The 54964-nt window shown below is 69.2% G+C and carries 56 protein-coding genes and 2 pseudogenes (1 of these 58 cut by a window edge); 26 read left to right on the top strand and 32 right to left on the bottom strand.

Annotated features, from left to right (window positions below; all coding sequences use genetic code 11):
- The 3 genes from ACZ5DS_RS13290 to ACZ5DS_RS13280 form a co-directional block, all read right to left on the bottom strand.
- A protein-coding gene (locus ACZ5DS_RS13290) for a VMAP-C domain-containing protein (protein WP_468237077.1) crosses the window boundary here: on the bottom strand, positions 1–716 show its beginning. It extends 1444 nt beyond the left edge of the window; the window shows 716 of its 2160 coding nt (coding positions 1–716); the start codon lies at positions 714–716; its stop codon lies off the left edge, out of view.
- A complete protein-coding gene (locus ACZ5DS_RS13285) occupies positions 713–1123 on the bottom strand; it encodes a CU044_2847 family protein (protein ID WP_468237074.1) in 411 nt (136 codons plus the stop codon). Before ACZ5DS_RS13285 ends, ACZ5DS_RS13290 begins: the two co-directional genes overlap by 4 nt.
- Before the next feature lie 153 nt (positions 1124–1276).
- On the bottom strand, positions 1277–1456 hold the full coding sequence (locus ACZ5DS_RS13280) for a DUF6104 family protein (RefSeq protein ID WP_003992906.1): 180 nt from the start codon (positions 1454–1456) through the stop codon (positions 1277–1279).
- A 160-nt stretch (positions 1457–1616) separates the two neighbouring features.
- Here ACZ5DS_RS13280 and ACZ5DS_RS13275 point away from each other — a divergent pair, with 160 nt between their 5' ends.
- Both ACZ5DS_RS13275 and ACZ5DS_RS13270 read left to right on the top strand, forming a co-directional pair.
- The gene (locus ACZ5DS_RS13275; protein WP_468237072.1) at positions 1617–2555 is read left to right on the top strand and encodes a DUF4097 family beta strand repeat-containing protein; all 939 of its coding nucleotides are present in this window, start codon (positions 1617–1619) and stop codon (positions 2553–2555) included.
- 1 nt (position 2556) lies between these two features.
- Positions 2557–3624 carry a PadR family transcriptional regulator gene (locus ACZ5DS_RS13270; protein ID WP_468237070.1) on the top strand — a complete coding sequence of 356 codons (1068 nt, stop codon included), beginning with the start codon at positions 2557–2559 and terminating at the stop codon, positions 3622–3624.
- 705 nt (positions 3625–4329) lie between these two features.
- Here the strand turns inward: ACZ5DS_RS13270 and ACZ5DS_RS13265 are convergent.
- The 4 genes from ACZ5DS_RS13265 to ACZ5DS_RS13250 form a co-directional block, all read right to left on the bottom strand.
- Positions 4330–4893: a Clp protease N-terminal domain-containing protein gene (locus ACZ5DS_RS13265; protein ID WP_468238207.1), complete on the bottom strand. Its 564-nt coding sequence runs from the start codon at positions 4891–4893 to the stop codon at positions 4330–4332.
- Positions 4893–5102: a helix-turn-helix domain-containing protein gene (locus ACZ5DS_RS13260; RefSeq protein WP_359065973.1), complete on the bottom strand. Its 210-nt coding sequence runs from the start codon at positions 5100–5102 to the stop codon at positions 4893–4895. Before ACZ5DS_RS13260 ends, ACZ5DS_RS13265 begins: the two co-directional genes overlap by 1 nt.
- Positions 5103–5223: 121 nt before the next feature.
- Entirely contained in the window at positions 5224–6189 is a 966-nt protein-coding gene (locus tag ACZ5DS_RS13255; protein ID WP_468237067.1) for a zinc-binding dehydrogenase, read from the bottom strand.
- Positions 6190–6384: 195 nt separating this feature from the next.
- Positions 6385–7605 carry an NAD(P)-dependent malic enzyme gene (locus ACZ5DS_RS13250; RefSeq protein ID WP_468237065.1) on the bottom strand — a complete coding sequence of 407 codons (1221 nt, stop codon included), beginning with the start codon at positions 7603–7605 and terminating at the stop codon, positions 6385–6387.
- Positions 7606–8180: 575 nt separating this feature from the next.
- Here ACZ5DS_RS13250 and ACZ5DS_RS13245 point away from each other — a divergent pair.
- From ACZ5DS_RS13245 to ACZ5DS_RS13235, 3 genes are read left to right on the top strand one after another with little or no spacing between them, the layout of a single operon-like run.
- A complete protein-coding gene (locus tag ACZ5DS_RS13245) occupies positions 8181–9134 on the top strand; it encodes an ABC transporter substrate-binding protein (protein ID WP_468237063.1) in 954 nt (317 codons plus the stop codon).
- 36 nt (positions 9135–9170) lie between these two features.
- Positions 9171–10103 carry an amino acid ABC transporter permease gene (locus tag ACZ5DS_RS13240; protein WP_468237061.1) on the top strand — a complete coding sequence of 311 codons (933 nt, stop codon included), beginning with the start codon at positions 9171–9173 and terminating at the stop codon, positions 10101–10103.
- A 50-nt stretch (positions 10104–10153) separates the two neighbouring features.
- Complete coding sequence (locus ACZ5DS_RS13235) at positions 10154–10906, top strand: amino acid ABC transporter ATP-binding protein (RefSeq protein WP_468238205.1); 753 nt, start codon at positions 10154–10156, stop codon at positions 10904–10906.
- An 88-nt stretch (positions 10907–10994) separates the two neighbouring features.
- On the opposite strand, the gene ACZ5DS_RS13230 is transcribed toward ACZ5DS_RS13235, so the two are convergent.
- A complete protein-coding gene (locus tag ACZ5DS_RS13230; RefSeq protein ID WP_468237059.1) occupies positions 10995–11279 on the bottom strand; it encodes a hypothetical protein in 285 nt (94 codons plus the stop codon).
- A 293-nt stretch (positions 11280–11572) separates the two neighbouring features.
- On the opposite strand from ACZ5DS_RS13230, the gene ACZ5DS_RS13225 reads away from it, so the two are divergent.
- Complete coding sequence (locus ACZ5DS_RS13225) at positions 11573–12202, top strand: CGNR zinc finger domain-containing protein (protein ID WP_468237056.1); 630 nt, start codon at positions 11573–11575, stop codon at positions 12200–12202.
- Here the strand turns inward: ACZ5DS_RS13225 and sodX are convergent.
- On the bottom strand, positions 12106–12540 hold the full coding sequence (gene sodX / locus ACZ5DS_RS13220) for a nickel-type superoxide dismutase maturation protease (protein ID WP_468238202.1): 435 nt from the start codon (positions 12538–12540) through the stop codon (positions 12106–12108). The genes ACZ5DS_RS13225 and sodX overlap by 97 nt on opposite strands.
- Before the next feature lie 145 nt (positions 12541–12685).
- On the opposite strand from sodX, the gene sodN reads away from it, so the two are divergent.
- Positions 12686–13081: a superoxide dismutase, Ni gene (gene sodN / locus ACZ5DS_RS13215; protein WP_020136639.1), complete on the top strand. Its 396-nt coding sequence runs from the start codon at positions 12686–12688 to the stop codon at positions 13079–13081.
- A 7-nt stretch (positions 13082–13088) separates the two neighbouring features.
- Here sodN and ACZ5DS_RS13210 read toward each other — a convergent pair.
- Positions 13089–13553 (bottom strand): annotated as a pseudogene (locus tag ACZ5DS_RS13210) (tyrosine-type recombinase/integrase); the annotation flags it as partial.
- On the opposite strand from ACZ5DS_RS13210, the pseudogene ACZ5DS_RS13205 reads away from it, so the two are divergent.
- Positions 13543–14361: pseudogene (locus tag ACZ5DS_RS13205) on the top strand (relaxase/mobilization nuclease domain-containing protein); the annotation flags it as partial. The pseudogenes ACZ5DS_RS13210 and ACZ5DS_RS13205 sit on opposite strands and share 11 nt — an antisense overlap.
- Positions 14362–14411: 50 nt before the next feature.
- On the opposite strand, the gene ACZ5DS_RS13200 reads toward ACZ5DS_RS13205, so the two are convergent.
- The 4 genes from ACZ5DS_RS13200 to ACZ5DS_RS13185 all read right to left on the bottom strand — a co-directional run bounded on the left by ACZ5DS_RS13200 (position 14412) and on the right by ACZ5DS_RS13185 (position 17462).
- Positions 14412–14990, bottom strand: a complete 579-nt coding sequence (locus tag ACZ5DS_RS13200; RefSeq protein ID WP_468237054.1) for an HAD domain-containing protein — start codon at positions 14988–14990, stop codon at positions 14412–14414.
- Positions 14991–15021: 31 nt separating this feature from the next.
- Complete coding sequence (locus ACZ5DS_RS13195; RefSeq protein WP_468237051.1) at positions 15022–15714, bottom strand: class I SAM-dependent methyltransferase; 693 nt, start codon at positions 15712–15714, stop codon at positions 15022–15024.
- 1 nt (position 15715) lies between these two features.
- Positions 15716–16627, bottom strand: a complete 912-nt coding sequence (locus ACZ5DS_RS13190) for a phosphotransferase family protein (protein WP_468237048.1) — start codon at positions 16625–16627, stop codon at positions 15716–15718.
- 82 nt (positions 16628–16709) lie between these two features.
- The gene (locus ACZ5DS_RS13185; RefSeq protein ID WP_468237046.1) at positions 16710–17462 is read right to left on the bottom strand and encodes a hypothetical protein; all 753 of its coding nucleotides are present in this window, start codon (positions 17460–17462) and stop codon (positions 16710–16712) included.
- A 225-nt stretch (positions 17463–17687) separates the two neighbouring features.
- On the opposite strand from ACZ5DS_RS13185, the gene ACZ5DS_RS13180 reads away from it, so the two are divergent.
- Together ACZ5DS_RS13180 and ACZ5DS_RS13175 are read left to right on the top strand one after the other, a co-directional pair.
- The gene (locus ACZ5DS_RS13180; RefSeq protein WP_468237044.1) at positions 17688–19046 is read left to right on the top strand and encodes a tetratricopeptide repeat protein; all 1359 of its coding nucleotides are present in this window, start codon (positions 17688–17690) and stop codon (positions 19044–19046) included.
- A gap of 35 nt (positions 19047–19081) precedes the next feature.
- Positions 19082–19582: an NUDIX domain-containing protein gene (locus tag ACZ5DS_RS13175; RefSeq protein WP_361528331.1), complete on the top strand. Its 501-nt coding sequence runs from the start codon at positions 19082–19084 to the stop codon at positions 19580–19582.
- Positions 19583–19693: 111 nt separating this feature from the next.
- Here the strand turns inward: ACZ5DS_RS13175 and ACZ5DS_RS13170 are convergent, their stop codons facing one another.
- Complete coding sequence (locus tag ACZ5DS_RS13170) at positions 19694–20590, bottom strand: aminoglycoside phosphotransferase family protein (RefSeq protein WP_468237042.1); 897 nt, start codon at positions 20588–20590, stop codon at positions 19694–19696.
- 656 nt (positions 20591–21246) lie between these two features.
- Here ACZ5DS_RS13170 and ACZ5DS_RS13165 point away from each other — a divergent pair.
- The 3 genes from ACZ5DS_RS13165 to ACZ5DS_RS13155 are packed head-to-tail and all read left to right on the top strand — an operon-like array spanning position 21247 to position 24874.
- A complete protein-coding gene (locus ACZ5DS_RS13165; protein WP_457728501.1) occupies positions 21247–22452 on the top strand; it encodes a dsDNA nuclease domain-containing protein in 1206 nt (401 codons plus the stop codon).
- Entirely contained in the window at positions 22452–22973 is a 522-nt protein-coding gene (locus ACZ5DS_RS13160) for a hypothetical protein (protein ID WP_468238200.1), read from the top strand. The genes ACZ5DS_RS13165 and ACZ5DS_RS13160 overlap by 1 nt, the downstream gene beginning before the upstream one ends.
- Positions 22974–23005: 32 nt before the next feature.
- The gene (locus tag ACZ5DS_RS13155; RefSeq protein WP_468237039.1) at positions 23006–24874 is read left to right on the top strand and encodes a hypothetical protein; all 1869 of its coding nucleotides are present in this window, start codon (positions 23006–23008) and stop codon (positions 24872–24874) included.
- A 685-nt stretch (positions 24875–25559) separates the two neighbouring features.
- On the opposite strand, the gene ACZ5DS_RS13150 is transcribed toward ACZ5DS_RS13155, so the two are convergent.
- From ACZ5DS_RS13150 to ACZ5DS_RS13140, 3 genes are all read right to left on the bottom strand, one after another.
- Positions 25560–26288 (bottom strand): SDR family oxidoreductase, encoded by a 729-nt coding sequence (locus ACZ5DS_RS13150; protein ID WP_468237036.1) that lies wholly within the window; start codon positions 26286–26288, stop codon positions 25560–25562.
- A gap of 99 nt (positions 26289–26387) precedes the next feature.
- Positions 26388–27056, bottom strand: a complete 669-nt coding sequence (locus ACZ5DS_RS13145) for a nitroreductase (RefSeq protein ID WP_468237034.1) — start codon at positions 27054–27056, stop codon at positions 26388–26390.
- Between the two features lie 192 nt (positions 27057–27248).
- The gene (locus tag ACZ5DS_RS13140) at positions 27249–27746 is read right to left on the bottom strand and encodes a MarR family winged helix-turn-helix transcriptional regulator (protein WP_468237031.1); all 498 of its coding nucleotides are present in this window, start codon (positions 27744–27746) and stop codon (positions 27249–27251) included.
- Positions 27747–27930: 184 nt separating this feature from the next.
- On the opposite strand from ACZ5DS_RS13140, the gene ACZ5DS_RS13135 reads away from it, so the two are divergent.
- Positions 27931–32424 (top strand): caspase, EACC1-associated type, encoded by a 4494-nt coding sequence (locus tag ACZ5DS_RS13135; protein WP_468237028.1) that lies wholly within the window; start codon positions 27931–27933, stop codon positions 32422–32424.
- A 12-nt stretch (positions 32425–32436) separates the two neighbouring features.
- On the opposite strand, the gene ppk2 is transcribed toward ACZ5DS_RS13135, so the two are convergent.
- The 3 genes from ppk2 to ACZ5DS_RS13120 are packed head-to-tail and all read right to left on the bottom strand — an operon-like array spanning position 32437 to position 34752.
- A complete protein-coding gene (gene ppk2, locus ACZ5DS_RS13130; protein WP_468237026.1) occupies positions 32437–33327 on the bottom strand; it encodes a polyphosphate kinase 2 in 891 nt (296 codons plus the stop codon).
- Positions 33328–33347: 20 nt separating this feature from the next.
- On the bottom strand, positions 33348–33581 hold the full coding sequence (locus ACZ5DS_RS13125) for a hypothetical protein (protein WP_468237023.1): 234 nt from the start codon (positions 33579–33581) through the stop codon (positions 33348–33350).
- A 16-nt stretch (positions 33582–33597) separates the two neighbouring features.
- Positions 33598–34752 carry an inorganic phosphate transporter gene (locus ACZ5DS_RS13120; protein ID WP_468237021.1) on the bottom strand — a complete coding sequence of 385 codons (1155 nt, stop codon included), beginning with the start codon at positions 34750–34752 and terminating at the stop codon, positions 33598–33600.
- A 149-nt stretch (positions 34753–34901) separates the two neighbouring features.
- On the opposite strand from ACZ5DS_RS13120, the gene ACZ5DS_RS13115 reads away from it, so the two are divergent.
- The 3 genes from ACZ5DS_RS13115 to ACZ5DS_RS13105 are packed head-to-tail and all read left to right on the top strand — an operon-like array spanning position 34902 to position 36541.
- Positions 34902–35300 carry a helix-turn-helix transcriptional regulator gene (locus ACZ5DS_RS13115; protein ID WP_468237019.1) on the top strand — a complete coding sequence of 133 codons (399 nt, stop codon included), beginning with the start codon at positions 34902–34904 and terminating at the stop codon, positions 35298–35300.
- A 31-nt stretch (positions 35301–35331) separates the two neighbouring features.
- The gene (locus ACZ5DS_RS13110; protein WP_468237016.1) at positions 35332–35748 is read left to right on the top strand and encodes a VOC family protein; all 417 of its coding nucleotides are present in this window, start codon (positions 35332–35334) and stop codon (positions 35746–35748) included.
- Positions 35749–35791: 43 nt separating this feature from the next.
- Positions 35792–36541, top strand: coding sequence for a VOC family protein (locus ACZ5DS_RS13105; RefSeq protein ID WP_468237014.1), 750 nt, complete (start codon positions 35792–35794; stop codon positions 36539–36541).
- Positions 36542–36723: 182 nt separating this feature from the next.
- On the opposite strand, the gene ACZ5DS_RS13100 is transcribed toward ACZ5DS_RS13105, so the two are convergent.
- The 7 genes from ACZ5DS_RS13100 to ACZ5DS_RS13070 form a co-directional block, all read right to left on the bottom strand.
- The gene (locus ACZ5DS_RS13100; RefSeq protein ID WP_468237012.1) at positions 36724–37056 is read right to left on the bottom strand and encodes a DUF952 domain-containing protein; all 333 of its coding nucleotides are present in this window, start codon (positions 37054–37056) and stop codon (positions 36724–36726) included.
- 9 nt (positions 37057–37065) lie between these two features.
- Complete coding sequence (locus ACZ5DS_RS13095; RefSeq protein WP_468237009.1) at positions 37066–38274, bottom strand: RNA polymerase sigma factor; 1209 nt, start codon at positions 38272–38274, stop codon at positions 37066–37068.
- Positions 38275–38372: 98 nt separating this feature from the next.
- Positions 38373–38795 carry a YciI family protein gene (locus ACZ5DS_RS13090; RefSeq protein WP_468237007.1) on the bottom strand — a complete coding sequence of 141 codons (423 nt, stop codon included), beginning with the start codon at positions 38793–38795 and terminating at the stop codon, positions 38373–38375.
- Between the two features lie 83 nt (positions 38796–38878).
- Positions 38879–39097: a hypothetical protein gene (locus ACZ5DS_RS13085; protein ID WP_468237004.1), complete on the bottom strand. Its 219-nt coding sequence runs from the start codon at positions 39095–39097 to the stop codon at positions 38879–38881.
- Between the two features lie 26 nt (positions 39098–39123).
- The gene (locus tag ACZ5DS_RS13080) at positions 39124–39714 is read right to left on the bottom strand and encodes a dihydrofolate reductase family protein (RefSeq protein ID WP_468237002.1); all 591 of its coding nucleotides are present in this window, start codon (positions 39712–39714) and stop codon (positions 39124–39126) included.
- Between the two features lie 309 nt (positions 39715–40023).
- Positions 40024–41154, bottom strand: a complete 1131-nt coding sequence (locus ACZ5DS_RS13075) for a family 2 encapsulin nanocompartment cargo protein polyprenyl transferase (RefSeq protein ID WP_468236999.1) — start codon at positions 41152–41154, stop codon at positions 40024–40026.
- A 112-nt stretch (positions 41155–41266) separates the two neighbouring features.
- Positions 41267–42673, bottom strand: coding sequence for a family 2B encapsulin nanocompartment shell protein (locus ACZ5DS_RS13070; protein WP_468236996.1), 1407 nt, complete (start codon positions 42671–42673; stop codon positions 41267–41269).
- Between the two features lie 290 nt (positions 42674–42963).
- Between ACZ5DS_RS13070 and ACZ5DS_RS13065 the strand changes: the two genes are divergently transcribed.
- Together ACZ5DS_RS13065 and ACZ5DS_RS13060 are read left to right on the top strand one after the other, a co-directional pair.
- On the top strand, positions 42964–43557 hold the full coding sequence (locus ACZ5DS_RS13065; protein WP_468236994.1) for an N-acetylmuramoyl-L-alanine amidase: 594 nt from the start codon (positions 42964–42966) through the stop codon (positions 43555–43557).
- 30 nt (positions 43558–43587) lie between these two features.
- Entirely contained in the window at positions 43588–44484 is an 897-nt protein-coding gene (locus ACZ5DS_RS13060) for a 1-aminocyclopropane-1-carboxylate deaminase/D-cysteine desulfhydrase (RefSeq protein WP_468236991.1), read from the top strand.
- 14 nt (positions 44485–44498) lie between these two features.
- On the opposite strand, the gene ACZ5DS_RS13055 is transcribed toward ACZ5DS_RS13060, so the two are convergent.
- On the bottom strand, positions 44499–46091 hold the full coding sequence (locus ACZ5DS_RS13055) for a Na+/H+ antiporter (RefSeq protein WP_468236989.1): 1593 nt from the start codon (positions 46089–46091) through the stop codon (positions 44499–44501).
- A 61-nt stretch (positions 46092–46152) separates the two neighbouring features.
- Between ACZ5DS_RS13055 and ACZ5DS_RS13050 the strand changes: the two genes are divergently transcribed.
- The 3 genes from ACZ5DS_RS13050 to ACZ5DS_RS13040 all read left to right on the top strand — a co-directional run bounded on the left by ACZ5DS_RS13050 (position 46153) and on the right by ACZ5DS_RS13040 (position 48190).
- On the top strand, positions 46153–46413 hold the full coding sequence (locus ACZ5DS_RS13050; RefSeq protein WP_468236986.1) for a UBP-type zinc finger domain-containing protein: 261 nt from the start codon (positions 46153–46155) through the stop codon (positions 46411–46413).
- 272 nt (positions 46414–46685) lie between these two features.
- Positions 46686–47099, top strand: coding sequence for an ATP-binding protein (locus ACZ5DS_RS13045; protein ID WP_004925829.1), 414 nt, complete (start codon positions 46686–46688; stop codon positions 47097–47099).
- A 17-nt stretch (positions 47100–47116) separates the two neighbouring features.
- A complete protein-coding gene (locus ACZ5DS_RS13040; RefSeq protein ID WP_468236984.1) occupies positions 47117–48190 on the top strand; it encodes an RNA polymerase sigma factor SigF in 1074 nt (357 codons plus the stop codon).
- A 13-nt stretch (positions 48191–48203) separates the two neighbouring features.
- On the opposite strand, the gene ACZ5DS_RS13035 is transcribed toward ACZ5DS_RS13040, so the two are convergent.
- Positions 48204–48647 carry a hypothetical protein gene (locus tag ACZ5DS_RS13035; protein WP_468236982.1) on the bottom strand — a complete coding sequence of 148 codons (444 nt, stop codon included), beginning with the start codon at positions 48645–48647 and terminating at the stop codon, positions 48204–48206.
- Between the two features lie 146 nt (positions 48648–48793).
- Between ACZ5DS_RS13035 and ACZ5DS_RS13030 the strand changes: the two genes are divergently transcribed.
- Both ACZ5DS_RS13030 and ACZ5DS_RS13025 read left to right on the top strand, forming a co-directional pair.
- Entirely contained in the window at positions 48794–49762 is a 969-nt protein-coding gene (locus ACZ5DS_RS13030; protein ID WP_468236980.1) for a diacylglycerol/lipid kinase family protein, read from the top strand.
- A 320-nt stretch (positions 49763–50082) separates the two neighbouring features.
- Complete coding sequence (locus ACZ5DS_RS13025; RefSeq protein WP_003992873.1) at positions 50083–50340, top strand: WhiB family transcriptional regulator; 258 nt, start codon at positions 50083–50085, stop codon at positions 50338–50340.
- A 259-nt stretch (positions 50341–50599) separates the two neighbouring features.
- Here the strand turns inward: ACZ5DS_RS13025 and ACZ5DS_RS13020 are convergent, their stop codons facing one another.
- Positions 50600–52066, bottom strand: a complete 1467-nt coding sequence (locus ACZ5DS_RS13020; protein WP_468238198.1) for a sensor histidine kinase — start codon at positions 52064–52066, stop codon at positions 50600–50602.
- Between the two features lie 347 nt (positions 52067–52413).
- Positions 52414–53064 carry a TetR/AcrR family transcriptional regulator gene (locus tag ACZ5DS_RS13015; RefSeq protein ID WP_468236977.1) on the bottom strand — a complete coding sequence of 217 codons (651 nt, stop codon included), beginning with the start codon at positions 53062–53064 and terminating at the stop codon, positions 52414–52416.
- Between the two features lie 96 nt (positions 53065–53160).
- Between ACZ5DS_RS13015 and ACZ5DS_RS13010 the strand changes: the two genes are divergently transcribed.
- Entirely contained in the window at positions 53161–53913 is a 753-nt protein-coding gene (locus ACZ5DS_RS13010) for an SDR family oxidoreductase (protein WP_468236974.1), read from the top strand.
- 145 nt (positions 53914–54058) lie between these two features.
- Positions 54059–54844, top strand: a complete 786-nt coding sequence (nagB, locus tag ACZ5DS_RS13005; RefSeq protein ID WP_468236972.1) for a glucosamine-6-phosphate deaminase — start codon at positions 54059–54061, stop codon at positions 54842–54844.
- Positions 54845–54964 lie beyond the last annotated feature (120 nt).

Here is a 54964-nt window from a genome sequence, read left to right as displayed (position 1 = left end):
GGCGACGGGTCGTCGAGGAGGCGGAGGTGGTGCAGGTCGTGTGCGCGCAGGACCTCGTGCAGCACGCCGGCTCCCTCGCGCAGGTCGAGCAGCTCGTGCAGCGCGGTGACCGGGACGGCGACGCCCTCCTCCCGGCGGCGCCCCTTGATCACACCGATGACGGAGCCGTGCCGCAGGTCGAGGACGGGCCCCCCGGACAGTCCGCCGATCGGCAGGCTGCCGCCCAGCAGCAGGGCCCGCGCGTCGGAGCCCGCGAGTTCGCCGGTGCCGTGCCGGATGCCCAGTTCGCCGGTCTGCACGGACCAGCCGTAGAGCCCGACCGGTGCACGGGCGCCCGGCTCCCGGTCGCTCAGCCACAGACAGCGCACGTCGTCGGCGCCCTCGACCCGGACGAGCGCGAGGTCGGGAAACGGCCACGGATCGCGGAACGACTCCGCCGCCTGGGGCCGTGGCGCGAGGAGTACGGCGGCCCCGGTGCCAGTGCGTTCCTCCCAGGCGTCGGCTGCGGCGCGCTCCTGCCAGGTCACGCGCATGGGGCTCTCGCCTCGGCACACCGCGGCTCCCCCCTTCCCCACGACATGGGCGCAGGTCAACAGCCAGCCCGGGGCTATGAAGAACCCCGACCCCCAGTACGGGTCACGGTCCGTTGCATACCCGTCACCCGGTGCGCCGATGCGTGCGAGGGAGGGGCGCACCATCTCGTCGAAGGCGCTCATGCGGCGCCGGGGGCCGGGGACTGGGGCGGTACGACAGCCCCGCCGGGCGTCGCGGGATCCGCGCCGTCGTCCGTCGTGGCCGGTTCGGTCCAGGTCAGGGACACGGTGAGGGAGGACTTGCCGCCGCCCTCCGCGATGGCGCTCACGATCTTGCCGGACTGCGCCGTCAGTTCGATTCCGAAGCTGACGGAAACCTCCACCGGGGCGGGTGTGTCCAGACCGGCGCGCAGGGAGCGCACGACGCCCCCGACCGTGCCGGCGAGGCCGCCCGCCATGTCGATGACCCGGTCCCCGAGCCCCGTGTCCCAGAACCCGCCCTCGTCCAGCGCCTCCTCGTCGGCCTCGCTGATCCGGGCCCAGACGACGGTTCCGTCGTCGAGCCGTACGCGTTCGACTCCTCCACCCATGACGCCCCCGTTCGCTGAATGGGAGGAGAAGGCTAACTCCGGAGAAAGCGGAGGGGGAGGGTCAACGAACGATACGGCTGATGATCGCCCCTACTGTGACGGGAGTGGCCGCTGCTGCACGTCGTCACTACTCGTCGTCGCTACGCGTCGTCGTTACTCGTCATCCTCGTCATCGAGCCGGGCGAGCCAGGTCGCGAGGCGCTCGACGGGCACCTCGAAGTCCGGATTGAGATCCACGAACGTGCGCAGCTGCTCGGCAAGCCACTCGAACGTGACCTCTTCCTCGCCGCGCCGCTTCTCCAACTCCTCGATCCCGCGGTCGGTGAAGTACATGAACTGCGTCTCCTGCGTCTACGTCCGGGGTGAATGGGTTCAGGGACAGCCTATGCAAAAGGAGTCTTGACTTTCCGTGACCACGATATATCGTGTTTATAGAAGACGCGATATGGCGTGTCGCGAGCGCGACCGCGTCCGCCAGCCGAGGAGGCTTCCCATGTCCGTGTGGTCCGTCGCCGAGCCCCAGAAGCTCACCTTCGACACCCCCGTGAGCGACCTGCACGTACGCATCGTCAACGGAACGGTGAACGTCGTGGGCACGGACGAGGGTTCCGCCCGCCTGGAAGTCTCGGAGATCGAGGGCCCACCCCTGATCGTCACGCAGGAGCACGGCACCCTGACGGTGGCCTACGAGGACCTCCCCTGGAAGGGCTTCCTCAAGTGGCTCGACCGCAAGGGCTGGCGGCGCAGCGCCGTCGTCTCCCTCGCGGTCCCCGCCGACACGCGCGTGGAGGTCGGCGTGGTCAGCGCCGCCGCGGTCGTCTCCGGCATCGACGGCCCCGCGGTGGTCAAGGGCGTCAGCGGCGACACGACCCTCGTGGGCCTCTCCGGCCAGGTCCGCGCCGACACCGTGTCGGGAAACCTGGAGGCTCAGGCCGTCACCGGCGACCTGCGCTTCAACTCGGTCTCGGGCGACCTGACCGTGGTCGACGGCGCGGGCCCCTCCGTCCGCGCCGACTCCGTCAGCGGCTCCATGATCATCGACCTCGACCCGGACGGCCCCACCGACGTCCGGCTGACCAGCGTCTCCGGCGAGATCGCCATCCGCCTGCCGCACCCGGCGGACGCGGAGGTGGAGGCGAACACCGCGAGCGGCACGATCTCCAACGCCTTCGACGGCCTGCGGGTGCACGGCCAGTGGGGCGCCCACAAGATCACCGGCCGCCTCGGCGCGGGCAACGGCAAGCTCAGGGCCACCACGGTCTCCGGCTCGATCGCCCTGCTGCGCCGCCCGCCGGGAGAGGACGAGCAGCACACCGCACCCCACCCGGCGACCGGCACCGACACCGCCTCGGGGGACAATTCCGTCTCCGGTCAGGGTGCGCACGAAACCGACACCCCGGCCGACGGCACGACCGACAAGAAGGTGCTCTGACATGCCCCCCGTCTTCGCCCACGGCCGCCTCCGCCTCTACCTGCTCAAGCTGCTGGACGAGGCCCCGCGCCACGGCTACGAGGTGATCAGGCTCCTCGAAGAGCGCTTCCAGGGCCTGTACGCCCCCTCGGCGGGCACGGTCTACCCCCGGCTGGCCAAGCTGGAGGCCGAGGGTCTGGTCACGCACACCACCGAGGGCGGCCGCAAGGTGTACGCCATCACGGACGCCGGCCGCGCCGAACTGGCCGACCGTAGCGGCGAACTGGCCGACCTGGAGCTGGAGATCCGCGAGTCCGTCGCAGAGCTGGCCGCCGAGATCAGGGCCGACGTGCGCGGCGCGGCCGGCGATCTGCGGCGCGAGATGCGCGCGGCCGCCTCCGAGGCCCGCCGGGGCGCCAAGGCGGGTGGCGGCGAGGCGGGCCCCTTCGCGGAGTACGGCGACCTCACCGACAAGGAGGCCTGGCGGGCCGCCAAGGAGGAGATGCGCCGGGTCAAGCAGGAGTGGAAGGAGCAGGCCCGCCGCGCCAAGGACGAGAGCCGCCGGGCCCGCGAGGAGGCCCAGCGGGCCCGTCACCAGGCCCAGGAGGCCCAGGCACGGGCGCGGGCCCAGGCGCAGGAGGAGATGCAGCGCATCGCCCGCCGGGTCCAGGAGCAGGTGCAGGACCACTTCACCCGCGGCGACTGGCCGACCGGCCTACGGGAAGGCCTGACCGAACTCGCCAAGGAGTTCGGCGAGTTCGGCAAGGACTACGGGAAGGACTGGGGCTTCGGCCGCACCACCGAGGAGCCGGGCAAGGGCGGTCCCCGCAAGTCCGCCCCCACGACGCAGCCGGACTACTCTTCCACCCCGGAGGACTTCCCGGCCGAGTACGAGCCGTCCTGGGCCCACGAGGACACCACCGGCGACCCGGCCCGCAACCTGGACCGCCTCCTCGACCGCTTCCGCGACGACATCCGCGACGCGGCCCGCGACCACGGCGTGACCGACGACCAGCTCCGCGACGCCCGCCGCCACCTGTCGACGGCGGCGGCCCACATCGGAGCGATACTGCGCACCCCCAAGCCCTGATCCCCCCGAACCCGGCGGCGCGCCCCGCCCTTACCGGACGCGCCGCCAACTCCCGCCGGAGCGCCATCCGCTCCCACCGAACACGCTGCCCACTGCCGGCCGACGCCCTGCCCCCGTCCGCCAGACGCCCTGCTCACTCCTACCGAAAGCACCACTCTCACCGGCCGCCCGCGCACTCCCACCGCACGCGCCGGCTACACCCGCCGACGCGCCGCCCGACCGGGCGAGCGCCGTCCGCCAACCTGCACAGGCGCCCTCAGCAGTCCTACACGGGCTGGCGCTGCGGATCTCGCCCGGCCGCCAGAACACGGCCCGGGCGGGCGGCCGGCGGGGCTGCACCGTCCGACGCACCCTCAGCCGACCTGCGCACGGCGCCGCAGCCAACCTGCGCACGGCACCCTCAGCCAGCCTGCGCGCGCGCCGTCAGCCGTCCTGCGCGTGCACCCTCAGCAGTCCTACGCGGGGCGGCGCCTACGGATCTCGCCCCGACCGCCAGGACACGGCCCGGGCGGGCGGCCGGCGGGGCTGCACCGTCCGACGCACCCTCAGCCAACCTGCGCACCAGGCCCTCAACCAACCTGCGCGCGCCGTCAGCCGACCTGCACGGGCACCCTCAGCCAGCCCCAGCGGGCGCCTTCAGCCCACCTGCATCGGCGCCGCCGGCCGACCATCGCGGTCACTGCCGGCCGGCCATCGCGGTCACCGTCACCCGGCCTGTGCCGCCCCCTCCCCGTACAGCACCCGTCGCAGCGACTCGTAGGTCACCTCGTGGTCGGCGAGCGCCTCCGCGGGGACGCCGGGGCGCGCGGTCAGGGCGAGCAGGATGTGCTCGTCGCCGATGTGGCGGTCACGGCGGCCGACGGCGGTGCGCAGGGCTCCCTCCAGGACGTCCTTCGCGTCGCGGCTGAAGGCGCGGCGCCCCGACCACCAGCCCCTGTCCCGGCGGTCCCCGGACATCGCCCCGGCGCCGTGCGCCTCCTCGACCCGGGAGACGATCTCCGTGACGTCGATCCCGAGTCCGGCCAGGGCGTCCACCTCGGCCCGGGACAGGCCGGCCCGCCGCCGTGCCTCGGCCAGCGCCTCCCGTACGGACGCCTTGCGCTCCGCGAGCCCGAGCGCGGTCAGCGCGAAGGAGGCGCGGCTCGCCTCGCGGTCGAGGAGGGCGAGCAGCAGATGCTCGGCACCGATGGACTGCGTCCCCTCGCGCTCCCCGTACTCGACCGCGCTCTGTACGACCTCGCGGGCGTCCTTGGTGAAGCGTTCGAACATCATTGCCTCCCGTACTTCTTGTGCACGGCCTGCCTGCTGACACCCAGCTCCGCGGCGATCTCCTGCCACGACCAGCCTTGATTGCGCGCGCTGCGCACCTGCACCGCCTCCAGCTGCTCCAGCACCCGGCGGAGCGCGGCCACGGCACGCAGCCCCACCCGCGGATCGCGGTCACCGGCCCGCTGGGCGAGATCCGTTGCGTCGGTCATGGTGTCAACCTACGTTGACACCCCTGCCCGCGTCAACCAAAGTTGACAGTGGGGGTGAGAAAAAGGGCGGGCCCGGCACTTCGGACCCGCCCTGCCGTACACCCCGCCCTCCGCGGGGAGTTCAGGCGTTGGTGAGCACGATCTTCCCGAACTGGTCGCCCGATGCCAGCCGTTCGAAGCCTTCGCGGGCCCGGTCCAGGGGCAGCACCTCGTCGATGACGGGCCGTACGCCCGTGGCGGCGCAGAAGGAGAGCAGGTCCTCCAGCTCGTCCTTGGTGCCCATGGTGGAGCCGACGACCTTCAGCTCCAGGAAGAAGATCCGGGTCAGCTCGGCGTGCGAGGGGCGGTCGCCGCTGGTGGCACCGGAGATGACGATCGTGCCGCCGGGCCGCAGGGACTTCACCGAGTGGGACCAGGTGGCCGCGCCCACGGTCTCGATGACGGCGTCCACCCGCTGCGGCAGCCGGGCCCCCGGCTCCACCGCCTCGACGGCCCCCAGCTCCACGGCCCGCTTCCGCTTCGCCTCGTCCCGGCTGGTGGCGAAGACCCGCAGGCCGGCCGCCTTGCCGAGCACGATCGCGGCCGTGGCGACCCCGCCGCCCGCACCCTGCACGAGAACCGAGTCACCGGGCCGTACCCCGGCATTGGTGAACAGCATCCGGTACGCGGTCAGCCAGGCCGTCGGCAGACAGGCGGCCTCGGCGAAGGACAGCTCCTTCGGCTTGGGCAGGACGTTCCAGGTCGGCACGGCGACCTGCTCGGCGAAGGTGCCCTGGTAGCGCTCGGTGAGGATGGAGCGCGGCTCGTCGGGGCCGACGCCGTGACCGCTCTGGCCGATGACGGAGTGCAGGACGACCTCGTTGCCGTCCTCGTCGACCCCGGCGCCGTCGCAGCCGAGGATCATCGGCAGCCGGTCCTCCGGGAGTCCGACGCCCCGCAGGGACCAGAGGTCGTGGTGGTTGAGGGAGGCGGCCCGCACGTGGATCGTGCTCCAGCCGGGGCGGGCCTCGGGGGCCGGACGGTCCCCCAACTCAAGGCCGGAGAGCGGCTGGTCGCGGTCGATTCGGGCGGCGTAGACAGCGAACATGGCCTCGACGATAGGTTCCGGCTGCCGCCGAAGGAACCAGGGGCCTCTGTGACACATGCCCTCTTGCGCAGGGGCACCCATGCGGCGCAGCCGGACACCGACGGGCCCGAACGGCGCCTTCACGACACCCGAACGGGCAGGCGAGTGGGCAAAGAAATGGCCCCGCCCGAACGGACGGGGCCATTCGGCGCAACGTCAGCGACGCGCAACGCCCTCGGCACGAGCAGCAGCGGCAACCGCCGCCGTCACGGCCGGAGCAACCCGCTCGTCGAACGGCGACGGAATCACATAGTCGGCGGCGAGATCGTCACCGACGACCGCGGCCAGAGCCTCAGCCGCGGCGATCTTCATCCCCTCCGTGATCCGCGTGGCCCGCACCTGCAGCGCGCCCGCGAAGATCCCGGGGAAGGCCAGCACGTTGTTGATCTGGTTCGGGAAGTCCGAGCGCCCCGTCGCGACGACCGCCGCGTACTTGTGCGCCACCTCCGGGTGCACCTCCGGGTTCGGGTTGGCCATCGCGAACACGAAGGCACCCTCCGCCATGGAGGCCACGGCCTCCTCCGGGACCGTACCGCCGGAGACGCCGATGAAGACGTCGGCGCCCGCGAGGGCGTTCTCCAGCGTGCCGGTGATGCCCGCCTTGTTGGTGAAACCGGCCAGCTCGCGCTTGACCGGCGTCAGGTCCTCGCGGTCCGCCGACACGACGCCCTTGCGGTCCGCCACGGCCACGTCCCCGATGCCGGCCTCGACCAGCATCTTGGCGATGGCGACACCGGCCGCGCCGGCGCCCGAGATGACGGCCCGCAGCTGCCCGATCTCGCGCCGGCTCAGCCGCGCCGCGTTCCGCAGCGCCGCGAGCGTCACGACGGCCGTACCGTGCTGGTCGTCGTGGAAGACCGGGATGTCGAGGCGCTCCTGGAGCCGGCGCTCGATCTCGAAGCACCGGGGTGCCGAGATGTCCTCGAGGTTCACTCCGCCGAACGAGGGAGCGAGCCGGACCACGGTCTCGACGATGTCGTCGACATCCGTGCAGTCGAGCGCGATCGGCACCGCGTCGACGCCGCCGAACTGCTTGAACAGGATCGCTTTGCCCTCCATCACAGGGAGGGAGGCCTGGGGACCGATGTCCCCGAGTCCGAGCACGGCCGTTCCGTCGGTCACGACGGCGACCACCGAGGACTTCCACGTGTAGTCGTTGACCAGCTCCGGCTGCTCCGCGATCGCGGTGCACACGCGCGCGACGCCGGGCGTGTACGCGAGGGAAAGGTCGTCCTTGTCACGGACCGGCACGGTGGCCTGCACGGCCATCTTGCCGCCGCGGTGCAGCGCGAACACCGGATCGAAGGAATCGAGGGGCTCGGCCCCGTCCTGATCCGTACTGCCGTCGCTGCGAGGATTGACGATCTCCGCTGCCACTTTGTCTTACCCCTTAGGTATGCATGGTTTGAGGGTCGACCACTCCTGGTGAGGGGTGGGCGGGCACCGCGTCAGGCCCGGTTTGACTGATACGTACGGGTCAGACGCGACGGGCGCGCCGCACACGCGCCCTGAGCCCCGGATGAGGGGTGTAAAGAACCTTCTTACCGGACGGACGGCGCTCACGACGAGTCCATTAGGTGCAAGGTCACATCTGTGGACCAGAACGCCACACGTGGATGACCTGAGGCTGACACGAGCACGACACGGATGTGACTCGTCGGTAACTCGCACCTGGACGCGCGGCACGCGCAACAATGGACCACATGGTGAGACGGTCCGAAGATTTTCCGGCCTGAGCGGGGAACGGCCGCAGATCTGCGGCCCCGAAGTCCCGTACTGACGGGACCTGACGCGGCACGGGGGTCGCCCGTTATCCGATTTTGACATAGCGAGTCGCCTGATTGGCGCAGTCCGAATGGCAGGATGCCGTAAACCCACGAGGTCGCGACACCCGATGGCGTGTGTTTCCGTCGACCCATCGGCACCTCTTCCCATCCGCCGGAGGAACCACGATGACCGCAAGCTCCACCCGTCGTACGACCGCCGCGCACTCCCGTCTGGCTGCGGTCGGTGCGATCGCGGTCGCGGGCGCCCTGCTGCTCACCGGCTGCGGTGACCAGACCAAGGACAAGAACAACGGCTCCGGCAGCGTGTCCAACGCCCCGCTGGCCGACAAGCTCCCCCAGAAGATCCGCGACAAGGGCGAGATCAGGGTCGGTTCGGACATCGCTTACGCCCCGGTGGAGTTCAAGGACTCCTCCGGCAACGTCGTCGGCATCGACCCGGACCTCGCGGCGGCCATGGGCAAGCAGCTGGGTGTGAAGCTCACGTTCCAGAACGGCACCTTCGACGCCCTGCTCACCGGTCTGCGCTCCGACCGCTACGACATCGCGATGTCGGCGATGACGGACAACAAGAACCGTCAGGAGGGCATCGACCCCGACACCGGCAAGAAGGTCGGCGAGGGCGTCGACTTCGTCGACTACCTGTCGGCCGGTGTCTCGATCTACACCCGCAAGGGCGACACCAAGGGCATCACGTCCTGGTCGGACCTGTGCGGCAAGAAGCTCGCCGTCGAGCGCGGCACCGTCTCGGAGGACCTGGCCAAGCAGGAGGCCAAGAAGTGCCCGGGCGGCAAGAAGCTCGCCATCGAGGCGTTCGACGACGACCAGCAGTCCCAGACCCGGCTGCGCTCTGGCGGCGTGGACGCGGCCTCCTCCGACTTCCCGGTGGCCGCCTACGCGGTGAAGAACTCCGGCGGCGGCAAGGACTTCGAGCTCGTCGGCCAGCAGGTCGAGGCGGCCCCGTACGGCATCGCCGTCGCCAAGAACGACACCCAGCTGCGGGACGCGCTCCAGGCAGCGATGAACGCGATCATCAAGAGCGGCGATTACCAGAAGATCCTCACGAAGTGGGGCGCCGAGGACGGCGCCGTCAAGGAGTCCGTGATCAACGGCGGCAAGTGACCCGCGGCACCCAGCGGCCACCGAGAGGCAACACCCGTGACTGACATCGAGAAGACGGCCGGGGAGCAGGACACGCCCCCGGCCGGCCCGGAGGCCATCAGGGCCATCCCGGTCCGGCACTACGGACGCTACGTCTCCGCCGTCATCGCGATCGCGATCTTCGTCGCGATCATCTACGCGTTCGGCCAGGGCAGGATCAACTGGAACGCGATCCCGGACTACTTCTTCGACGACCGGATCATGACCGGTGTCGGCAAGACCCTCCTGCTGACGGTCCTGTCGATGGTGATCGGCATCGTCGGCGGCATCGTCCTCGCGGTGATGCGCCTGTCGAAGAACCCCGTGACCTCGTCGATCGCCTGGTTCTACATCTGGTTCTTCCGCGGCACCCCGGTGCTGGTGCAGCTGTTCCTGTGGTTCAACCTGGGTCTGGTCTTCACGTACATCGACCTCGGCCCGATCTACAAGGACTACTGGTCGTCCTTCATGACGCCGCTGCTGACGGCACTGCTCGGCCTCGGCCTGAACGAGGCCGCGTACATGGCCGAGATCTGCCGGGCCGGTCTGCTCGCGGTGGACGAGGGCCAGACCGAGGCGGCCCACGCGCTGGGCATGAGCTACGGCAAGACGCTGCGCCGGATCGTCATCCCGCAGGCGATGCGCGTGATCGTGCCGCCCACGGGCAACGAAGTGATCAACATGCTGAAGACGACCTCGCTCGTGGCGGCCGTCCAGTATCCCGAGCTGTTCCGCTACGCCCAGGACATCGGCCAGAACTCCGGCGCCCCGGTGGAGATGTACTTCCTCGCCGCGGCCTGGTACCTGATCATGACCTCGGTGCTGAGCGTGGGCCAGTACTACATCGAGCGGTACTACGCCCGCGGCTCCAGCCGCAGCCTCCCGCCCACCCCGTGGCAGAAGGTCAGGGCGCACCTGACGACCTTCTCGAGCAGGAAGGTCACGGCATGACCGACAAGCTGAGCAAGACGGACGCCGCGCCGAAGCAGTCCTCCGTCCCGATGGTGAAGGCCGAGGGCGTCCACAAGTCCTTCGGTCCCGTCGAGGTCCTCAAGGGCATCGACCTGGAGGTGAAGCCGGGCGAGGTGTTCTGCCTCATCGGCCCCTCCGGCTCCGGCAAGTCGACCTTCCTGCGGTGCATCAACCACCTCGAGAAGATCAACGCCGGCCGCCTGTACGTCGACGGCGAGCTGGTCGGCTACCGGCAGCACGGCGACAAGCTGTACGAGCTGCGCGACCGCGAGGTAGCGATGAAGCGCCGGGACATCGGCATGGTCTTCCAGCGCTTCAACCTGTTCCCGCACATGACGGCCGTGGAGAACGTCATGGAGGCGCCGGTCCAGGTCAAGGGCACCAGCAAGGCCCAGGCCAGGGAGCGGGCGACGCAGCTCCTGGAGCGGGTGGGCCTCGCGGACAAGGCCGGGAACTACCCCTCGCAGCTCTCCGGCGGCCAGCAGCAGCGTGTGGCGATCGCCCGGGCCCTCGCGATGGACCCGAAGCTGATGCTGTTCGACGAGCCGACGTCGGCCCTCGACCCGGAGTTGGTCGGTGACGTCCTGGACGTCATGCGCGACCTCGCCCAATCGGGCATGACCATGGTCGTCGTCACCCACGAGATGGGCTTCGCCCGCGAGGTGGGCGACAGCCTGGTCTTCATGGACGGCGGTGTGGTGGTCGAATCCGGCCATCCGCGCGATGTGCTGACGAATCCCCAGCACGAACGGACACAGTCGTTCCTGTCCAAGGTGCTCTGAGAACCCACCGACGGCGACGTACATAAGAGGTCCCGGCAAGTATGCAGACTTGCCGGGACCTCTTATGTTCTCAGAACTTTCCGCGTTCTCAGAACTTCCCTGGTGACAAGTCCCCGGTCTTGCCCGTTTTCTCGGGAGAAACGCGACCAAAGTGTTCACTTGAGAAGGTGTCGAGACCTTCGTCCTGGCTCATCTGGTCATCACCGAACTCTTCACTCCCTTGGCCCGTACCGTCAGCGTTGGGCTCAGGCTGGATGGCAGGACCCTCGGGTGTGGGCTTTTGCAGAGGTGCCGCGGATACGCCGGTCATTCCGATCGCGGCGAGTAGGACAGGGGTGGCGATCGCGATGGCCAGGGCTTTACGTGCTCGCATGATTTCCGCCTCATCTAGGACAACACGTCGCCGCCAAGCTACCCGGGCATTCATTCCGAATAACTGCTCACCGAACTAACCACTCGTACGGTCGAGCACACCAGAGCAAGCAATTCGATTGACGACGTACCACTCCTGGCGCCGGCCCCGGCTCTCCTGCCAGCCGCCTGGTCGGTTCCGGCCCTGTTGGTCATGGAATCCCCGCCTCCTCGCGCAGGCGTAATACGCTTGGCACACGACCGCCTGTTACCCGACCGCAGACACGACCATAGAGCGCTCCGTAAGGACTACACGTGGAACTGGCCTATTACTCGGATTACGCCGTACGCCTCGTCAACACCGAGGACCCGGCCCGGGGCAAGGACTCCCTCACCTCGGTCGAGGCCGTCCGCGACCTGTTCGAGGCGAACTCGTCGGCGGCCCGCCGCGCCACCGACGCCGACGTCACGCGCTTCCGCTCGGTACGGGGCCGGCTCCGCTCGGTGTTCGAGGCCGCCGACCAGGGCGACGAGACCCTGGCCGTGGACCTCCTGAACTCACTCCTGCTGGAGTTCCCGGTGAGCCCGCAGATCTCCGGGCACGACGTCCGGGACGACGACGGCCGCCCGCTGTGGCACATGCACCTGGCCGACCACCCGTCCAACGCCACCGCCGGGTACGCGGCGATCGCGGCGATGGGCCTGGCGTTCCACCTGACCGAGCACGGCGTCGACCGCCTCGGCCTGTGCCAGGCGACCCCCTGCCGCAACGCCTACCTCGACACGTCCACGAACCGCTCCCGGCGCTACTGCTCGGACCGCTGCGCGACCCGCGCCAACGTGGCCGCCTACCGGGCCCGCAAACGCCTGGAGGCCGACCTGACGGGCAGCAGCGGCCTGGCGGCGGAGAATGCCCAGCGCGCCAGCGCCAGCGGCGAGCGCTGACCCGCCTTGCGCGGCCGGTACCGCGCCAGCGCCCTGCCGAGGATCAGCTCGTCGGGCACGACCCCGTAGTCGGTACTGTCACCGCCCGCGTACGGATTGTCCCCGAGCACCCACCAGCCGCCCTCGCGCTGCTCCACGGCACGCTTGACGACCAGCAGGTCCTGCTGGAACGGATGACGCAGGACGACGATGTCCCCCGGCCTGATCGCGACCCCGTACTGCAGCAGCAGCCGGTCGCCGTGCTGCAGCGTGGGAACCATGGACGGCCCCGTCACCTCCGCCACCCCGAACGGCGCCCCGGCCCTCCCCCGCTCGGTCCCCTGCGACAGCTCCGGCATCCCCGGCACCTCCCCGGTCCGTTCCTCCACCAGTCTCAGTCTGACCCTGGACTTTTGTCCTAAGCCCTAGGGGGCACTCACGAAATCCCGTCCCTCAGGGAGTAATGTCGCACCTGAGAAGACGATCACGAGGAAGGAATGCTCCATGCTTTCCCGCCTGTTTGCCCCCAAGGTCAAGGTCAGCGCACACTGCGACCTGCCCTGCGGTGTGTACGACCCGGCCCAGGCCCGCATCGAGGCGGAGTCCGTGAAGGCCGTTCAGGAGAAGATGGCCGCCAACGACGACCCGCACTTCCAGGCGCGTGCCACCGTCATCAAGGAGCAGCGCGCGGAGCTGGCCAAGCACCACGTCTCCGTGCTCTGGAGCGACTACTTCAAGCCCCCGCACTTCGAGAAGTACCCCGAGCTGCACCAGCTGGTGAACGACACCCTGAAGGCCCTCTCGGCCGCCAAGGCGTCCACCGACCCGGCCACCGGCCAGAAGGCGCTGGACTACATCGCCCAGATCGACAAGATCTTCTGGGAGACCAAGAAGGCCTGATCTATGGCTAGGCAGCCTGACCTGCGGTTTCGCGGGTCGCATCGCCTACCTGTCCGCACCCGGTCCGCAGGCCGCCGAGCACGGCGTCCATGACGGTCCGGGTGCGGTCTTCTTCGCCCGGCCACAGGTGGGCGTAGATCCGCAGCGTGATGACGGCGGACGCGTGGCCGAGGACGAGCTGAACCTGCTTGACGCTCGCTCCGCCGGCGATGAGGGCGGAGGCGTAGAAGTGCCGCAGGTCGTGGGTCACCATGTGCGGCAGTTCGACGGGCTTGCGGCCCTCGCGCTCGGCCGCCTCGTTCTCCGCCTTCTGCAGCTCCTTACGAGCGCAGTTCCATTCGGTCTTCCAGCGGCGGTAGTTGAGCGGCTCACCCTCCTCCATCGTGAACAGCCACTCCTTGGAGGGGCGTGCGGCGAGGTGCGCGAGCAGCGCGTCGGTGACGACCTCGCCGACCGGGACGGACCCGGCCGAGCCGTGGCACCGCGCCGAAACCGCCATCCGCCACGCGCACGCCGTCCTCGACTCAGGTGACGAGGCCGTGACCCAGGGCCACCTGGATGCCTTCGGCGACACCCTCCACACCCTGGCCCTCGCCAGCCACGGCCCGCACCGGGCCGAACTACAAGCAGCGGCACAGGTGTTCAACCGCGCCCGCCGTTCAGCGATCCGGGCCGACCATCAAGCAGCCACCGCCCTGCGGGAAGCCACCAGGGAACTCGCCTACGCCACACACGATCCGGGCGGACTCGCCATCGCCCTGATCTTCGCTGCGCTCTGCCTGTCGCGGGCAGCTGCCAAGTGGCACGAACAACGCGGCCACGAGCAGCAGGCCGCCGCGGCTGAGCAAGCCTTCCGCCACCTACAGGCCGGTTACCAGGAAGCTGCCGCGCCGGTCCTGGCGGATCTCACCCGACGCGCACCACGCTCCGCCACCATCAGCCGCTTCGAGCAGGATCTGCGCGCAGCCCTCCCGGACCAGGCCGACCGCATCCTCGCCGATCCCGCCTGGCCAACCCTGACCACAACCCTCGCCCGCGCCGAGATCGCCGGCCACAACCCCCGGCGTCTCTTGGCCGAAGTCGCCGCCCTGCGAAAACTCGACACCGCCGAACGCCCCGCCGAGATCCTCAACTGGCGCATCACCGTCCAGCCGAATAGGCGAGCACAGGCAGCACGCAAGCGAAGCAGCACACCGGGAGCGGCCTCTCGGCCCCTGGCCCTCCAGCCCTCGGCCACGACGCCGGCCTCCAGGCCCGAGGAACGTGGACGACATCGATAGATCAAGCAGTTGGCTCTCGGACGGTGTTGACGTCCTGCTCTGTGATCACTTCAGGCTGCTCCGGCTCCAGGAGCAGAAGCGGATTCGCCGGCTGGCACGACGGACAAGCGGCCAACCCATTCCATGACTTCAGCCAGGTGCTCGGCCAACAACCCGATGTGGGGATCAGGCTGGACCAAGAAAGTCGCCATACCCCGCGCCGTGCGCTCTGCTGCCCAGGCATGGTCGAGGGCGGCGAAGTCATCGTCGACCCAAGCAACAGGCATGTCGCCCAGCCAGACATCGACATGGTCTCGTTTCCAGAGATAGCCGTCGGGGTGGCTGGTGGTGATCTGCGGACGCGGGAGGTCGACGTATGGCAGAGACGGGAGGCCGAGGAGCGGCCCAATCAGTGTGGTGGCGTCCTGGCGCCAGCTGGTGCACCAGACCGGGGTGACCAGGCCGGTCCGTATCACGTCCATGAGCAAGGGGCCATGGCTCGGGCTGAGCCAGACGGTGACCGGATCGTCGGCGCTACGGCCGGTGGGAACGACATCGTGGCGGTCGTGGGTGGCCGGACTGGTCCCATCGGCGTCCGGGAAGGGGATGAGGACGCCGTCGACGTCGAGGAGCAGATAGGGCGGGCGCATCAGTTTCTCCCAAGAGACGGCCGAGTGGGGGTCAGAGCTTGCGCGCGGTGATCAGCAACGCGGTGGGCCAGAGGCCGCGGCGGGCGTCGTGGAACTCCTGGGCCGAGGTGAGCCAGAGGCCGGCGCGGTCGAGGTGCTTCTCCCAGCGGTCGGCATCGAAGTCCCAGCGGGCGATGGGCAGTCGGGTGCGGTCAGGGAGGGTGACGTAGTCCCGGCGGGGTCGGTCGTCGGCGGTGGGTCGCAAGCCGCCGCGCTTGGGGTGGGGGACAGAGAAGGCGAGGGTGCGCCCGGGTTTGAGGTGCTGGGCGATGGCCGGGAGCAGAAGCTCGGGGGCTACCAAGCCGATGGCCCCGAAGACGGAGTAGATGGCGTCGAAACGCTCGTCGGAGGCTTGCAGGTAGTGCAGGGCATGGCCGGCGACGAAGGTCAGATTGTTCAGCCGCCCGTAGTGCGACCGGGCCCGGCGGACCTGCAGGCCGACCAGATCGACACCGGTGACCTGGGCGCCGTAGCGGGTGGCGAGGTGGGCGGCGTTGTGACCGGGGCCGCAGCCGAGTTCCAGCAGCCGCTTGCGGCGCAGGTCCGAGCCGAGAATCTCGGCTCCGGGCCCGCTGCCCGGCCGGGTGGTCCATTCCATCCGTGCGGGTACCGACAGCGGCTCGGCGGGGCTGGCCGTGCTGCGCTGGAGGGCGTGGACGTACCAGGGGGATGCCTGGGCGAGCACGTCAGACCTCCAGGAGGTGGAGGACGTCGGTGAGGTGGCGGCGTACCGCCTTGATGTAGCCGGGGTCGGTGGCCGGGTCGTTGATCCAGCGGATGGACTGTTCCATGAACCACTCGACGGCCCACATGCGGTGCCAGCCCAGCGCCCAGTTCTCGGCGGTGAGCCCGCCGCGCCGGGTGAGAGCGTCCGGGGTGCCGCCAGCGGTGACGTACTGCTCCAGGAAGACACGGAGGCGTACAGGGTCGGGGGTGTCGAGGGTGCCGTGCCAGCTGGCGAGGTCGAGCAGGCCGGGGCCGGTGAAGGCGCGGGCGAAGTCCAGCAGCCGCCAGCCTTGTTGGCCAATGTGGAGGCTCGTGGGGTGGAACTCGGAGTGCACCCAGCCGAACGGCGCCACCGTCGTACCGGCCGACCGGGCCTTGGCGGCCTGAGCGATCCGGTCGAGCGCGTCCTCGATGTCGTCCGTGTCTTGCCAGCGCTCGGCCTTGCGGAGCTGGGCGAGATGCTCCAGTGCCCGGTGCGGCAGTGATCGGAGGCGGACCTGGTCGAGGACGGGCAAGGCGGCAGCCGTACGGGTGCCGTACAGGACCACGGCGGCGGCGGTGCCGTCGAGGTCGTCGGCATCGCGGACGGCGGAGCCGAGGTCCTCCATGAGCATGCCGAGCCAGCCGTCCAGGACAGCGGAGGCGTGGACCTGCGGGACAGGGACGCCGAGCGTGTGCGCCAGGCGCAGAGCCTGGTCCTCGCTGTCGAAGGGCCGCTTCGCATACTTGAAGATCGCGGTGCTGGCGTCGGGGAAGGTCAGGCGCTCGACACCGGACATGGACCACACGCGCACCTCCTCGCGCACGGCGGTGGCCCGTCCGGCCATGGTGAGCAGGTTGTCGAGGAGTTCGGCGCTGGGGTTCGCGGTCACGTGAGGGCTCCAGAGAGGTTGAAGGCGTCCGGGGCGGGCGAGAGGTGCCGGCCCGCCCCGGAGCCTGGCGTGCGGTGTGGTGCTACGCGGCAGGGCTCACGCGGTGGGCGTAGACCTGACCGATCCAACTGGACTTGAAGGCCGCGAGGTCGTCGCGGAAGGCGGTCATCGACGCACCGTAGGGCGCGACGACGCCGCCGGACTGGTCCGGCACGGACTGGCAGCCGTGCACGAGTCGGCCCCCGAGGGCCGCGTGGGCCTTGATGGACTCGATACGGCGGTGCTCGTTGAACCAGCCGCCGTGGTAGACCTCGTCGAGCGTTCCACCCATCTCGTCGTCCAGGTCGAAGACGACGGAGGTGGCGGCGGGGAAGAACCAGCACGGGCCGACGTTGGAGATGTGCCCGTCCAGCTCCACCTTGTTGAGCGCCATCAGCGTGGCTGCCTCGCGCAGCATCCGCAGGTGCTCGGCGGTGATCTGCGGCAGGCCGAGGCTGGCGAGATGCTCGTCGCGGAAGAGGTAGGCGTACACCTCGTAGGCGGTGGACAGGACTCGGGCGGCGTCCGAGGTAGAGGCGGCGTGGGCCTTGATGAAGTCCAGCGCGAGCTGCTCGACCGCGCTCTCGGTGGTCTCCTCCACGTCCAGGAGCTGGGACTTGACCAGCTCCCAATCGGCGACGAGCCAGGTGTTGGACTCGAAGCGGAAGAAGTACTCGGCCGGGTCGATGGTGATGCGCCGGCCCTCGACCTGGATGCCGGGCAAACGGCTCCAGCGCTCGTCGAACGCCTCAGGCAGTACGACCGTGATGGCGGCCTTGGTGTCGATGGTGGTCACCGTGTCTCCGTCTCTGATCGGCCGGGCTCGGGCACAGGAATGCCCGAACCCGGTGTAGGCGTACGGAACTTCGGGGGCCGCCCGGCCGAAGGGGGGAGCCTGGTCACGGTGTCGGACCGGGGCCGGGCGGCTGATGTTTAGTGAACCCTCCGTCACGCACAGTGGGTACGGTGAGAGGCAGTTGAAGCGGTATACGCGGTTTACAGCTCCTGAGCGGAGGCGATCGTGGCAGCAGCGCCGAGAGGTCCCAACTCCCGCCTGCGTGACGTCATCGAGGCGATCGGCTGCACCTACGAGGCTCTGGCGAAGGACGTCCGGCGTATCGCAGCCGAGAACGGCGAGATCCTCCAGACCAACAAGTCGGCCGTCTCGCACTGGGTGAACGGCGCACGCCAGCCGACCGGACGGACCGGCCAATACCTCGCTGAGGCGCTGTCCCGCCGAGCAGGCCGACCCATCACTCTGGTCGAGATTGGCCTTCGAGCACCCGAAACTATGGTGGCGCAGGAGCTCGATCCTGTTCTGGCCGCCACCGATCTAGGCCGTGCCGACGTCGAACGCCGCCGCTTCCTTGCCGTGGCTGCCTTCACCACGGCCGGGGTGGCCATGCCGCTCTTCTACGACCACGAGGCCACGGCGCGCATGCTGCGGGCCCGCACCGGCAGCTCCCTGGTCGGGATGGAGGACGTGGACGTCGTTGGGCAGATCACCGCGGCCTTCAGCGCGGCCGATGAACGCCTCGGTGGCGGCCACGGCCTGACCACGGTCACCACCTACCTCGCCGACACTGCCGCTCCCATGCTCCGCGGCCAATTCCCGAACGAAGCGCTACGGCAAGCGGCCTTCGGTGCCGTCGCCGAACTCGCCTACCTCGCTGGCTGGAAGCACCACGACCTCGGCCAAGAAGGCGCCGCCCAGCGCTACTACCAGGTCGGCTACCAACTCGCCTGCGAAGCCGACCCGCGTGGTCACGCCGCCTGGATGATGCGCGCCCTCGCCCACCAGGCGCTGAGCCTCAAGCGGCCCCACCACTGCGTCGACCTCGTGGAAGGAGCCCTCACCCGCGGTCTGGGCCACGTCGACGGCCAGACCGAGGCGCTGCTGCACATCACCCACGCCCGCGCCTACGCCGCGGTAGGCGCGAAGCCCGCAGCGGCCCGCGCCCTGCTCGCCGCCGAAGACGCCCTCCTACGCGAAGACGGCCCGCAGCCCAGCTACTCCCGCGTCAGCGGTCCCGCGGCCGGCACCGTCGCCAGCCACACCGCCCGCACCCTGACCGACCTCGCCGACCACGTCGGCACCGAACAACAACACCGCGATGCCCTGGTGCGTTGGGACCCCGAGAAGTACAAGCGCGTCCACGCCCTCACCTACGCCGACCTCGGTGACAGCCTCGCCGCCCAGGCCCGAGCCGACGAAGCCGTCGCCGCCTGGTCACAGGCCCTGACCCTGATGGAGGGAATGACGTCCGACCGCACCCGCAAAGCGATCACCTCGCTCCGCTCCACCCTCTCCATCTACCAGCGCCGCAAAGTGCCCGGAGCCGCCGAACTCGCCCGCCGCGCACGCGAAGCACTGGCCTAAGCTGCCACCAACCGGCCGACGAAGGGACACCAGCCGTGGCTCAGCGGACCACAGACGACCAGCCCAAAGCCCTGCCGCCCGCCCTCGAATCCATGACCCTGCTGGTCGCCGCCGTCATCGTCCACGACAAGGCCACCAACCGCGTCGTCCTCCTCCAACGCAGCCAGAACGCCAAGTTCGCCCAGGGCATGTGGGACCTCCCCGTCGGCAAGAGCGAACCCGGCGAGCCCATCACCGAGACGGCAGTGCGGGAGTTGTACGAAGAAACCGGTCTGACCGTGAAGCCGGAGTCTCTGAAGGTCGCGCACATCATCCACGGCGCCTGGGGTGTGGAGGCCCCCAACGGCTTCCTCACCGTCGTCTTCACGGCCCACGAATGGACGGGCGAGCCAGAAAACCGCGAGCCGCGCAAGCACGCCCAGGTACGCTGGATCGACGCCACCGCCATCCCCGAGACGTTCGTCGACACCACGGCCAGCGCCCTCCACCGCTACCTCACCGACGGGCCCCAGGTGTCGCTCGACGGCTGGAAGTAGGCGAGGGCCGAGCGGACGCTGTCGTGGCTGACCCCCCTCCGGCGTCTGGTGCGGGACTACCTGTCGGCAAGTGCATGGCCGCCGGGGAGGCCCCGTCGAGCCACGCCGACGTCAAAGGCCCTTCAGGACACGATCAAGTGCGGACCGGCCTGCGGGCCCCCAGTTCGGCTTGCCGCCAGGCAGGCCGCGATCCCCGGCTTGACCCATCGCCATCAGGAACAGGCTCCTCATCGCGGCCAGTCCGCGCGCCCGGCGCACCGCTGCCTCGTCCGCCTGTGCGTAGCTGTTGAAAAACCGTGCGGCGCCGCCCGCGGGGAGGAGCAGCCAGGCGGCCGCGAGGTCCCACGCCGGGTCGCCGGCGACGAGTGCGCCGAAGTCGACGACACCCGCCAATGTCCCGTCCGCGACGACGACGTTCGCGGGATGCAGGTCGCCGTGCACCCACACCGGTGGGCCCTCCCACCCCGGGGCCGCCACCGCTTCACCCCAGACTTCACGGATCTCGTCGGCAAGGTCGGCAGGGGCAACATCCTGGAAGAAGTGCTCGAAGCCGTCCGTGCAGTCCTTGGGGTGAGCGCCGAAGTCCGAAGCGGTCGGTGCGTCGGCGGGCGCCTCCACGTGCAACGCCCTGAGGAAACCCGACAGCGTCTCGGCCGCGTGGTCGCCGCGAGTGATCGAGCCGTGGTCCAGCGGCGTGCCCTCGACCCATGTCATGACGGTCCAGATCTTGGGGAAGCGCTCGGACGGCACACCGTCCCGTAGGGGGACAGGAATCGGCAGCGGCAGGCGCGCGGCCAGAGTCGGCAGCCACCGCCGCTCCTTGAGCTGCAGATCGGGGCTCGTGTCCATCCGCTGCATCCGGACGGCCAACTCGCTACCGAGGCGCCACATCTGGTTGCCCCAGCCGCCCGCCACTTCCCGGATGGGCAACTCGGCCAGGTCCGGATGCTGTTCCCGAAGCAGGTCGCGGACCAGACCCTCGCTAATCTCAATCTCGGATTCGATCATGCCGATTCACCGTACTTGAGGTAGGCGGAGGCCACCTTGCACTTTCGGAGATCCAACTCCCAGGCTGGATCTCCCGAGCCCCCTGAGGAATCCGCAGGCAAGCGCTGCAGGCCGTGCTCGCCCGCCAACTGATGCGCTCGGCTCCACCAACTGTCGGGCTCATCCGACCGCCACCCGCAACCAGCAACTGGCCAACGTCCGCGCCATCTACCCACCCGAGTAAGGATGCCCTCGGCGCCCTCGCCATCGAGATCCATCGCGCTGCTGCATGATTCGACCCGGGAGGAGGACACTCCCATCTCCAGCGTCGGCTGGGCTGCTGGCGGCCTTGCCCGAAGTAGATGCGCCGATCGGAACTCAGAAGACGAGACACGCCCGGTGCGCATCCAAAACGCCTCTGACCTGCGACGATACTTCACTGCGGTTACGGTGACGCAGTCCCAGCTTGCGGATGCTCCGGAGCACCCACCAATGGGTGAGATGCGGCTGGACGGTGCCCCCGTCTGGACCTCACCCCCGCCAGACGCAACCAGTCGCTCGGCCGGCGATCTGCGACACGTCGAACAATGGATCAATCTTGAAGCACCTCTAGCCTCGCTGACCGTAGCCGCGTAACTTCTAGTGGTCACGAGGGATTAGGGGGAGCAGGCTTGGACGTGCCCTGGGAGCTCATGCATGAGCCAGCGGAGGACAGTGGAAGCGACACCGGGGATAGGTATCGGTTTCAGTACCAGGCCATAGCCCGGCATTGTTGCGAGTTCGGATCAAGCGAACTGCTCTGGATTCTCTGCGAGTGGCACACGGACTACATCTTGGCGCTATCGGGCAATAGGTACGTGCTGGTCAGCGTCAAGCACCGCGAGAAGAGCCAAGGCAGCTGGACCATCGCACGTCTGTGCGGCGATGGGGGGCTCGACACACTATGTGCCCGATGGATGGAATGCCGAAAGCCGGATCAGGCACGCCTCGTCACCAATGGGGGTCTCGATCCTACAGCAAAGAAGCTAGCAAAGGCATGCGCCGCTGGCGATACACGCCTCCTCGCGGAATTTTCCGAACAGCTCTACACCAAGCTCGGGTGCACCGACTCGAATGAAGCTCAAGAATTTCTGGCAAGGCTAAGGATCGAGGATGGCATCCCATCGCGGAGACACATAAGGGCGCAAAACATAGAAGAGTACGCGCGCCCCATGTTGAGGCGGATCGGGAAAAGAAACCTTGATGCAGGCCGGGTTTATGACGCCCTCGTCCAGGTCGTGGAGGATGCATCTCGCTCCGTGGCGACCGAGCGGGAAGACGTCACTTGGGCGCTTTCGTGTTTCGACTCACTCGATCATGATGTTCTCCAGCAGGAGGATATGAAGCGAAGGCTCATAACTCCAGACCGTGTCGAAATTTCCATTTCGACCGTGCCCGAGTTCGGAACCCCATTGCTGCAGACTGGGTCCATGCCCGCGGAACAAGCGGAAACAAGATTGTCAAGGAAGCTGCGGCAAGGCGAGATCGGCGAAACGACGATTCAGTCGGCTAGAAGGACCCGAAGTTCTTGGGCAAGATTTTCCGCCCAGTTCAGTTCACCCCTGCCACACCAAGACGACCTAGTGGATGATCTCACTACACGGGTGCTCCATGAAGCCGGCATGGCCGAGATGGAGACCATGCAATCTGATGCCCCCTACGGGCGACAGATGCTCGCGAATCTCAGTGAGAGGCTAGCTCCGGAGCGTATGGGGACACCACCAGAAGTGCCGGTGGATCGACTTCACCTGCTTGGATTGGCCTACCAGCTAACCGATGAATGTAAAGTTTGGTGGTCGCCAAAATTCGACATACCGGATGAGGATGACGGGGAGGTGGCGTGATGCGAGCGGATGAAAGTTATGAGTATCACATGGCTCGCCTGCTTATCCTTCTGCACCATTTCGGTAAGCCGAACTCAAGCGGTCTCGACGGCCTAACCAAGTTGGCCAAGCTTGACTTCCTTCTCAGATACCCATCTTTCACCGATCGCCTGCTTCCCGAGAGGGACGCCAGTTGGCCCCCTGACTGTGAGCCGAATCCTGACGAACGCAATGCAGTAGAAAGTCGAATGATTCGATATAAGTACGGACCCTGGGATAATCGATATTACCCTTTGATTGGCAAATTGGTAGGTTACGGGCTTGCTGAAATCGTTCGCGGGAAAGGGCGGATCTGCATTCGCCTAACGGACACCGGCGATCAGATGGCTGGCGAACTGGGCGCAAGTCCGGAGTGGCGCATTGTTTTCGAGCGCTCCAAAATGCTGCGACGCCGTTTCAATCTTTCGGGAAATCGCCTGAAAGGAATGATTTACGAGTCACTTCCGGACGCGGTGAATCGTCCCCATTGGGAGGAGATCTAGTGGGATCTATCATTCGAATTCGCCAGCTTACCGTGAAGACGAACTCCGAACAGGCCGTTTACCGATTTGAGCATCAGGTCACTATCGTGACCGGCAGCATTGGAGTGGGCAAAAGTAGTCTGCTCGAGCTGATTAAATTCGGCCTCGGGTCGCAAAACGCCAAACTTATGCCAGCAGTCAGGCAGCACGTTGCCTCGATAGAGCTACAGATTATCCTTGGCGAGCGCAGGTACAGACTCATCAGGGAGATGAATCAGAACACCATCGATGTGGTTGATGAGTCCACCGGGGAAATTATCGGCCCGTGGGCCGTGACCAACCGAAAGTATATGCCTAAGGCCAGTCAGCAATTGCTGGCAGCATTGGGGCTTCCTCCTGATCTTCGGATTCCAAGGAAGCGCACGAAACCGACCAGCGAGACCGTCGGATTGAGTTTCTTCGATCTATATCGTTATGTCTATCTCGGGCAAAACGAGATCGACACGCAGGTAGTTGGACATGGAAATACCCACCTCGACCTTAAACGCCGCGCCGTCTTCGAGCTTGTGTACGGACTGAATTCGCCCGAACTGATCGACCTGGCTATCATGAGAGGTAAGTGGGTAGATCGCGCCGCGCAGTTGAAAGTCAGAGCGGAGGCAATTAAGGACTTCCTGGTCCAAGCAGAAGAGCCAGAACCAGAGCGATTGCAGGATCTGGAGGGAGAGGCGAGGCGTGCTCTTGAAGAGGCCACGTCGCTACTTAATGCCGTTCGGACTGAAAGCGGGGCTGCCCTTGAGGCGCAACGCAGTACGCGCGAGCGGGTAAGCCAACTACGGGCTCAGTTGAGCGAGCTAATTGCCGTACGCGACGCCACCGCAGCTGATGTTCTCAAGAGCAGGTCCCTAATGGCGCAACTTCGCCTGGAACAGCAAGCCCTAGAGCGTGCAGAAGTCGCGAATCGGGCTTTGAGTGGGCTCGAATTCACATCATGCCCACGTTGCCTCCAGGACTTGACGGATCGCGAGGTACCGAGCGGGCATTGTCTGCTCTGCACCCAGTCCGAACCAGCAGCCAGCGAGTTTGACAGCGGAGAAATGAAGCGCCTGGCGGCGCAAATTCGTGAGACACAGTCTCTGCTGGACGAAGATGAAGAGGCTTTGGAAGGACAGCGGGAACAGGTTCGTTCCGTAGAGTCAGAACTGGCCGAAGTTAGCATCGAGCTGGAGCGATCTGCCTCGGAGCTGATCAGCCCGCAGCTTGAAGAGGTGCAGACACTGGCTATGGAGATTGCCCGACTTGAAGGCCAATTGGAGCGGCTAGAAGCGTCTGGAGCGCGCTGGAGTAATTACGAATCCACAGTAGAGGCTGCGCAGGACGCCGAAGTAGAAGCTAGCCGAGTATCTGAGCGAGAAAACGCGCTGCAGGACGATCTAGCCCGTAACCAGGAGCGGATCGAAGAGCTATCAGACGTATTTAACGAGATCGTTCGTTCTCTTCAGCTTCCGTGGTACACGAGCGCGAAAATTGACGAGGATACGTACCTCCCTATCGTGAATGGAGAGGCATTCGACCAACTTTCAGTTGGCGGAGCCCGAAAGACGATAGTGAACCTCGCATATCACCTGGCGAACTTGAAATATGGACTCCAGCATGAAGGTATTCCGTACCCTACGCTCTTGATTGTCGACAGTCCACGTAAAAACGTGGGGCAGACGCCTGAAGACTCGGCAGTAGCAGCAAAGGTCTACGAGTACATCATGCAACTGCAGCGAGAATTCAGCGAATCATTCCAAATGATCATTGCGGATAATAGCGTCCCTACTGAGACGCCGAATGAATACGGCGAACTGCACTTCACCTACGACCATCCGTTGGTTCCTGGCGTTCCCCATCCAGGCGAGGGGGTGGAAACGGTCTAGGTACCGACGGCGCATACAGAGTCATCATCTCTACCTATATCCCGAGACTCTGCTCCGAGTGCTACAACGGCTCTCGGCCCGATCCAGCGTCGCAATAGATCGAGTAGAGAGACCTCCGGGCGATAGCTGCCTCCACTCCTGCGTCACGGATCGTGTACCGCAGAGGTGCCGAGCGTTCTGCAGCCACCGAGACGACGCCCCCCTGTACCCGCAGGATGAGAAGTGCCGTCGTCCTTGACTACGAGGCAGCCATGAGTTCCTTCGGCGGCTCCGCCGCAGGAGGAACTCCTTCTACAGCACGAAGGATGAGGCCCTGGATCGGCCGGTGAATGACGGTCACAGGGCCTTGCATCCGTCACCAGGGCGACGTCATGTCCGTAATCACGGATAACGCCGAGCCGCCATCAGTCCGCACACAGTCCGCAAGACACCCGCTCAAGACCATCGCACCCCATCGCCATCAATCACCAAAAGGCCAGGTCAGCGCCCCACAGGAAACATCCCCGCAGGTCACCGACCCGGCCCATTACTAGGAGACCAAGAAGGCCTGAGCCCCACCCCTTCTGACCTGCAACTTCTCTGTTTGCAGCGTCTCTCTGCCCGCACCCGGCCCCCGGCTCGCCGCACACGGCGTCGCTGGGGACCGGGTGCGGTTTCGTTCGCCGTCCGTTGATGGGGGAGCGAGTCAGGAGAGCCAGTCGGTGTAGCGGGTGGCCGCGAGGTGAGCGTCCTTGTCGGTGAGGACGTCGCCCTTCACGACGGCGAACATGCCGGCGGTGGGGTCCGTGACGACGGTGCGGTTGTCACCCTTGTGGGACAGGGTGATCCGGCCCAGCTCGTCCAGGGAGAAGATCTCGGGACCTGCGATGTTGCGAATGCCGTTCAGCGGGGCACCCGCGGCGACCTCCGCCACCGCGGCGGCCACGTCCCTGGAAGCGATCGGCTGGATCGGAGTGGCAGGCAACCGGACGGTGTCGCCGTCGGCGGTCCAGGACAGGACGGCGTCCATGAACTCCATGAACTGCGTCGCCCGGACGATCGAGTAGGGGATCGAACCGGCCGCGAGGATGTTCTCCTGGAGCGCCTTGGCGCGGTAGTAGTCCAGCTCCGGCACCTGGTCGACGCCGACGATCGAGAGGATGACGAAGTGGCCGACGCCGCCCTTGCGGGCCGCGGCCAGAAGGTTGTCCATCGACGTCTGGAAGAAGGCCGGGGAGGCTTCGTCGAAGGTCGGGGAGTTCGTGAGGTTGACGACGACGTCGGCTCCCGCCACCGCCTCGTCCAGTCCCTGGCCGCTGATGACGTCGACGCCGGTGGACTTCGAGTGCGGTACGGCCTCGTGCCCGGCGGCATTCAGATTCTTGACGACCTGCGAACCGATCAGCCCGGTACCGCCGATGACTGCGATCTTCATGGCATGCCTTTCGTCGGAGTTACGTGCGGAATATGGCATATGAACAACTAGGTGGACGGGGCAAGAATCGACGCCTTGATCGGCCGGGAAGGGGCGGCGTCAGAGACCGTCGACGAACGTGACCGTCTCGTCGAGCGGAGCCCGGCCCATACGGGCGTCACCTACGGTGACGTCTTCGAACCCGATCGACATGCCGCAGAAGAGGACGAGCTCCTCCGGGGGTGACAGGACCTGTGCGACGGTCCTGTGGAATTTCGCCCATGCCATCTGCGGGCAACTGTGCAGCCCTTCGGCGCGGAGCAGCAGCATGACGGTCTGCAGATACATGCCGACGTCCGACCACTGAGGCCGGCCCATGTCGCGGTCGATGTAGCAGAACAGGGCGGCGGGCGCGCCGAAACAGTCCCAGTTCGCAGCAGCGGCCCTCTGGCGCGCCTCCAGGTCCTCGCGCGGAATACCGAGTGCGCCGTAGCGCTGCTCCCCGAAGGCGGACCGACGCGCGCGGTACGGGGACTTCAGCGAAGGCGGGTACATCTCGTACTCCGGCTCGTCCCAGGGGTCGCCCGAGGCCAGGCGCTCGCCGGTGCGCTTCTTGAGCTCGGCCAGCGGCGCACCGGTCAGCACGTAGACGTGCCACGGCTGGATGTTCGATCCGGACGGCGCCCAGGCCGCGGCAGACAGCACCCGCTCCAGCGCCTCCCTCGGAACGGGCCGGTCGGTGAACCCGCGCACTGCCCGCCGGCTCGTGACCGCCTCATAGACGTCCATGATCACCCGCCTCCATACGCTCAACGGGTCCGACTTCGTCACACTGAAGATGGTATCACTCGATACCATTTCGAGCGCGACTATCGATGCACATGAACCCGCCAAGGCATGGCTGGACAGCGCGCTACGCGCCGGGCGGACATGAGGCGAAGGGCACCGGCCCTGCGCAGGCAACCGGTCGCGCGGGCGCGCTCACGCCTCGTCGTCCGCAGGGTGGGCGAACCGGGTCAGCAGATCCGTCAGCTGCTCACGCTCACCAGGCCCCAGTTCCGCAACCAGACGCTCGGCCAGCGGCTCCGCCGCCACATGGGCCGCATCGAAAAGCTCGACGCCCTGAGGCGTGATCTCCACCGCCCGCACCCGCCGGTCCCCCGGAACGGTCTTGCGTACGGCCAGCCCCATGCGCTCCAGGTCGTCCACGACCCGCATGATTCCCGCCTTGTCCGACCCCGTCGCCGCCGCCAGGTCCCGCTGCACCGTGGGCCCGCGGTCGACCAGGACGATCAGCACGGCGAAATGGCGCAACTCGATGCCGAGCGGCCGGAGCGCCTCCGCCATCACCGCGGCCGCCCGCCAGTGCGCCCGGCGCAGCAGCAAGCCGAGGGCGAACGGCGACGTATCCCCGGGGCGGTCGGTCGCGCGCGAAACGGAGGTGGAGGCGGAGGCTCGGTGAGGAACGTCGGCGGACATAAAGACACGATAGCAGCTATCGTCCCATTCGATACGGTATCGTTTGAAACTAACTGCGGGATCCGCGGGATCCACAACTCCCCCTGGACCACACAGAGTTCTAGTCAGGCATCGCCGGGCGTTGCTAGCCTCGGTTTGCAGTCGTGACAGGGCAGGCGCACCATGCGGCAGTGACGGGGGAGTCATGACCGGTCTGTCCGGCCCGGGAGTACGGGTCCTGCTGATCGCCACCGCCACCCACGACGGGCCCATGCTCGCCTCGGTGCCCTCCGTCGTCCCCACCTTCCACGCCCTGCGTGCGGCCCTCGTCGAACGGTGCGGGGTGCCGTCCGACCAGGTGCGCGAGCTGCTCGACCCGCCCGACGCGATGACCATGGCGCAGGCGGTCGCGGACGAGGCACAGCGGGCCGACACGGTGCTGCTGGTCTACTTCATCGGTCACGGACTGCTCGACACGGACGGCGAGTTGTACCTGGCCGCCCGCAACACCGACCGGCTCACCCCCGGTATGGCCGGACACCAGGCGCTGTCCTTCTCCGCCCTGCGGCAGGCGCTCACGGCCAGTCGGGCGTCCTCGGTCGTCCTCGTCCTCGACTGCTGCTTCTCCGGACGCCGCCATCTGGGGCGCGGCACATCCGTGCCCGCGTTCAGCATGGATCCCGCTCCCGGCCTGTACTTCATCGGGTCAGCGGAACAGCTCGCCCTCGCTCCGCCGGAGGCCGGGCGAACGGCGTTCACGGGGGCGCTCGTCGACGTACTGACCCAGGGCGACCCGCGCGGGCCGCATCAGCTGACCCTGGACCTGGTCTACGACGCGGTGTTCCGGACCATGTGGGACCAGCAGCTGCCGCTGCCCCGCAGGCAGGCGGAAGGCCGCTCCGGAAGCCTGGTCGTCGCGCCGAACCCGGCGGTGCCCGCACAGACGGAACCGCAGAAGGAACCGGAGCCCTCGGCCGGCCGCAGCCCCTACCCGGGCCTGCAGTCGTTCGGTCCGGATGACGCCCAGCTGTACTGCGGGCGCGAGGCGATGGTCGAGCGGGTGCTCTCCGCGCTGCAGGAGTGCGCCGACGCCCCTGCCGCGGCAGGGCCGCTGGTGCTGGTCGGCCCGTCCGGGTCGGGAAAGACCTCTCTCCTCAACGCCGGGCTCCTGAACAGGCTGCGTGACAACGCTCTGCCCGCGTCGGCCGGCTGGCCGGTCCTGCGGCTCACCCCCGGCGCCAACCCGCTGCGGCGCCTTGCCGAGCAGTTCGACGCACCCACCGAGAGCGTCGAGGTCCTGCGCGAGGACCCCGACAGAGCGGCCGGCTGGGTCGACCGGCTCCTCACCGACCGGCCCGGGCAGCGGCTGGTCGTGCTCGTCGACCAGCTGGAGGAGCTGTTCACCCTCTGCCGGGACGAAGCCGAACGTGCCGTGTTCCTGCGGGCGTTGACCGCCATGGCCACACCGGTGGACGACGACCCGCCGCGAACCTTCGTGATCCTCGCACTGCGAGCGGACTTCTACGACCAGGCCGCCGCTCAACCCGACCTGCTCACCGCCCTGCGCGACCGGCAGCTGCTCGTCGAGCCCATGACCCCCGACGAACTCCGCGCCGCGATCGAACAACCGGCCGCCAAGTCCGGGCTGGAACTCGACGACGGGCTCGCCGACCTGATGCTGCACGAGTTCGGCGCGATGGGCGGGGACAGGCCGGCGGCCGGTGCACTGCCGCTGCTGTCCCACGCGCTGTGGGCGACCTGGCAGCAACGCGCCGGATCGCGTCTCACCGTCGCCGGATACCGCGCGACCGGCGGAATCTCACACGCGATCGCGCGCACCGCCGACGAGGTGTACGACGAGCTCGGCCCGGCGGGGCAGGAGGCGGTCAAGCACATGCTGCCCCGGTTGGTCCGGGTCGCCGAGGACGCTGCCGACACGGCCCGGCCCATGGACCGCTCCGCCCTGCTGCACGGACTGCCCGACACCCGTGCCGCGCAGGAGGCGATCGACCGGCTCACCAGCGCCCGACTGCTCACGGTCGACCAGGACACCGCGCGGATCAGCCATGAGGCGTTGATACGTGCCTGGCCCGTGCTGCGGGGGTGGGTGGACGCGGACCGCGACTGGCTGCGCGACCGGCAGCAGCTCGCCGACGACGCCACCGCCTGGGAACGCTTCGATCGGGATCCCTCCCTGCTGTACCGGGGAAACCGCCTGGCCACCCTGCGCCAGCGCGCCGAGGCCGCCCCGGCGCGAGCGAAGGATCTCGACCCCCTGCTCGCCGAGTTCGTGGACACCTCCACACGTCAGGAACGCCGGGGCGTCCGCCGCCGCCGGATCGCCGTGGCCTTCCTCGCCCTGCTGGCGCTGCTCGCCTCGGCGGGACTTGCCGGCTCCGTCTCCTTCCAGCGTCAGGCCGAACGGGCGCACGAACGCGACCTCGCCCGGTATCTCGCCGCCGAGGCCGAGAACCTCCGCAACACCGAGCCCGGCCTGGCCAAACAGCTCAGTCTGCTCTCGTACCAGATCAACCACGAGGCCGGCCGGGGCGCGCTGCTGAACAGCCAGCGCACCCCGGGTGTGATCAACGCGGATCAGGTGGCCTACGACCTCGCCTTCAACAGGGACGGCCGGGTTCTCGCGATCTCGACCGGCGACTCGATCGTGCTGCGCACCCGGAGCGGGCCCGAGCGGATCAAGGCAGGCGAAATCGGCCCGATCGCGCTCAGCCCCGACGGCAGGACACTCGCGGCGGTCACCTACGGCAGCGGCCGCTCGGGCACGGCGACGGTACGGCTGTGGGACATCGCGGACCCCACGCAGCCGAGACAGACGGCCGCGCTGAGCGTCAAGCACATCACCTCCGCGCTCACCATCAGCAGGGACGGCAGGACCCTGTTCGCCGGCGTCTCCTCCGGCGAGATCCTCCTCTGGAACATCGCCGACCGGAATGCGCCCACTGCGCTCCCGACTCTGCGAGGACACACCAAGCAGGTCGACTCCCTGGCCGTCTCGCCCCGGCGTAACCTGCTCGCGAGCATCAGCGTGGACGGCGGGATCCGGCTCTGGGGCGTGGCGGACACCAGCCATGTCGGCCGGGTCGCCACACTCAAGGCAGCGCCGGTCACCAACGCGTGGGCGAACAAGAATCAGTTCCACCGGGTGGCCTTCGACCGCACGGGGAAGCTGCTGGCAGCACCGGTGCGGGTGAAGTCCGAAGAACGGCTGGGCCTGTGGACTCTCGGTGACCCGCGCAACCCACGGCGGATGAGTCGGGGGAAGAAGGACGAGTCGGCCTCGCTCAACTGCATCGACAGCATGACTTCCCTGACGTTCAGCCCGGCTCGCGACACCATCGTCGGGGCATGCGGCGGCCAAGCGTACGCGTGGGTGTACTCGACCGACGAAGATCCTGGCCTGATTGTGTCCGGGGCCAAGCTGGGCGAGATGACGACCAGTGCCGGAGCGGTCCTGTTCGACCCGGGCAGGGCCCGCCGGCTCTTGCAGACCACGGACCGCGGCGTGTACGTCTGGTCCCTGTCCAATGCCCTGCAACCCGGTGCCCAGGACTTTCTGGCACTGACGCCAGGAACCGGAGCCCAAATGGACCTCCGGTCGGCGGGCAAGAGGCTGCTCCTCGCGTTGGAGGGGGTGGGCGCGAACTACCTGGTGGAAGTGGCCCCGAACCGGAAGTTCCTGGCCGGCATGCGGGCCCCCGACATGTTCACGGGCGCGGACATCGCCCTCAGCCCGGACGGGAGCCTCCTCGCCGACGCCGAGGTCTACAAGCAGGGGAAGAAGAGCAAGACGGAGTACGTCGGCGTGCGCCTACGCGACACGGCTCACCCCAAAGGCTCACCCTTGGCCACGATCGGCGACGAGCTGGAGAACGGCGTCGCGGCGCTGGCCTTCAGCCCCACCAAGCCGCTGCTCGCCGTGTCCGACATGAACGGCTGGATCGCCGGCAACCACTCGACGCCGTACGTCCGGATCTTCGACATCGCGGACCCCCGGCACCCTCGGCAGGCCGCCCGCATCAAGTCGACCACGATGGAACTCGCCTTCTCCCCGGACGGAAAGACGCTCATCGCCGACGACTCGCCCCTGAAGAAGGAGCGGAACTCCCAGCCGACCGCCGCGATGCAGCTGAAGAGCTGGGACCTCACGGAACCGGCGCACCCCACCCAGCTGTGGTCACGGCGTCTCGCCGCGGGTGTCGAGTCCGCGCAGCTGGCGTTCCGGCCGGACGGCAAGGTGCTCGCGATCTACCAGAGCAACGGAACACTGCAGGTGTGGCACGTCGACCAGCACCGGCTCACCGGTCAACCGGCCAGCGTGAGGGTCGGCGATTACGGGGGCCCGCTCGCCTTCGCCCCCGACGGAACCCACCTCGCACTGATCGCGTCGAGCTCATCGGATGACGAGGGAACCCGTCCCGAAATATGGGACCTGACCGATCCGGGCAACCCCACGCGCGAGTCCCACCTGCCCGGTGTGTCGCTCGGGCTCTACTCGCTCGCCTTCACGCCAAGCGGCCGCAAGCTCGCCGTCGTCCGAGCCAGCGCCGGCGTCGACCTCTGGGACATCAGCCCGAAGCCCGTCATCACCAACCTCTGCAACGCGGTGGGCGATCCCATCACCCACAAGCAGTGGAAACGCTATCTCCCGGACCGGCGGTACCACCCGCCCTGCGAGTGAGAGCGGCCGCCCCTACGGCTGGTCCCGCTCGTCCTCCCCCGCCTCCAGGAGCCCGGCCGCCGCGCCGACGATGCGCGGGTCGGGCGTGCCGACCACCTCCTCGTCCTTGTCGGCGTACGCGAAGCGGGCCAGCACGCTGCGCATCGCCTCGACGCGGGCGCGCTTCTTGTCGTTGCTCTTGACCACGGTCCACGGGGCGTGCTCGGTGTCCGTCTCACGGAACATGGCGACCTTCGCCGCGGTGTACTCGTCCCAGCGGTCCAGGGAGGCCAGGTCCATCGGGCTGAGCTTCCACTGCCGTACGGGGTCGACCTGGCGGATCGTGAAGCGGGTGCGCTGCTCGCCCTGGGAGAACGAGAACCAGAACTTGACCAGGTCCACGCCGTCGTCCACCAGCATCCGCTCGAACAGCGGGGCCTGGCGCATGAAGCGCCGGTACTCGTCGTCCGTGCAGAAGCCCATCACCCGCTCGACACCGGCGCGGTTGTACCAGGAGCGGTCGAAGAGCACGATCTCGCCGGCGGTCGGCAGGTGTTCGACGTACCGCTGGAGGTACCACTGCCCCCGCTCGCGCTCGGTCGGCTTCTCCAGCGCCACCACGCGGGCGCCGCGCGGGTTCAGGTGCTCGGTGAACCGCTTGATGGTGCCGCCCTTGCCGGCCGCGTCCCGTCCCTCGAAGACGATGACGAGCCGGCGGCCGGTCTCCTTGATCCAGCTCTGCAGCTTCAGCAGCTCGATCTGCTGCAGCCGCTTGTGCCGCTCGTACTCCTTGCGCTCCATCCGGTGGTCGTACGGGTAGTTCTCCCGCCAGGTGTCCACCGGGGTGCCGTCGGGCCGGATCAGCACGGGGTCGTCGTGGTCGGTGTAGTCGACCCGCAGGCCCTCCGTGACCAACGGCGTCATCTCGTCCCCCTTCCTCCGGGTCAGTGGAACTGCGGCACGATCAGATAGATCCCGTACGCCACCACCGCCACGCAGGCGAGGAAGCACAGCCCCGCTTGGGTGATACCCAACGCACGGCCGGTGCCCGGGTGTTCACGGGAACCCTCGACCCGGGCGAGGCCCAGGACTCCGAGGGCGAAGACGGCGACCACCGTAACGGTGACTCCGATGCTCACCGCGGTGACCTGGCCGAGTGCGGTCCAGTCCAGATGCATGTCAGCTCTCCGTGGTTCAGGCGGCCGTGTCGACGTGGGCCGACTCGGGGGTGCGGATGGTGACCTCGTGGTGGTCGTTGACGTTGTTCGCGTGCACCGGGTTGCGGCGCGCGGCGAAGACGATGACCGTGGCGAGGGCGACGGCGACCAGCGCGATCACCGCCGTACCGGCGTTGCCGCCGTGCTTGACCACGCTCGCGGCGAGCCCGCCGACCAGCGCGGCCGCGGGCAGGGTGATCAGCCAGGCGGCCACCATGCGCCCGGCGACGCCCCAGCGGACCTCCGCAAGGCGGCGGCCCAGGCCCGCGCCGAGGATGGAGCCCGAGGCGACCTGCGTGGTGGACAGGGCGAAGCCGAGGTGGGCGGAGGTGAGGATCACGGTCGTGGAGGCGGTCTCGGCGGCGAAGCCCTGCGGGGACTGGATCTCGGTGAGGCCCTTGCCCATCGTGCGGATGATCCGCCAGCCGCCCAGATAGGTGCCGAGGCCGATCGCGAGGCCCGCCGAGGCGATCACCCAGACCGGCGGACCCGCCTCGTGGCCGAGGGCGCCCGCCGAGATCAGGGTGAGGGTGATGACGCCCATCGTCTTCTGCGCGTCGTTGGTGCCGTGCGCCAGGGAGACCAGCGAGGCCGAGGCGATCTGTCCGATCCGGAAGCCCTTGGTCACCGACTCCTTGCGGGCCCGCTCGGTGAGCCGGTAGGCGAGGTAGGTGGCGATCAGCGCCGCGATGCCCGCCACCACCGGCGAGGCCACGGCGGGGACCAGCACCTTCTCGACAACCTTGTCACCGTGCACGCCGTCGGACCCCGCACCGACCCAGACGGCCCCGATGAGCCCGCCGAACAGGGCGTGCGAGGAACTGGACGGCAGCCCGGCCAGCCAGGTCAGCAGGTTCCACAGGATCGCCCCCACCAGCCCCGCGAAGATCATCGCCGGGGAGACGAGCGTGTCGTCCACGATCCCGCCCGAGATCGTCTTGGCGACCTCGGTGGACAGGAAGGCACCGACGATGTTCAGGACACCGCTCACGAGGACCGCCGTCCGGGGTTTCAGCGCCCCGGTCGCGATGGACGTCGCCATCGCGTTCGCCGTGTCGTGGAATCCGTTGGTGAAGTCGAAGGCCAGCGCCGTGACGATGACGACCGCCACGAGGAACGTGATGTGATCCATTCCCAGAGGAAAGCAGGTGCAGACCAATCTGGGGCGAACTGAAGGCGAAGGGCGCGTCGAACTCGTGGGACTCTGTTGTGTATTCCTGTGCGAATGCGTGTGAATGCGTTCTCTGCCGAGGTGCGAGCACACTGTGCCAAGCTGACGGGATGACCCTGGAGGACCTGGTACGGCTGCGGCGGGTACGCGACCGCATGGACCGCGAGTACGCCGAGCCGCTCGACATGACCGAGCTGGCCCGCGGCGCCCACATGTCACCCGGCCACTTCCAGCGCAGCTTCCGCGAGGCGTACGGGGAGACGCCGTACAGCTATCTGATGACCCGCCGGGTCGAGCGGGCCAAGGCGCTGCTGCGCCAGGGCGACCTCACCGTGACCGAGGTGTGCATCGCCGTCGGCTGTACCTCGCTCGGCTCCTTCAGCTCCCGGTTCACCGAGCTGGTCGGCGAGACCCCGAGCGCCTACCGGGCCCGCTCCCACGAGGAGAGCGCGGTGATCCCGTCCTGCGTGGCCCGTTCCTTCACCCGCCCGCGCCGCCGCCCGTACTGAGGATCCGCAGGACAGGTTCTAGCGTGAAGCCATGGACCTGAAACTCAAGCAGTGCTTCATCGCCGTGGACGACCACGACAAGGCACTTCACTTCTACTGCGACGTGCTCGGCATGGAGGTCCGCAACGACGTGGGCTTCGAGGGCATGCGGTGGGTCACCGTGGGCTCGCCGCTCCAGCCGGACGTGGAGATCGTGCTGGAGCCGCCCGGCGCGAGCCCGGACATCTCCCCGGCCGACAAGATGGCCATCGCCGAGCTGCTCGCCAAGGGGCTGCTGCGCGGTGTCATCTTCACCACCACCGACTGCGACGCGCTGTACGAGCGGGTCCGGGAGGCCGGCGGCGATGTGCTCCAGGAGCCGATGGACCAGCCGTACGGGGTGCGCGACTGCGCCTTCCGGGACCCGGCGGGGAACATGCTGCGGTTCCTGGAGCGGCCCGCGGACTGAAATTCCGCCGACGCGGCGGGGACGGCTGCCTACGATCCCCGCCATGAACAGCATCCGTTGGACCTACGCCTTCGTCGACCGCCCCGCCGCCCGCCTCGTCGACGCCCGCGCCTTCTGGACGGCCGTCACCGGCACCCGGCCGTCCGAACCACGCGGTGAGGACGGCGAGTTCATGACGCTGCTGTCCGATGGGACGGACGCGTGCGTGAAGCTCCAGGGAGTCGCCGAGGGCGCGGGCGGCGCGCACCTCGACTTCTGCGCCGAGGACCCGGCGGCCCTGGCCCGGACGGCCCGGGAACTGGGCGCGGACCTGGTCGCCGACCACGGCGACTGGGCGGTCCTGCGCTCGCCCGCCGGGCTGCTGTTCTGCGCCGTGCCGTGGCACGGCGAGGCGGTACGGCCGCCGGTGGTCGAGGGCAGCCGCCTGGACCAGGTGTGCCTGGACATCCCGCCCTCCGCATACGACACCGAGACCGCGTTCTGGGCCGCGCTGACCGGCTGGGACCTGCTGGCGGGTTCCCGGCCGGAGTTCCGGGTGCTCAGGCCGCAGGCGGGCCTGCCCGTCCGGATCCTGCTCCAGCGGCTCGACGACGAACGCCCGGCCTCCGCCCATCTGGACCTGGCCTGCGCGGACATCGCGGCGACCCGCGCCCGGCACGAGCGCCTGGGTGCCGTCCGCGTCCACCAGGGCCCGCACTGGGTGGTGCTGCGCGACCCGACCGGTGGCACGTACTGCCTGACCGGCCGGGACCCCGAGACGGGCGGGCTGCCCGCGGCGGTCAGCGACGCGTAGTCACGTACAGGCAGGCGACGGCCATCCGGCCCGTCCCCTGCGTCGGCGCGGGCTCCGGGCTCGGCGGGCACCCGACGTCGTCCCCGCCCGACGTGCTGCCGTACGTGTTCCGGGGCGTCGGCCCGTCCCCGTTCTCCAGCCCGGCGCCATACCCGGCGGCGGCGCGCACCCGCCCTGCCCGGTCACCCCCAGGGCTCCACGTCCACCACCGCCTCGACCGGCACCGGCCCGTACACGTGCGGGAACTCCTCGCCGTGGGGCGGCATGGCCTCGTACTTCAGCGGAACATCGAGCCTGGCCGGGTCCACGACCAGCACCACCAGCTCGTCGGCGCCCTCGTAGTCGCCGTACAGGAAGGCTGCGATGCGCGGGAGTTGGTCCCGGGTGGAGAAGTGGATGAACCCCTCCTCCTGGAGGGTGCGGCCGCGGGTGGACATCTCGTAGGCGCCGCGCTCGCGGGCCGCCTCCCACAGGGAGCGCTCGGTGATGTGGACGATGTGCGGAAGTTTCGGCATGCGGCCACGCTACGGCCTCAGCCGGGCCGCACGCGTCTGCAGATAGCGCCGTTCCGGCAGGCTGAGGGTCCGGGCGGCGGCCGACGCGTAGGCGGCACGGGCGCGGTCGTACTCCCCCGCGCGCTCCCACAGGTGCCCGCGCACCGCGTCCAGGCGGTGGCTGCCGCCCAGCTCCCGTTCCAGGCCCTCCAGTTCGGCGAGGCCGGCCTGCGGGCCGTGCACCATGGCGACGGCCACCGCGCGGTTCAGGCGCTCCACCGGTCCGGGGACCTGGCGGACGAGGAGGTCGTACAGACCGAGGATCTCCCGCCAGTCCGTGTCCTCGGCGGAGGGTGCCTCGTCGTGCACGGCGGCGATCGCGGCGCGCAGCGCGTACGGTCCGGCGGGGCCCTGGGACAGTGCCCGGGTGACGAGCGCGGCGCCCTCCTCGATCGCGGCCCGGTCCCAGCGGTCGCGGTCCTGTTCGTCGAGCGGGACCAGCTCGCCGTCCGGGCCGGTGCGCGCGGCGCGGCGGGCGTCGGTGAGCATCATCAGCGCGAGCAGGCCGGTGACCTCGCCGTCGTCGGGCAGCAGCCGGTGGATGGTGCGGGTCAGCCGGATCGCCTCGGCGGCCAGGTCGCGCCGCTGGAGGGTGGTTCCGGAGGTCGCCGTGTAGCCCTCGTTGAAGATCAGGTACAGGGTGTGCAGGACGGCGGGCAGCCGCTCGGCCCAGTGGTCCGGCCGCCCGAACCGCACACCCCGCACCTTCTGCTTGGCCCGGCTGATCCGCTGGGCCATGGTCGCCTCGGGGACCAGGTACGCGCGGGCGATCTCCGCCGTGGTCAGGCCGCCGACCGCGCGCAGAGTGAGGGCGATCTGCGCGGCCGGGGTCAGGTCGGGGTGGCAGCACAGGAAGAGCAGGCTGAGGGTGTCGTCCTCGCGGGGCGCCGGATCGGGCGGGGCGTCCCGGACAGCGAGGGCCGCCGCCCGCTCCTCCCGCGCCCGCCGGGCCTCCTCCGCACGCCACGCGTCGGTCAGCCGGCGCGCCGCCACCCTGATCAGCCAGCCCCGCGGGTTGTCCGGCACCCCCGTCTCGGGCCACTGCCGGGCCGCCGCGAGCAGGGCTTCCTGTACGGCGTCCTCGGCGGCGTCGAAGTGACCGTACCGCCGCACCAGCGCGCCGAGGACCTGCGGCGCGTGCAGGCGCAGCAGGTCCTCGATGCCGGTGGTCTCGGTCATACGGCGATCCCGGTCATACGGCGATCCCGGTCATGCGGAGGTCTCAGTCATACGACGATCCCAGTCGTGCGGCGGTCCCGGGCATGCGGCGGTCCCGGTCATTCGGCGCAGATGTCCCCGGCGCCGTCCATGATCGGCCGGATCACCACGGGGTACTCGGGAAGGCCCTCGGGTCCGGGGCAGCGGGTGACGCGCTCGGCGATCTCGGTGACCCGGTCCAGGCTCGCGCAGTCGACCACCCAGTAGCCGGCCATCAGCTCCTTGGTCTCGCCGTACGGCCCGTCGGTGATCACCGTGTTGCCGTCCTTGTCCCGGCCGACCAGCCGGGTCCGGGCGGGCTCGGCCAGGCCCTGGGCGTCGACGAGTTCGCCGGACTCGGCGAGGTCGTCGCTGATCGCGCCCATGTACAGGTACATGGCCTTGAGCTGCTCCTCCGTCCAGGCCGGGGAGTTCGCGGAGGGCTTGCCGGCCATCGCCTCGTAGTCCGCCTGCGTGCCCTGCACCATCACCAGGTACTTCATGGTCCGCTCCTTCGGCTCGGCCGCCCTGGGTGGGCGGCTCTCACAGGGGACGTCGGAGCCGGGCCGGGATTCTCGACACGGGCTCAGGATTTTTTCGCGTCGGATTTCTCGGGGTGCGGTGTGTCGGCGGTCCTGGTGTCCGGGGCCGCGGGCTCGGCATGCGCCCCGTAGGTCGCGCAGTCGGGGTTGCGGCACGGGCCGGGCCCCCACAGCGGCACCCAGATGCCCAGGGTCTTGTGCCGCCCCACGACCGTTTCGACGGGCTGTCCGCAGACGGGACAGACGTGTTTCTCGCTGTCCATGTCCTCAGGGTAGGGCGGGCGGGGGTTCAGCGCTTCCTGCGGTACGTCCGCACGAGCACGCCGTTGCCGAAGGCGCGTACGGAGTCGGAGTCCAGGGTGAACTCCTTGATGTCGAGGCCGGTGCCGAACATCGGCATGCCGGTGCCGTAGACGATCGGGTAGGTCTTGATGACGAGTTCGTCGATCTCGTCGAGCAGGGCTCCCGCGAGCTGCGAGCCGCCGCACAGGTAGATGTCCAACCCGCCGTCCTCCGCCTTCAGTTCGCGGACACGGCCGATCAGGTCGCCGTCGATGATCTCGACGTGCGGGTCGGGCGAGGCGCCCAGGGTGCGCGAGGCGACGTACTCGCGCAGGTGGGCGTAGGGGCTGGTGATGCCCTCCTTGAGCGCCAGCTCGTAGCTGGCGCGGCCCTGGACGACGGTGTCGAACCGCCTGTTCTCCAGGTGGTCGAAGCCGAGGGGCCGGCGGGCGTGGGTGGCCAGGGTCTCCGGGAACTCCGTCTTCAGGAAGCCGAGGTATTCCTCGTCCAGGAACCGGAACATCGCGGAGGCATCGCCCTGTTCGTCGCCGATGAAGCCGTCGAGCGAGCAGGCGATGAAGTACGTGAGCTTTCGCAAGCTTGGTCTCTTTTCGTCAGGCTGCGGAGCAGGGGACCACTCCAGTTGAAGTGGTTCAGTTGTAGTACTTCAACTGGAGTGGTTGCAAGCCTTTTCCGGGATGCCGTCGGCAGTGAGGGCAAGTAAGAGACGAGATTCCGCTTGGCATGCGGTGGGCCCCGCGCACTGTGGGGATGCGCGGGGCCCGGCGACCGGTGCCCCCAATGACCGTGCGGGGTCAGGAACCGCACGGCCCCGGAGGCACCGGGGTCCTTCCTCGGCCGCCGGTCGGCGGCGGCCTCGACGAGCAGCCGCAGGTCTGCGGCGGCCTCAACTGGTGCGGCGGGTCACGAACTCGGCCAGGGCCAGCAGACCGCCCGCCGCCTCCGGCAGGGGCACGGCACGGACCAGCTCCTGCATGGCCCGGGCCATCCGGTCGGCCGCCTCGGCCTGCGCCCAGTCCCGGCCGCCGGCCTGCTCCACGGCCAGCGCCGTCCGCGCGATCTCCCCGCCGTCCCCGGACTCCCCTTTGACGTACGGCTTCCCGTAGAGCTCGGCGAGTTCGGCCGCCGCCGGGGTGCCGGAGGCCAGGGCCGCCACCACGGGCAGGGACTTCTTGCGGACCGCGAGATCCGCGCCGGCCGGCTTGCCGGTGCGCTGCGGATCGCCCCATATGCCGATGACGTCGTCGATCAGCTGGAAGGCGAGCCCGGCCTGGCGGCCGAAGCCGTCCAGCGCCGCCACGTCCTCCTCGCTCGCGCCCGCGTACAGCGCGCCGAGGGCACAGGCGCAGCCCAGCAGCGCGCCGGTCTTCGCCTCGGCCATGGCGAGCACCTCGTCCAGCGTGACCTCGTCGGGCGCGAGCTGCTCCATGACCGTGTCGGTGTGCTGTCCGGCGCACAGCTCGACGACACAGCCGGCGAGCCGGGCCGCTGCCGGACCGGAGGCCGGGTGCGGGTCCTCGGCGAGCAGCCGCAGGGCCAGCGCCTGCAGGGCGTCCCCGGCGAGGATGGCGTCGGGGACTCCGAACACGGTCCAGGCCGTGGGCCGGTGCCTGCGCGAGGTGTCCCGGTCCATCACGTCGTCGTGCAACAGCGTGAAGTTGTGGACCAGTTCGACGGCCGCGGCCGCCCGGACCGCGGCCGACCGCGCCCTCGGTCCGCCGAGCGCGGCGGCCGCGGCGAGGACGAGCGCGGGCCTTATGGCCTTGCCCGCGCTGCCCGCCGCCGGCGTGCCGTCCGCGTGCTCCCAGCCGAAGTGGTAGAGCGCGATCCGGCGCATCGAGCCGGGCAGCGACTCGACGGCCGCCCGCAGCTCCGGGTCGACCAGGGCCCGGGTCCGCTCCAGCAGCGCGGCCGCCTCCTGCCCGTCGAACGGTCCGGGCCCGGCGCCGCCGTCGGATCCCCGCCGCTCGCGCGCTCCCGGTGAACGCTGCTTGGCCTCCGTCAAGAACTCGGTCATGGGTCCCCTTCGCACAGTCCGCGGACAGTGCCGCCTCCGCTCCGGCTGGACGCATACCCCGAGGATGTACCCGCCCCGAAGGGCGGGAACACGGCCGCGAAGTGCGGAAACGTCACCTCCACCGGCCGATCTCGACGTTCTCCAGCACGCCGAGGGCGTCGGGCACCAGGACGGCTGCCGAGTAGTACGCCGTCACCAGGTACTTGATGATGGCCTGTTCGTTGATGCCCATGAAGCGGACGGACAGGCTCGGCTCGATCTCGTCCGGGATGCCGGACTGCCGCAGGCCGATGACGCCCTGCTCGCTCTCGCCGGTACGCATGGCGATGATCGAGGTCGTGCGCTCCGGGGTGACGGGGATCTTGTTGCACGGGTAGATCGGCACACCGCGCCAGGTCGGGATGCGGTTCCCGCCGATCTCGACGGTCTCCGGGACCAGTCCGCGCTTGTTCAGCTCGCGCCCGAAGGCGGCGATCGCGCGCGGGTGGGCGAGGAAGAGCTTGGTGCCGCGCCGGCGGCTGAGCAGCTCGTCCATGTCGTCCGGGCTGGGCACGCCGTCGTGCGGCTGGAGCCGCTGCTCGTACTCGCAGTTGTTCAGCAGCCCGAAGTCGGGGTTGTTGACCAGCTCGTGCTCCTGGCGCTCCTTCAGCGCCTCGACCGTGAGCCGCAGCTGCTGCTCGGTCTGGTTCATCGGCTGGTTGTACAGATCGGCCACGCGCGTGTGGATGCGCAGCACGGTCTGGGCGATGCTCAGTTCGTACTCGCGGGGCCGCGCCTCGTAGTCGACGAACGTGTGCGGGATGTCCGGCTCGCCGCTGTGGCCGGCGGCCAGCGCGACCTCCTTCTCGCCGTACTTGTTGGTCCGCTGCTCGGGGACCGCGCGCATGTGCTGGAGGTGTTCGCGCAGCGTGTCGGAGCGCTCGGCGACCTGCTCGACGTCCTGGCGGCCGAGGATCAGCACCGTGCACGCGGTGTCCGCGCGGGCGGTGTACTCCCAGATGGCGTCCGGGTCCAGCAGTGCCTGCTCGCCGAAGTAGGCGCCGTCGGCGAGGACGCCGAGGACCGCGTCGTCGCCGTACGGGCCCGTGCCGACCTTCTCGACCCTGCCGTGGGCGAGCAGGTACACCTCGTCCGTCTGGTTGCCGAAGGAGGCGATGACCTCGCCGGGGGCGTAGTCCCGCCGGCGGCAGCGTCGGGCCAGCTCATTGAGCACGTCGATGTCCTCGTACGAACGCAGTGCCGGGAGTTCGCCGAGTTCGGCCGGGATGACCTCCACCTGGTCCCCGGTCTTCACGAAGGTGATACGGCCGTCGCCGACGGCGAACGTCAGTCGCCGGTTCACCCGGTACGTGCCGCCCTGCAGGTCCACCCAGGGCAGCGTCCGCAGCAGCCAGCGGGAGGTGATCTCCTGCATCTGCGGGACGGACTTGGTCGTGGTGGCCAGGTTCCGCGCTGCCGCCGTACCGAGAGACTGCTGCGGCTTGCCCTGCTCTGTGCGGACCTCTTCGCCTACCGACATAAGAAATTGCCCTCTCATGTGTTGCCCGGCGCCGCATCGCACACCGGTCTCACGAGCGAGCCTTCCATCACGGAGCGCACACGCACCATTACCCGAATGAGCGGGAATGGATGATCGGACTACTGGGCAGAAAGAGGGACCTTGTCCAGCGCTCCCATGCCGGCCGCGCTGTCCGGATCGGCTCGCACAGTGTGCGAACGATCTAGTCCGGGACGTCCGTTTTCGGTAGAAGCAGCGGTACGACAGGGCCGCGACCGACGGCCACCGGGCACAGCACGAAGGAGGCGGTCATGGCCCCACCCATGTCCGCGAACGGGTTTCTCGACGCGCTTCGGGCGGAGGGCGTCGAGGTCGCCGAGGTCGGCGACTGGCGGACCCACAACCGCAACCACAAGGGCCCCTGGGGGCCCGTCCACGGCGTGATGATCCACCACACGGTGACCCAGGGCAGCGAACACACCGTGCAGGTCTGCCGCGACGGCCACCCGGACCTGCCGGGCCCGTTGTGCCACGGAGTGATCACCAAGGACGGCACGGTCCACCTGGTCGGCTACGGCCGCGCCAACCACGCCGGGCTCGGTGACGACGACGTCCTGCGCGCGGTGATCGCCGAGAAGGGGCTGCCGCCGGACACCGAGGCGAACACCGACGGCAACCGGCACTTCTACGGCTTCGAGTGCGAGAACCTGGGCGACGGCGAGGACCCCTGGCCCGAGGCACAGCTGGAGGCGATCGTGCGGGCCGCCACGGCCGTGTGCCGCCACCACGGCTGGACGGAGCGCTCGGTCATCGGCCACCTGGAGTGGCAGCCGGGCAAGGTCGACCCGCGCGGCTTCTCGATGGCGTGGCTGCGGGACCGCGTCGAGGAGCGCCTGAAGGCATAGCGTCACCCGGCGCCGGGCGACAATGAGGGCGTGACCAGCACCGGCCCGCTCGCCCCGCGCCTGCCCTCCCCGCTTCAGGAGGTGCGGGACGACCGCTTCGGCCGGCACGGTCTGCGGCTGCTCCTGAAGCGGGACGACCTGATCCACCCGGAGCTGATCGGCAACAAGTGGCGCAAGCTGGCGCCGAACCTCGAGGCGGCGCGGGGCCGGGCGCTGGTCACCTTCGGCGGGGCCTACTCCAACCATCTGCGGGCCACAGCGGCCGCGGGCCGGCTGCTCGGGCTGCCGACCACCGGTGTGGTCCGCGGCCAGGAGCTGGCCGGCCGCCCGCTCAACCCGTCCCTGTCCCGGTGCGCGGCCGACGGCATGCGGCTGCACTTCGTCGACAGATCGACATACCGGCGCAAGAGCGAACCGGAGACCCTGGCCGCGATCCTGCGCGCGGCCGGTGCCGAGGAGGCGTACGTCGTCCCGGAGGGCGGCAGCAACGCCGAGGCGGTACGCGGCTGCCGGGCCCTGGGCGAGGAGCTGCGCGGCCGCGCCGACGTCGTCGCGGTGGCCTGCGGCACCGGCGGCACGCTCGCCGGACTCGCCGCCGGCCTGGCCGCCGACCAGCGCGCGCTCGGGATACCGGTGCTCAAGGGCGGCTTCCTGACGGACGACATACAAGCCCTCCAGGAGCGCGCCTTCGGCGCCCGCACCGGCGCCTGGTCCCTCGACGACCGCTTCCACTTCGGCGGCTACGCCCGTACGACCCCGGAACTCGACGCCTTCGCCGAGGACTTCGAGCACCGGCACGGACTGCCGGTGGAACGTCTCTATGTCGCCAAGTTGCTCTACGGATTGGCCGCCCTGGCCGAGGAGGGCGCGTTCCGGCGCGGGACGACGATCGCGGCGGTCGTCACCGGCGCACCGTTCAGGGCGTGACCCCCGGTGCGGTCTCAGGCCGCCTCCCGGTAGGCGGCCGCCTCCTCCAGGTCGAGCCTGCGGAGCAGGGCGCGGAGCATCTCGTCGTCGATGTAGCGCAGGTCGCGGAGTCTGACGAAGACCTCGCGCTCGGCGCCGATCATCTCGCGGGACAGGCGGCGGTAGGTGTCGTCCACGGACTCGCCGGTGATGGGGTTGACCTGGCCGAGGCGCTCCCAGACGGCGTTGCGGCGGCGCTCCAGGACGGCGCGCAGGCGGTCGGCGAGCGGCGGGGGCAGGGCGTTGCGCTCGTCGGAGAGGAGTTCCTCCAGGCGGCCCTCGGCGGCCCTGGAGGCCTGTGCCTGGGCGTTGGCCTCGGCGAGCGTCTCGGCCTGCGGGTCGCGGCCGGGGAACCTGAGCAGGCCGATCAGTGGGGGCAGGGTGAGGCCCTGCACGACCAGGGTGCCGATGACGGTGGTGAAGGTCAGGAAGAGGATCAGGTTGCGCTGCGGGAAGGGGTGGCCGTGCACGGTGGCCGGGACGGAGAAGGCGATGGCCAGCGAGACCACGCCCCGCATGCCGGCCCACGCGGTGACCATCGCCCCCCTCCAGGTGGGGTTCTCCTCGCGCTCCCTGATGCGGGCCGACCACAGACGGGGCAGGAAGGCCGCCGGGTAGACCCAGACGAACCGGGCCAGGACGACGACGAGGAAGAGGATCACCGCGTACCAGGTCGCCTTGGCGCCCTCGTACGCCCCGAGCCCCTTGAGGACGACCGGCAGCTGCAGGCCGATCAGGGCGAAGACCGCCGACTCCAGGATGAAGGCGACCATCTTCCACACCGCCTCCTCCTGGAGCCGGGTGGCGAAGTCGACCTCCCACGCGCGGTGGCCGAGGTAGAGGGCGACGACCACGACCGCGAGGACTCCGGAGGCGTGCAGCTGCTCGGCGACTCCGTAGGCGACGAACGGGATCAGCAGGGAGAGCGTGTTCTGCAGGAGGGGTTCGGTCAGGTGGGTGCGCAGCCAGTGCAGCGGGGCCATGAGGACGAGGCCGACGCCGACACCGCCGACCGCCGCGATCATGAACTCGCGGATCCCGCCCGCCCAGGTGGCGCCCTCGCCGACGGCCGCGGCGACGGCCACCTTGTAGGCGGTGATCGCGGTGGCGTCGTTCAGCAGCGACTCGCCCTGCAGGATCGTCGTGATCCGGGACGGCAGCCCGACCCGGCGCGCGACCGCCGTGGCGGCGACCGCGTCCGGCGGGGCCACCACCGCGCCGAGCACCAGCGCGGCGGGCAGCGGCATTCCGGGGATGAGCAGATAGGCGGCCCAGCCGACGACGAAGGTCGCGAAGAGCACATAGCCCACCGACAGCAGCGCCACGGGCCGGAGTTGGGCCCTGAGGTCGAGGTAGGAGCTGTCGCTGGCCGAGGTGTACAGCAGCGGGGGCAGCAGCAGCGGCAGGACGATCTCGGGGTCCAGGGTGTAGTCCGGAATCCCGGGCACGTAGGAGACCGCCAGACCGACGGCGACCAGCAGCAGCGGCGCCGGGACCGGTCCGCGCCGGGCCCCTCCGGCGACCGCGGCACTGCCCGCCACCAGCAACAGCAGCGGCATCACGTCCATGGTCCTCGCCCACCCTCGTTTTCCGCGCGGCCACCCGCACACCCGTCGTAATCTGGCAATCATGAAACAGTGCACGCACGCCGACGCGCTGCCGCACCCGGAGCCCGAACCGCTGACCGAGACCTGCCCGGAGTGTCTCGCGCGCGGAACGCATCCGGTGCAGCTGCGGCTCTGTCTGTCCTGTGGCCACGTCGGCTGCTGCGACTCCTCGCCGGGGAGACACGCGACGGAGCACCACGAGACGTCCGGACACCCGGTGATGCGCACCTTCGAACCCGGCGAGGACTGGCGGTGGTGCTTCGTGGACCACGTTCTCGTGTGACACTGCACTGATACGGCATACGGTCGTGGCCGTCGACGGTTCGGGCGTCTGACACCGGGGTACGTCAACCCGGCGCGCGCTCTTCCCATTTGGGCCCGCAAACCCTCTAGACACGGAGCGTATCCACAGCTTTACTGTGAGTGACGCCAGGGGGTTGGGGTCCCGGGGACAGGACCGTTCGGAGCGCGATAGCGTCACCGCGGAACCACGTATGCGTTACCCCGAGGGGCGACCCTCGGCCCCGTAAAGCTTGTACCACCATGGAGGTGAGGGTGTCCCAGATCGCAGGCGAGCCCGCGACCCAGGACTTCGTGGAAGTCCGGCTGCCGGCTGCGGGTGCCTACCTGTCGGTGCTGCGGACGGCCACGGCCGGTCTGGCGGCCCGCTTGGACTTCACCCTGGACGAGATCGAGGACCTGCGCATCGCCGTGGACGAGGCCTGCGCGATCCTGCTGCAGCAGGCCGTGCCCGGCTCCGTGCTCAGCTGTGTCTTCCGACTCGTCGACGACTCGCTCGAGGTCACGGTCTCGGCGCCGACCACCGACGGCCACGCCCCCTCACGGGACACCTTCGCCTGGACGGTGCTCTCGGCCCTCGCGGGCAAGGTCTCGTCCGCCGTCGACGAGGACAAGACCGTGTCGATCAGCCTCTACAAACAGCGCGGCGCGGGCCCCGGGCCGGCGTGAGGAACGGGGACGGGCCGGTGCGGGACGAAGAGCGCGGCACACGGGAGCTGCCGACGGGGGACCAAGGCCCCGCGGACGGTTCCCGACGCATGGCGGACGGCATCGACGGCATCCCCGAGCAGGCCAGGCCGCACCCGGAGGACGACTCCGCTGAGGCCGGCAGCGACGGTGCCGTGCAGGGCGCGCCTTCGGAGGGGGGCGGCGGGATCGGGTCCGCCGCCCGCGCGGAGGCGAGGGCTCGGGGAAGGGCTACGGGCGGGACGATGAGCGAGCACGAGCGATACGCCGAGGACGACGCGCTGGGCAAGGAGGCCGTGCAGGCCACCCAGCACGACCCCCAGGACCGCAGCGGGGCGCGTGCGATGTTCGTCGAACTGCGCACGCTGAAGGAGGGCAGCCCCCAGTACGCGGAGCTGCGCAACCAGCTGGTCCGGATGCATCTGCCGCTCGTCGAGCACCTGGCCCGCCGCTTCCGCAACCGCGGCGAACCGCTGGACGACCTCACCCAGGTCGCCACCATCGGCCTGATCAAGTCGGTCGACCGCTTCGACCCGGACCGAGGCGTGGAGTTCTCCACGTACGCCACCCCGACCGTCGTCGGCGAGATCAAGCGGCACTTCCGCGACAAGGGCTGGGCGGTCCGCGTGCCGCGCCGCCTGCAGGAGCTGCGCCTTGCGCTGACGACGGCGACGGCCGAGCTGTCCCAGCAGCACGGCCGCTCCCCCACGGTCCACGAGCTGGCCGAGAAGCTCGCCATCTCCGAGGAGGAGGTCCTGGAGGGCCTGGAGTCCGCCAATGCGTACTCCACGCTGTCCCTGGACGTCCCCGACACCGACGACGAGTCCCCGGCGGTCGCCGACACCCTCGGCGCCGAGGACGAGGCGCTGGAGGGCGTGGAGTACCGCGAGTCCCTCAAGCCGCTGCTGGAGGACCTGCCGCCGCGCGAGAAGCGGATCCTCCTGCTGCGCTTCTTCGGGAACATGACCCAGTCGCAGATCGCCCAGGAGGTCGGCATCTCCCAGATGCACGTCTCCCGGCTGCTCGCCCGGACGCTGGCTCAGCTGCGGGAGAAGCTGCTGGTGGAGGAGTAGGTCACACCGGAGGTCACCTACGACCCGGCCCCTTGATCCCAAGGGCCTGGGTCGTAGCAGAGTTCACCAACAACACCAGCGAAGCAATCGCCACCACGGCGAGAGCGATCCCCACGGGGATCAGCACGCCGTCGGCCTGAAGCAGGCCGTAAGCCAACAGCATAGCCATGATCTGCGTGATCACCGCCGGCCCTCGGCTCCAGCTCTTCCGCAGCAGCAGCCCCCGCGCGGCGAGCAACGGCAGCAAGGCCAGCACGATCACGATGACACCCAGGGCCACGGCCTGCCCCGGGTCGTCCGGCGACCCGATGAGCCCGAGCGCGACCCTCCACACCCCGGCGGCCAGCAACGCGAGCCCCTCCAGCCCGCTCAGCGCGGCCGCATACGTCAGCCGCCGCGGACGGGGCCCATCAGTTCCGTCGGCCTTCACCGCCGTAGGCACATGCTCACTGCTCACCCCGGAAGCGTAGCCGCGCGCCTCGCCGCGGCCGCCTCCGCCCCGCGCGCGGCGCAGTCGTCCGTGGTCAGGCTCACGCCCGCACCTCTTACCGGATCCCTACCTCGGTCTGGGCCGGGTACCCCCCAGTAGGTACGCTGCCATCCATGCGTGCACTTCTCGTGGTCAATCCGGCGGCAACCACCACAAGCGCACGCAGGCGTGACGTCCTGATCCACGCGCTGGCGAGCGAGGTGAAGCTGGAGGCGGTCACCACCGAGTACCGCGGCCACGCGCGCGACCTGGGCCGGCAGGCTGCGGAGAGCGACGACATCGACCTGGTCGTGGCCCTCGGCGGCGACGGCACCGTCAACGAGGTCGTCAACGGTCTTCTGCACGCCGGCCCCGACCCGGACCGCCTGCCCGGCCTGGCGGTGGTCCCCGGCGGCTCCACCAACGTCTTCGCCCGCGCCCTCGGGCTGCCCAACGACCCCGTCGAGGCCACCGGCGCCCTGCTGGACGCACTGCGCGACAGGACCGAGCGGGTCGTGGGGCTCGGCCTGACCTCGGGCACGCCCGGCACCGAGGACGAGGCGGTGCCGGACCGCTGGTTCACCTTCAACGCCGGACTGGGCTTCGACGCGGGCGTGGTCGGCCGGGTCGAGCAGCAGCGCGAGCGCGGCAAGAAGTCGACGCACGCGCTGTACGTACGACAGGTGGTCCGGCAGTTCCTCGGCGAGCCGAACCGCCGGCACGGCGCGATCACCCTGGAGCAGCCCGGCGCCGACCCGATCAACGATCTTGTTGTCGCCATAGTCTCGAACACGTCCCCTTGGACGTATCTCGGCAATCGCCCGATGTACACGTCACCTAAGGCGTCGTTCGATACGGGGATCGACGTGCTCGGTCTCAGCCGTCTGTCCACGGCCGCGGTTGCCCGGTATGGCACCCAGTTGCTCACTTCGTCCCCCGAGCGCGGACCCCATGGCAGGCATGTGGTCGCGCTGCACGATCTGGACCAGTTCACCTTGCATTCGAAGGCACCTCTCCCCCTTCAGATGGACGGCGACCACCTGGGATTGCGTACGAGCGTGACGTTCACAGGCGTACGCCGCGCACTGCGTGTGATTGTGTGAGCGGAACGGGCCAAAGTCCTTTCACTCGAACGTTTAGGCCAGGATCCACCCCATGGAAGTACGGCTGTGACCCAGTCGACACCGAGGAATCAAAAAAAACTTTCCGGAAGGGGTTGTATCCGTCGCTGAGGTTTGCGAGTCTCTACGTGGCGATCGGGACGGCCCGCAACACCGGCCTCCACTGATCACCGGAACCCCTCTTTAAACCAAGGACCACGCCGGGGAAGACTCGGCGGTCGGCCCTTCACTTGTTGAGGGATTCGTGAAAGCGTTCACATTCACAAGCAACAAGCACGTAATACCAAGGAGAGGTAGCAGCCATGGACTGGCGTCACAACGCCGTTTGCCGCGAGGAAGACCCCGAGCTCTTCTTCCCCATCGGCAACACCGGTCCTGCGCTGCTGCAGATCGAGGAAGCCAAGGCCGTCTGCCGTCGCTGCCCGGTGATCGAGCAGTGTCTGCAGTGGGCGCTCGAGTCCGGCCAGGACTCCGGCGTCTGGGGTGGTCTCAGCGAGGACGAGCGCCGCGCCATGAAGCGCCGCGCCGCCCGCAACCGGGCCCGTCAGGCCTCCGCCTGACACTCCCACCCCAGCTGACAGCCTGAGCTTGGCGGCGCGTGCAACGAGTACGCATCTCCCGCCCCCGAGCCGCAGCGCGCAGTACCCCCGATGCTCCCCCACCTCTCGACTGCGCTCGAGCCGGGGGGACCCCCTTCGCGACATAGCGGAGCAGCAACGAGCTTAAGCCCCGGACCACCAAGTGGCCCGGGGCTCAATGCTGTTCGGGGCCCCTTTGCGGGGCGTCGGTGCGGTTCCCGTTGGGCCGTCCGGGTGCTTCCTACTTCTGCGCACGCACCGGAATGTCGAGGATCACCCGAGTGCCCCGCTCCGGGGCCGGGACCATGTCGAAGGTTCCGCCCAACTCGCCCTCCACCAGCGTTCGTACGATCTGCAGACCCAGGTTGCCCGCGGTCTGCGGGTCGAAGCCCTCGGGCAGACCGACGCCGTCGTCCTGGACGGTGACGAGGAGGCGGGCCTCCTTGGTCGTGCCGCCACGGACCGCGGAGACCTCGACCGTGCCGGTGTCGCCCTCGCGGAAGCCGTGCTCCAGGGCGTTCTGCAGGATCTCGGTGAGAACCATCGACAGCGGGGTGGCGACCTCGGCATCGAGGATCCCGAACCGTCCGCTGCGGCGGCCGGTCACCTTGCCCGGCGAGATCTCGGCGACCATCGCGAGGACCCGGTCGGCGATGTCGTCGAACTCCACGCGCTCGTCCAGGTTCTGCGAGAGCGTCTCGTGCACGATCGCGATCGAACCGACGCGCCGTACCGCCTCCTCCAGCGCCTCCCGGCCGCGCTCGGACTCGATACGCCGGGCCTGCAGCCGCAGCAGCGCCGCGACGGTCTGCAGGTTGTTCTTGACCCGGTGGTGGATCTCCCGGATGGTCGCGTCCTTGGTGATCAACTCGCGTTCGCGGCGCCTGAGTTCGGTGACGTCCCGGCACAGCACCAGGGAACCGATGCGGGTGCCCTTGGGCTTGAGCGGGATGGCCCGGAACTGGATCACCCCGTCGTTGGCCTCGATCTCGAACTCGCGCGGCGCCCAGCCGCTCGCCACCTTGGCGAGCGCCTCGTCCACCGGGCCCCGGGTCGGGGCGAGTTCGGCCGTGGTCTGCCCCAGGTGCTGTCCGACCAGGTCGGAGGCGAGGCCCAGGCGGTGGTAGGCGGAGAGGGCGTTCGGGGAGGCGTACTGGACGATGCCCTCCGCGTCCAGCCGGATCAGGCCGTCACCGACGCGCGGCGAGGCGTCCATGTCGACCTGCTGGCCGGAGAAGGGAAACGATCCTGCTGCGATCATCTGCGCGAGGTCCGAGGCGCTCTGGAGGTAGGTCAGCTCCAGCCGGCTCGGGGTACGCACGGTCAGCAGGTTGGTGTTGCGGGCGATGACGCCGAGGACGCGGCCCTCACGCCGTACGGGGATCGACTCGACCCGGACGGGGACCTCTTCGCGCCACTCCGGGTCACCCTCGCGCACGATGCGGCCCTCGTCCAGCGCCGCGTCCAGCATGGGCCGCCGGCCTCGCGGGACCAGGTGGCCGACCATGTCGTCCTGGTAGGAGGTGGGGCCGGTGTTGGGGCGCATCTGGGCGACCGAGACGTACCGGGTGCCGTCCCGGGTGGGGACCCACAGGACCAGGTCGGCGAAGGAGAGGTCGGAGAGCAGCTGCCACTCCGAGACCAGCAGGTGGAGCCACTCGAGGTCGGAGTCGTCGAGGGCCGTGTGCTGGCGTACGAGTTCGTTCATGGAGGGCACGCTGTGAGCGTACCCGGGGCTTCGGGTTGGCCGGAAAACACCCGCGGGCCGCGGCGCCTGGGAGGGACCCTCAACCCACCCGGCACCGCAGCCCGGAGCATCATCGGCCGTGGGGTGTGCGGTCCCGGTCGGCCGAAGGTCGAGGAGCCGGGGCAGTCAGGGCAGAGAGCTCCGGTTCCTCGGTCCGTCTTCCTGTGCGGGGAAGACGGAAGCTGTTCAGTTTTCTCTACGATTTCCCCTACGCATTGTGGACTAGACCACGCTGGCGTGTCCATGCACGCGAGGGCATGCATTGAAGTCCGACGGCACGCGATGCCACGCAGCCTAGCCCGCCCCGGTCAGCCGCGGGGCCAGATGGCCATGGCAATTTCCGCCAGCGCCTCCAGTTCCTCCCGGCTCGCGCCGTCCCGGGCCTGCTGGGACATGCCCTGGATCATGGCTCCGGTGTGCCGGGCGAGCGCTGCGGCGTCGGTGCCGGCCGGCAGCCGCCCCGCCGCCATGTCGGCCCGGATCCGGGACGCGAGCGCGGCGATGCTCGCGTTGCGCCGCTCCCGCAGCAGTTGCTCGACCTCGGGGCTGGTGCAGTTGGTGGCCGCGTGGACGACCAGACAGCCGTAGGGGTGGGCGGGGTCGGTGTACTCGACTGCGGCCTCGCGCAGGGTCCGCTCCACGGCGTCACGGGCGGTGGGCTCCTCGGCGAGGGCGCGGTCACCGAAGGCACCGTGGGTGCCGGCGTAGACCTGGACCACCTCCTCGAACAGGGTCCTCTTGTCACCGAAGGCCGCGTAGAGGCTCGGGGCGCCGATACCCATGATCCGGGTGAGATCGGAGACGGAGGTGGCCTCGTAGCCGTGCTCCCAGAAGGCCATGAGCGCCTTCTCCAGTGCCGTGGCACGGTCGAAGGAGCGCGGACGGCCACGGGACCTGGACGTCCTGACCTGCTCTTTCGCCTCAGCCGTCCCCTGTGCCGTCTCCCGGGCGTTCACCATGGAGTGCATTTTATAGCGCCCCCTAGAGAAATGTCCGCGGGATGTTGTACGGTCTTTCTGTAGCGACCACTAGGAAATTACGGAGGGGTGGCGGACATGGGTGTGCTCGCGGGGAAGACGGCGCTGGTCACGGGCGGGAGCCGGGGCATCGGGCGGGGTATCGCCGAGCGGCTGGGGCGAGACGGGGCGCGGGTCGCGGTGCACTACGGCAGCAACGAGGCGGCGGCCAAGGAGACGGTGGCCGCGATCGAGGCGGACGGCGGCTCCGCGTTCGCGCTCGGGGTGGAGCTGGGGGTGCCGGGGGACGCCGAGCGGCTGTGGGAGGAGTTCGACCGGCATGCGGACGGGCTGGACATCCTGGTGAACAACGCGGGGATCGGTACGGCGTCCCCGATCGACGAGATGACGGAGGAAGAGTACGAGCGGGTCTTCGCGGTGAACGTGAAGGCGCCGTTCTTCCTCACCAGGCACGGCCTGTCGCGGCTGCGGGACGGCGGGCGAGTCGTCAACATCTCGTCGGGGCTGGCCCGGACCGCGGTCATGCCGGACAAGATGGCGTACGCGATGACGAAGGGCGCGCTGGACGTCTTCACCCGCGATCTGTCCAAGGTCCTGGGCCTGCGCGGGATCACGGTGAACTCGGTGGCGCCGGGCATCATCGACACGGACAACACGGCCGGGCTCCTGCACGGAACGCCGGGCGGCTGGGCACAGGCCGCGTCGATATCGGCGCTCGGCCGGGTGGGAGCACCGGCCGACGTGGCGGACGTGGTGGCGTTCCTCGCGTCGGACGCCGGGCGGTGGGTGACGGGGAGCTGGGTGGACGCGACGGGGGGTTCGCTGACCTAGGAAGGACCGCCCTCCGCGCCATGGGAAGAGGCACCGTGCGGCACGCCTTCGAACGCCGATTCTGTTAGATTGGTCTAAACCACATAGAGACTTTTGCTCTGACTCTCCCAGACCTCCAGGCCCTCTTCAGAACGGCAGGCCCAGCGTGGAAGTTGTCATCGTTCCAGACGCCGCGGCGGGTGGCGAGCTGATCGCCGAGGCCATGGCCCAGCTGCTGCGACGCAAGCCCGACGCCCTGCTAGGTGTGGCCACCGGCTCGACTCCGCTGCCCATCTACCAGGCGCTGACCGCCAAGGTGCGCTCCGGCGCCGTGGACGCCTCGCGGGCGCGCATAGCCCAGCTCGACGAGTATGTGGGGCTGCCCGCCGATCACCCCGAGTCCTACCGCTCGGTACTGCGCCGGGAGGTGCTGGAGCCGCTCGGGATAGGGATGGACGCGTTCATGGGGCCGGACGGCACGGCCGAGGACGTCCAGGCGGCGGGCGAGTCGTACGACCGGGCGCTCGCCGAGGCCGGCGGCGTGGATCTGCAGCTGCTCGGGATCGGGACGGACGGGCACATCGGGTTCAACGAGCCGTGCTCCTCGCTCGTCTCGCGCACCCGGATCAAGACGCTGACCGAGCAGACCCGGATCGACAACGCGCGCTTCTTCGACGGCGACATCGAGCAGGTGCCGCACCACGTGATCACCCAGGGCATCGGCACCATCCTGGAGGCCCGGCACCTGGTGCTGCTCGCGACGGGCGAGGGCAAGGCGGACGCGGTCGCCGCGACCGTCGAGGGTCCGGTCGCGGCCGTCTGCCCCGCCTCCGCGCTCCAGTTGCACCCGCACGCCACGGTGGTCGTCGACGAGGCCGCCGCGTCCAAGCTGAAGCTGGCCGACTACTTCCGGCACACCTACGCCAACAAGCCGGACTGGCAGGGGATCTGACACTTCCCGCACACTGACGGGGGGGGGGGGGGGGGGAGGGGGGGGGGGGGGAGGGGGGGGAGTGGGGGGGGGGGGGGTGGGGGGGGGGTTGGGGACCCATAGCTGCCATCGCGCCGGCAT

This window comes from Streptomyces sp. NPDC031100 (assembly GCF_055570785.1).
This window is presented reverse-complemented; position numbering and strand designations above follow the sequence as displayed.

What these genes read in the sequence shown, in the direction of transcription:
- ACZ5DS_RS13075 (WP_468236999.1), bottom strand. Translation starts at nt 41,154, where the DNA reads ATGACCGAGTTCTTGACGGAGGCCAAGCAGCGTTCACCGGGAGCGCGC.
- ACZ5DS_RS13090 (WP_468237007.1), bottom strand. Translation starts at nt 38,795, where the DNA reads ATGAAGTACCTGGTGATGGTGCAGGGCACGCAGGCGGACTACGAGGCG.
- ACZ5DS_RS13030 (WP_468236980.1), top strand. Translation starts at nt 48,794, where the DNA reads ATGCGTGCACTTCTCGTGGTCAATCCGGCGGCAACCACCACAAGCGCA.
- ACZ5DS_RS13265 (WP_468238207.1), bottom strand. Translation starts at nt 4,893, where the DNA reads ATGTTCGAACGCTTCACCAAGGACGCCCGCGAGGTCGTACAGAGCGCG.
- ACZ5DS_RS13235 (WP_468238205.1), top strand. Translation starts at nt 10,154, where the DNA reads ATGGTGAAGGCCGAGGGCGTCCACAAGTCCTTCGGTCCCGTCGAGGTC.
- ACZ5DS_RS13015 (WP_468236977.1), bottom strand. Translation starts at nt 53,064, where the DNA reads ATGGTGAACGCCCGGGAGACGGCACAGGGGACGGCTGAGGCGAAAGAG.
- ACZ5DS_RS13145 (WP_468237034.1), bottom strand. Translation starts at nt 27,056, where the DNA reads ATGGACGTCTATGAGGCGGTCACGAGCCGGCGGGCAGTGCGCGGGTTC.
- ACZ5DS_RS13140 (WP_468237031.1), bottom strand. Translation starts at nt 27,746, where the DNA reads ATGTCCGCCGACGTTCCTCACCGAGCCTCCGCCTCCACCTCCGTTTCG.
- ACZ5DS_RS13245 (WP_468237063.1), top strand. Translation starts at nt 8,181, where the DNA reads ATGACCGCAAGCTCCACCCGTCGTACGACCGCCGCGCACTCCCGTCTG.
- sodX (WP_468238202.1), bottom strand. Translation starts at nt 12,540, where the DNA reads ATGCCGGAGCTGTCGCAGGGGACCGAGCGGGGGAGGGCCGGGGCGCCG.
- ACZ5DS_RS13160 (WP_468238200.1), top strand. Translation starts at nt 22,452, where the DNA reads ATGCGAGCGGATGAAAGTTATGAGTATCACATGGCTCGCCTGCTTATC.
- ACZ5DS_RS13100 (WP_468237012.1), bottom strand. Translation starts at nt 37,056, where the DNA reads ATGCCGAAACTTCCGCACATCGTCCACATCACCGAGCGCTCCCTGTGG.
- ACZ5DS_RS13135 (WP_468237028.1), top strand. Translation starts at nt 27,931, where the DNA reads ATGACCGGTCTGTCCGGCCCGGGAGTACGGGTCCTGCTGATCGCCACC.
- ACZ5DS_RS13255 (WP_468237067.1), bottom strand. Translation starts at nt 6,189, where the DNA reads ATGTTCGCTGTCTACGCCGCCCGAATCGACCGCGACCAGCCGCTCTCC.
- ACZ5DS_RS13270 (WP_468237070.1), top strand. Translation starts at nt 2,557, where the DNA reads ATGCCCCCCGTCTTCGCCCACGGCCGCCTCCGCCTCTACCTGCTCAAG.
- ACZ5DS_RS13085 (WP_468237004.1), bottom strand. Translation starts at nt 39,097, where the DNA reads ATGGACAGCGAGAAACACGTCTGTCCCGTCTGCGGACAGCCCGTCGAA.
- ACZ5DS_RS13170 (WP_468237042.1), bottom strand. Translation starts at nt 20,590, where the DNA reads ATGATCGAATCCGAGATTGAGATTAGCGAGGGTCTGGTCCGCGACCTG.
- sodN (WP_020136639.1), top strand. Translation starts at nt 12,686, where the DNA reads ATGCTTTCCCGCCTGTTTGCCCCCAAGGTCAAGGTCAGCGCACACTGC.
- ACZ5DS_RS13050 (WP_468236986.1), top strand. Translation starts at nt 46,153, where the DNA reads ATGAAACAGTGCACGCACGCCGACGCGCTGCCGCACCCGGAGCCCGAA.
- ACZ5DS_RS13110 (WP_468237016.1), top strand. Translation starts at nt 35,332, where the DNA reads ATGGACCTGAAACTCAAGCAGTGCTTCATCGCCGTGGACGACCACGAC.
- ACZ5DS_RS13070 (WP_468236996.1), bottom strand. Translation starts at nt 42,673, where the DNA reads ATGTCGGTAGGCGAAGAGGTCCGCACAGAGCAGGGCAAGCCGCAGCAG.
- ACZ5DS_RS13010 (WP_468236974.1), top strand. Translation starts at nt 53,161, where the DNA reads ATGGGTGTGCTCGCGGGGAAGACGGCGCTGGTCACGGGCGGGAGCCGG.
- ACZ5DS_RS13055 (WP_468236989.1), bottom strand. Translation starts at nt 46,091, where the DNA reads ATGGACGTGATGCCGCTGCTGTTGCTGGTGGCGGGCAGTGCCGCGGTC.
- ACZ5DS_RS13065 (WP_468236994.1), top strand. Translation starts at nt 42,964, where the DNA reads ATGGCCCCACCCATGTCCGCGAACGGGTTTCTCGACGCGCTTCGGGCG.
- ACZ5DS_RS13120 (WP_468237021.1), bottom strand. Translation starts at nt 34,752, where the DNA reads ATGGATCACATCACGTTCCTCGTGGCGGTCGTCATCGTCACGGCGCTG.
- ACZ5DS_RS13230 (WP_468237059.1), bottom strand. Translation starts at nt 11,279, where the DNA reads ATGCGAGCACGTAAAGCCCTGGCCATCGCGATCGCCACCCCTGTCCTA.
- ACZ5DS_RS13095 (WP_468237009.1), bottom strand. Translation starts at nt 38,274, where the DNA reads ATGACCGAGACCACCGGCATCGAGGACCTGCTGCGCCTGCACGCGCCG.
- ACZ5DS_RS13285 (WP_468237074.1), bottom strand. Translation starts at nt 1,123, where the DNA reads ATGGGTGGAGGAGTCGAACGCGTACGGCTCGACGACGGAACCGTCGTC.
- ppk2 (WP_468237026.1), bottom strand. Translation starts at nt 33,327, where the DNA reads ATGACGCCGTTGGTCACGGAGGGCCTGCGGGTCGACTACACCGACCAC.
- ACZ5DS_RS13115 (WP_468237019.1), top strand. Translation starts at nt 34,902, where the DNA reads ATGACCCTGGAGGACCTGGTACGGCTGCGGCGGGTACGCGACCGCATG.
- ACZ5DS_RS13280 (WP_003992906.1), bottom strand. Translation starts at nt 1,456, where the DNA reads ATGTACTTCACCGACCGCGGGATCGAGGAGTTGGAGAAGCGGCGCGGC.
- ACZ5DS_RS13125 (WP_468237023.1), bottom strand. Translation starts at nt 33,581, where the DNA reads ATGCATCTGGACTGGACCGCACTCGGCCAGGTCACCGCGGTGAGCATC.
- ACZ5DS_RS13150 (WP_468237036.1), bottom strand. Translation starts at nt 26,288, where the DNA reads ATGAAGATCGCAGTCATCGGCGGTACCGGGCTGATCGGTTCGCAGGTC.
- ACZ5DS_RS13200 (WP_468237054.1), bottom strand. Translation starts at nt 14,990, where the DNA reads ATGCGCCCGCCCTATCTGCTCCTCGACGTCGACGGCGTCCTCATCCCC.
- ACZ5DS_RS13025 (WP_003992873.1), top strand. Translation starts at nt 50,083, where the DNA reads ATGGACTGGCGTCACAACGCCGTTTGCCGCGAGGAAGACCCCGAGCTC.
- ACZ5DS_RS13275 (WP_468237072.1), top strand. Translation starts at nt 1,617, where the DNA reads ATGTCCGTGTGGTCCGTCGCCGAGCCCCAGAAGCTCACCTTCGACACC.
- ACZ5DS_RS13020 (WP_468238198.1), bottom strand. Translation starts at nt 52,066, where the DNA reads ATGAACGAACTCGTACGCCAGCACACGGCCCTCGACGACTCCGACCTC.
- ACZ5DS_RS13105 (WP_468237014.1), top strand. Translation starts at nt 35,792, where the DNA reads ATGAACAGCATCCGTTGGACCTACGCCTTCGTCGACCGCCCCGCCGCC.
- ACZ5DS_RS13260 (WP_359065973.1), bottom strand. Translation starts at nt 5,102, where the DNA reads ATGACCGACGCAACGGATCTCGCCCAGCGGGCCGGTGACCGCGATCCG.